This is a genomic window from Streptomyces caeni (genome assembly GCF_042678285.1).
In the GTDB taxonomy this organism is placed as follows: domain Bacteria; phylum Actinomycetota; class Actinomycetes; order Streptomycetales; family Streptomycetaceae; genus Streptomyces; species Streptomyces caeni.
The window spans coordinates 134,037-191,707 of sequence record NZ_JBHUDX010000046.1 but is presented as its reverse complement, the minus strand read 5'-3'; the positions used below and the strand labels follow the sequence as shown (position 1 = coordinate 191,707).

Sequence of the window (57,671 nt, the reverse complement as noted above, 5' to 3'; positions counted from 1 at the left end):
AAGGCGCGCCGCCCGGTCGGCGCGTGCTCCGTGGCCAACAGCACCGCACCGCCCCACTCCCCGCCGAGCCCCAGCCCCTGCAGGAAACGCAGCACGAGAAGGAGAACGGGAGCGGCCGTGCCGATGGTGCCGTACGTCGGCAGGCAGCCGACCGCCACGGTTGCGGCTCCGGTCAGCAGCAGGGAGACGAGGAGGACCGGGCGTCGCCCGCGCCGGTCCCCGATGTGGCCGAACAGCACCGAGCCGAGCGGGCGCGCCACGAAGCCGGCACCGAAGGTCCCGAACGCGGCCAGTGTGCCCGCCAGCGGCGAGAACGTCGGGAAGAACAGCGGGCCGAGGACCAGGGCGGCCGCGGTCCCGTAGACGAAGAAGTCGTAGAACTCGACGGCCGTCCCCGCGAGCGAGGCGGCCGCGAGCCGGAGCATGGCCGAGCCCTTTACTGTGCGTACGTCGTGCATGCCGCGTCAACTACCCACCGTGATCGGTTGTTACGGGGGCGTGCGGTGGCTCGGCTCGCCCACCGTGAGGGCGGGCGTGCGCCCGGTGCGGCGGCCGGGTCAGTGGATCACGGTGATGCGCCGGGCGGGACCGTCCACGCGTACGGCGCCCCCGTAGGGGATGACGACCTGCGGATCCGCGTGCCCGAGGTCCACATCGAGGACGACCATGGTGCCGGGAGCGTGTGCCTTCAGGGCACGCAGGACGGCCTCACGCTGGTGCGCCGCGTAACGCGCGTCGGCCTCGGGGCTGTTGGGGCATGCGAACGACCAGGTCTTGGACGGCCCATGAGCAGCGCGGAGAAACGGCGGCATCCGAAGAACGGCTCGGGGTTCGCGCGTGTCGACTCCCGGTCCAGCAGCGGCAGCACGGCGATCTGGTCGTCGCCGCCGATCGAGGCGATCACGGCCTGGACCTCCGGATCGGGGAACGCGGCATGCAGGTCGTCCGCCCGTGCCCGCGGTATCGCGCCCATCGTCCGGGCCGTCGGACACCCGACCGGTTCGGGACCGAACTCGGTGCGCAGGCGCTCCGGGCCAGCTCGTACGGGCGAGGGAGGAGGGCGGGGAGCCCGGCGACGGCGAGACGACGGCGACCCGGTCGCCGGGCACCGGCTTGGGCGGGTACGTCGGTTGCGTCATGGCCGGAGGGTACGGGGCACCGCCCGCCCGGCACATCGTGATAGACCGGGGGCCGAGCAGCGGTCCTTCCCGGGCCGGCAGACCTGAACGGACCGGAGGAACCGTGCCCCGCACCCTCGCCGACGCCCCGATCATGATCCTGAACGGCCCCAATCTGAACCTCCTCGGGCAGCGGCAGCCGGAGATCTACGGTTCCGACACCCTCGCGGACATCGAGGCCCTGTGCGTGAGGACGGCGGCCGTGTACGGAGGCACGGTGGACTTCCGGCAGTCCAACCACGAGGGCGAACTGGTGGAGTGGATCCAGGAGGCGCGGCTGAACCACGCCGGGATCGTCATCAACCCGGCCGCTTACTCGCACACCTCCGTCGCGATCCTCGACGCGCTCAGCACTTGTGACGGGATGCCGGTGGTGGAGGTCCACATCTCCAACATCCACCAGCGCGAACAGTTCCGGCACCACTCGTACGTCTCCCTGCGTGCCGACGGTGTCATCGCCGGGTGCGGGGTGCAGGGGTACGCGTTCGCGGTGGAGCGGGTCGCGACGCTGGCGGGGGCGAGACGGACGGAGGCGTGACACTCCGTCGCCGGCGTGCGGGGGAGAGGCGAACCGGGGGAGGAAGGTCTGCAGGTGCCGGGTGCCACGATCAACCCGTGAACGTCTTCGGCGGATGGCCCGCGCCGGACGACCGCGGGAGCAGGCCCCGACCGCCGGGTCCGCCGGCCGGGGGCGGGAACCGAGCAACCGGCGGCCCGTCCGCGCGGAAGCCGTCTTCCCGCGCAGGGCTGCCTCCAGTCGACCGCGCATCCGGGCGCGCCGGGAGCGTGCGCGGGGCACCGGCGCGTGCGCACGGTTCACACGGGGCGCGTGTCCCGGGTGTCACGCCGGCGCGTTCGGGCCCCCGAACTCACGCCGGGCAGCCGGGACGTCGCGTCCGTGGTCACCATCCCCGCGCGTGCCACTCCGGCAGGTGCGGGCGTTCGGCGCCCAGCGTGGTGTCGTTGCCGTGCCCGGGGTAGACCCAGGTCTCGTCCGGCAGCACGTCGAAGATCTTGGTCTCGACGTCGTGGATCAGGTCGGCGAAGGCGGCCGGGTCCTTGCGCGTGTTGCCCACGCCGCCGGGGAAGAGGCAGTCCCCGGTGAAGACGTGCGGGTGTCCGTGCGGGTCGTCGTAGACGAGGGCGATCGAGCCCGGTGTGTGGCCCACGAGGTGGCGCGCGGTGAGCTCCACGCGCCCCACGCGGATCGTGTCGCCGTCGTCGACGAGGACATCGGTGGGTACCGGGATGCCTTCGGCGTCGTAGCGCCCGGCGTGGGTGCGCGCGCGGGTGGCCGCCACGACCTCGGCGAGCGCCTGCCAGTGGTCGCCGTGGCGGTGGGTGGTGACGACGGACGCGATGCCGTCGTCACCGATCATGCCGAGCAGGGTGTGCGCGTCGTTGGCCGCGTCGATCAGCAGTTGCTCGTCGGTGGCCCGGCAGCGCAACAGATAGCAGTTGTTGTCCATGGGGCCGACCGCGATCTTCGTGATCATCAGGTCCTGCAGCTCGTGCACGTCGGCGGGGCCGCCGACCTTCACCGCTCCGCTGTACGTCATGGCGGCAGCTTATAGCGGGCCACCGGCCGGGGCCGTCCCCGACCTACAGCGGGGGGAGCGCCGGCAGCCCTCCGCCCCCGACGCTCAACGCGGACCCGTCCCGGCGGCCGGAGAGCCAGCCGAGCAGGTCCGGCGCGGAACCGCGCACGGCGACGGGCCCGCCCTCGGCGCCTCCACCGGTCGTCCAGGCCCGGCCGCCGGCCTCCAGCGTGGTCGAGGGCACGTCCTTGTGTCCGCGGAACCGCTCGGCGAGGAAGTCGATCTCCCGCTCCACGAACTCGGCCGGCAGGTCCTCCAGCTCGTAGCCGACCCCGAGATCGACATGGTGCAGTTCGACCTCGGCCCGCCGCCGGAACGGTACGCGGGCGGCGGAGTCGGTGACGCCGTTGCGCAGTTCGACCGTGCGCGACCAGTCCGCCGGTGCCTCGCCCGCCTTCTGGAAGCGGGCCGCGCTCTCGCGGAGGTCGGCCAGCTGGGCGTCCAGGGCGCGCAGGGCGTCCCGCTCGATGTCGGCGTCCCGGGCGTGCGCCGAGACGTACATGGGACGTCCCTCCAGGACGTTCACGAGCGCGTCGGCGTTGCGGGCGAGGTGGGCGAGGACATGCCCGCGCGACCAGTCGGGCAGTCGTGACGGCTCGGCCACGGCGGCGTCGTCCAGGGCGGAGACCGCGGTGAGCAGTCGGTCGGTCGCGTCGCGTACAGAGGCCAGGTCGTGCGCGTGATCAATCATGGGTCCGACCCTAACCTCGCCACTCCTTCGGGTGAAGGTCATGGTCCCGCCCCGCAAATCGAATGCGCGTGCTATATGGTCAGGTGCGGCGTCGGGCATGCTGGAGAGCCCGGGATTGTTGTGAACCCTGGAATCCGACCGGCGTTGTCAGCGGCTCCCCCTAGTCTGGGAAACACGGGGGCCCCGCCCCTGTCGCTTCTCTCAAGAAAGGTGCGGACCGGCGTGGCCGACCGTCTCATCGTCCGTGGCGCGCGCGAGCACAATCTCAAGAATGTCTCGCTCGACCTGCCGCGCGACTCGCTCATCGTGTTCACGGGCCTGTCGGGGTCGGGCAAGTCCTCGCTGGCCTTCGACACGATCTTCGCCGAGGGCCAGCGGCGCTACGTCGAGTCGCTGTCCTCGTACGCCCGGCAGTTCCTCGGCCAGATGGACAAGCCGGACGTCGACTTCATCGAGGGCCTCTCGCCGGCGGTCTCCATCGACCAGAAGTCGACCTCGCGCAACCCGCGCTCGACGGTCGGCACCATCACCGAGGTCTACGACTACCTGCGCCTGCTCTTCGCGCGTATCGGCAAGCCGCACTGCCCCGAGTGCGGCCGCCCGATCTCGCGCCAGTCGCCGCAGGCCATCGTCGACAAGGTCCTGGAGCTGCCTGAGGGAAGCCGGTTCCAGGTGCTGTCGCCGCTGGTGCGCGAGCGCAAGGGAGAGTTCGTCGATCTCTTCGCCGACCTCCAGACCAAGGGGTACAGCCGGGCGCGTGTGGACGGTGAGACGGTCCAGCTGTCCAGCCCGCCCACGCTGAAGAAGCAGGAGAAGCACACCATCGAGGTGGTCGTCGACCGCCTCACGGTGAAGGACTCCGCCAAGCGCCGGCTCACCGACTCCGTGGAGACCGCGCTCGGCCTGTCCGGCGGCATGGTCGTGCTCGACTTCGTCGACCTCCCCGAGGACGACCCCGAGCGCGAGCGGATGTACTCGGAGCACCTGTACTGCCCGTACGACGACCTGTCCTTCGAGGAGCTGGAGCCCCGCTCCTTCTCCTTCAACTCGCCCTTCGGCGCCTGCCCCGAGTGCACCGGCATCGGCACGCGCATGGAGGTCGACCCCGAGCTCATCGTCCCGGACGAGGAGAAGACCCTCGACGAGGGCGCCATCCACCCCTGGTCGCACGGGCACACCAAGGACTACTTCGGCCGACTCATCGGCGCCCTCGCGGACGCGCTGGGATTCCGGACCGACATCCCCTTCGCGGGCCTGCCGCAGCGTGCCAGGAAGGCCCTCCTCCACGGCCACAAGACGCAGATCGAGGTCCGGTACCGCAACCGGTACGGGCGCGAACGCGTGTACACGACGCCCTTCGAAGGCGCCGTCCCCTTCGTGAAGCGCCGGCACAGCGAGGCCGAGAGCGATGCCAGCCGCGAGCGCTTCGAGGGCTATATGCGCGAGGTGCCCTGCCCCAGCTGTGAGGGCACCCGCCTCAAGCCGGTCGTCCTCGCGGTCACGATCATGGGCAGGTCGATCGCCGAGGTCTCCGCGATGTCGATCAGCGACTGCGCGGACTTCCTGCGCGAGCTGAAGCTCGACGCCCGCGACAAGAAGATCGCCGAGCGGGTCCTGAAGGAGGTCAACGAACGGCTGCGGTTCCTGGTCGACGTCGGCCTGGACTACCTGTCGCTGAACCGCGCGGCCGGCACGCTCTCCGGCGGCGAGGCGCAGCGCATCCGCCTGGCCACCCAGATCGGTTCCGGACTCGTAGGCGTCCTGTACGTACTGGACGAGCCGTCCATCGGCCTGCACCAGCGCGACAACCACCGGCTGATCGAAACCCTGGTCCGGCTGCGCGACATGGGCAACACCCTCATCGTCGTCGAGCACGACGAGGACACCATCAAGGTCGCCGACTGGGTCGTCGACATCGGCCCCGGGGCGGGGGAGCACGGTGGCAAGGTGGTGCACAGCGGCTCCCTGAAGGACCTGCTCGCCAACGAGGAGTCACAGACCGGGCAGTACCTTTCGGGCAAGAAGTCGATCCCGCTGCCCGGCATCAGGCGCCCGCACGACCCGTCCCGTCGGCTCACGGTGCACGGTGCCCGGGAGAACAACCTCCAGGACATCGACGTGTCGTTCCCGCTGGGCGTGTTCACGGCGGTCACCGGAGTGTCCGGCTCCGGAAAGTCGACGCTGGTCAACGACATCCTGTACACGCACCTGGCCCGTGAGCTGAACGGCGCACGGAACGTCCCCGGGCGGCACACACGGGTGGACGGCGACGATCTGGTCGACAAGGTCGTGCACGTCGACCAGTCGCCCATCGGCCGCACCCCGCGCTCGAACCCGGCGACGTACACCGGTGTCTTCGACCACGTCCGCAAGCTGTTCGCCGAGACCACCGAGGCGAAGGTCCGGGGCTACCAGCCCGGCCGCTTCTCCTTCAACGTCAAGGGCGGCCGCTGCGAGAACTGCGCGGGCGACGGCACGATCAAGATCGAGATGAACTTCCTCCCGGACGTGTACGTCCCGTGCGAGGTCTGCCACGGCGCCCGCTACAACCGGGAGACCCTGGAGGTCCACTACAAGGGCAAGTCCATCGCCGACATCCTGAACATGCCGATCGAGGAGGCCCTCCACTTCTTCGAGGCCGTCCCCGCGATCGCCCGCCATCTGAAGACCCTGAACGACGTCGGTCTCGGCTACGTCCGGCTCGGCCAGTCCGCGACCACCCTGTCCGGCGGCGAGGCCCAGCGTGTGAAGCTCGCCAGCGAACTGCAGAAGCGGTCCACCGGGCGCACGGTCTACGTCCTGGACGAGCCGACCACCGGTCTGCACTTCGAGGACATCAGCAAGCTGCTCCAGGTACTCGGCGGACTGGTCGACAAGGGCAACACGGTCATCGTGATCGAGCACAACCTCGACGTCATCAAGACCGCCGACTGGGTCGTCGACATGGGACCCGAGGGCGGAGCGGGCGGCGGCCTCGTGGTCGCCGAGGGCACGCCAGAGGAGGTCGCCGGGGTTCCGGCCAGCCACACCGGCAAGTTCCTGCGCGAGATCCTCGGTGCGGAGCGCGTCAGCGACGCGGCCTGTGTGAAGGTCCCGCGCAAGGCGGCGGCCAGGAAGACGGCTGCGGCCGCGTCGACGGCCAAGAAGACGGCGACGGCCAGGACGGCGAAGACCGCCGACAGCACGGGGGCCAGGAAGGCGGCCGCCGTCACGAAGAAGGCGACACCCGCGAAGAAGACCACGCGGGCCCGCACGGCATGAGCCCCGCGGCCCGGACAGGCCGAAGGATCCGGACGGATGTGGCGCCCCTCGGGAACTCCCCGTGGGGCGCCGCCCATTGCACGGTCGGCCGTCCTGTTCCCGGTCCTGTGGGCCAGTGCCCCAACGGGCGACGTTCGCCCCGTCGCGGCGCCCGGCACGCCCCCCAGGCTCTTCGAGCAGAGGGCACCCCCCACTCGCCGCACCGGCCGAGAGCCCGGGTACGTCCGGTACGGGGACTTCCGGCCGGCACGCCGGGAGCACGCTCCCCCGCTCCCGGCTCCGCTTCCGGCTCCGCTCGCGCGGGCGGTGCCCCCACGACGCCGCTCCCCGACGGGCGAACGTCGCCTGCCGGGGCACTAGCGATCGCTCAGTTCGGACGCATACGGCGGCTCCGCACCGGCCCGGGAGCAGGTGATCGCAGCGGCGCGGGCCGCGAAGTGCAGCAGTTCCCCCCAGCCCTCGGCGCCCAGACCGGCCAGCGCCGCCGGGGAGAGGCTGTCGCGGGAGGCCAGCCCGTGCAGCAGGGCCGCGTTGACCGTGTCGCCGGCGCCGATGGTGTCCACGATGTCGATCCGTACACCCGGCACCGAGTACTCCGCCCCCTCCCGGGTGACGACCGTGAGCCCGTCGCCGCCATGGGTGATCACGACAGCCGCGGGGCCGGAGGCCAGCCACTCGCGCGGCGTGCCGCCCAGCCACTCCGCGTCCTCCGCGGAGAGTTTGAGCAGCGACACCGACGGCAGCCAGCTCTTGAAGCGGGCCCGGTAGGCGTCGGGGTCCGGGATCAGCCCTGGGCGGATGTTCGGGTCGAGCGCCGTGAACACGCCCTGTGCGGCGGCGTCGCGCATCAGCTCCTCATAGGCGCTCGCCCCCGGTTCGAGGACGAGCGAGCAGGTGCCGAACGACACCGCGCGCGTGCCCTGCGGCAGGTGCGCCGGTGCCGTGAACAGGCGGTCGGCGGTGCCCTCGACGTAGAAGGAGTACGCGGCCGAGCCGTTCTCGTCGATCGTCGCCACCGCCAGCGTGGTCGGCTCGATGCCGCGCTGCACGGTCGAGACGTCCACCCCCGCCGTGCGCAGGCCGTCCAGCAGGGCCTCGCCGAAGGCGTCGTAGGAGGTGCGGGAGCAGAACGCCGTGGGGGAGCCGAGACGGCCCAGCGCGACGGCGGTGTTGTAAGGGCCGCCGCCGAGCGCCGGCCGCAACGGTGCGAGGGCACCCCTGCCCTGCGGGACCAGGTCGATCAGGGCCTCACCGGCGACGACGATCACGAGACGGTTCCCTTCTCGGAGGGGGTGTCGGGGCAGCCGCACGAGGTGCGGTGGACGAAGGCGCAGGGGAGCCGCACGGTGCGGGAGGGACGGTCCGGCGTCTCCAGCCGCTCCAGGAGAAGCCGCACGGCCCGGGCACCGATCTCCCTGCTCGGCTGGGAGATCGCCGTCAGCCGGGGCGAGAACAGATCCGCCCACGCGAAGTCGTCGAAGCAGCACAGCGCCAGGTCGTCCGGCACGGACAGGCCGCGGTCACGCAGGGCGCGCAGCGCGCCGATGGTCATCGCGTTGTTGGCGGTGACCAGGGCGGTGGGCGGTGCCGCGAGGTCCAGCAGGGTGGCGGTGGCGCGCTCGGCACCCTGCGCCGCAGAGTCCCCCCGGGACACCAGCCGCCCGTCGTAGGGGAGACCGGAGCTCGCCAGGCCGCGCCGGTAGCCGCTGATCCGCTCGGTCGTGGTGCTGAGCCCGTGCAGGCCCGCGACCAGGCCGATGCGCGTGTGCCCCAGACCGGCGAGATGTGTGACCAGGGCGGCCATCGGTTCGGCGTTCTCGGCGCAGACCTGGTCGAAGAGGAAGGCGGCACCGGAGGGGGCGCCCCGCTCGGACCCGTCCAGCGCCGGCGTCCGCGGCGGGGCAGCGGTGGCCGCCGCGCCGTCCACCAGCCGGTCGAGGAACACGGTCGGCACACCGTGCCGCCCGAGGTGGGTGAGGAGTCCGCGCGGATCCGCGGAGGGAGCGACGATCATGCCGTCGACGCGGCGCTCGTGCAGTAGCCGGACGACCTTGCGCTCGTGCTCCGGGTCGTCGTGCGGATCGGCGATGAGCAGGCCGTAGCCGTGCTCCAGGGCACAGGCCTCGACACCCTGGAGGATCTCCGTGAAGTACGGATTGCTGATCGCCGACACGGCGAGCCCGATGGACCGGGTGCGGGAGGTCACCAGGGAACGGGCGAGTGTGTTCGGTGTGTAGCCCAGCTCGTCGACGGCGTCGAGCACCGCCCTCCGGGTGCGGGGCAGCACCGGACGGGTGTCGTTGAGCACATGCGAGACGGTCGCGACGGACACACCTGCGCTCCGTGCGACATCGGCCATGGTTGCCATCGCGTCTCCCCCCTCGGGTCCCCTGGCCGGGACCGTATCTCATGTCAGGGTAGGGCGTAAACGTTTGCGTAAACGCTTACGTGCCCGTGTGGGCCTCCTGTACTCGACCCCGGCGGAAGGGCGAAGGACCGCTGCCGGTATCGTTCGAGATGCCCGCCGCTGCGGCGAGCACGGCTCTGACCTGTGGAGATCTCATGTCCACCCGCCCCTCAGCGACCCGTCGCACCGTCCTTCGCGGGGCCGCTCTCACCCCGGTCGCCGGGTTGGGCCTCGCGGCCTGTTCGCCGGGGGGCGGCGCGACGCCCACCACGCCCACCGCGCCGGTCACGCTGGGAGCCGAGAGCGAGGTCCCCAAGGGCGGCGCGAAGCTGTACCAGGACCAGAACGTCGTGGTCAGCCGTGCCGAGGACGGTTCCCTGAAGGCGTACAGCTCGCTGTGCACGCACGCCGGGTGCGCCATCAACAAACTCTCGGGCACGACGCTCGTCTGCCCTTGTCACGGCAGCCGGTTCGACGCCAGCACGGGCAAGGTCACACAGTCTCCTGCTGTCGCGCCGCTGCAGGAGCTGTCCGTCGAGGTGAAGGACGGCAGGATCGTGGCGGGTCCCCCCGTGGCCTGACGGTTCACGGGCCACCGCTCACTCCCACTCCCACCCGATCCCCACGATCCCCGACCGCACCCGTGGCTCCACCAGGTGCACCGAGCGGTGGCGTCCGCTCAGCGCGAGCTCCTGCCGGCCGCTGCGCGGGGCGGCAGCGGAGTGCTGGGTGAACCGGTGGCAGCGCACCGGCAGCGCCTCCTCGTCGAAGCGCACCTGGAGCGCGTACTGGCCGCCCGCGAAACCGAACCCGCGCAGGTACTCGCACGACGCGCCCGCGGTGCCGTCCTCGAAGCCGTAGCGGAAGAGGAAGGTGTCGCCGTTGCGCAGCCGCGTGTCGAAGAGGAACTCGGCGACCAGGATGCCGGTGTCGTGATGCCACCGCACGCGCCCCGTGCGGCAGTTCTCCGTCGCGTGCACGGTGATCCGCTCCGGGGCGCAGCCCAGATCGCCGTGGTGGACGGCCATATAGCGGTCCACACCATCCCTGTGGGCGCGCACTATGTGGTGCGATTCGTGGGCCAGCAGTTCGCGGCGCGCCCCGATGCGGACGTGCTCGTGGTGGCCGATCGTGTGCAGGCCGCCGTCGAGACCGGACCCCAGCTCGGCGAGGAGCCGTTCCAGCACCCCCGACGCCTCCACCAGGGAGCGGTACGAGCGGCCTGGAGGACGGTCCGGTCCGGGGTGCTTGTCGGCTGTGGCCAGCAGCCGGATCAGGGACTCGTCCGGAAGCTGGAGGATCTCCTCCAGGGCACGTACGGCACGTAGGGACTCCGGCCGCTGCGGGCGGCGGGCACCTTGCTGCCAGTAGCTCAGGCTCGTCACGCCGACCCTGACCCCGTACCGCGACAGATGGTGCTGCACACGCTGCAGCGGCAGGCCCCGGGCGGCGATGGCGGCGCGCAGCGCGACGTGGAAGGGCCCGCCGCGCAGGGCCTCCTCCAACTCCGCTGGGACGACGTCCGCATGCTGTGTGCCGTGCCGCATACAGGGGCCTTTCTGTGATCTTGACGACGGCTGGTCAGACCGTTGGCATGGAGTGTCACCGGGAGGCCCGAGGGGGGTGCGGGGTCGTTCACAAACGAACCTCGCCGGTCACAGCCCGAAGTTCCACCGCATTGAAGCGTGTTGACCAAGCCCCGACAACACCTGATGCCCAACCTCCTGACTTCACTCCCGGTGATCGCCGTCGCGGGGCAGGGGCCCGGGACCGCGCAGGGCGCGCGCTTCCACGGGGGCGCGGGCGCGCGACGTGCGCCGGGAGGCCGCGTGCTCGGCGCTCGCGGGGCCGGACGGGCTCGGACGGGCTCGGACGGGGGCGGTGCCGGGGCGATGCCGGGGCGGTGCCGGGCCGCGGGCGACCCGGGCCCCGGGACCTCCTGGTGCGGGGCCCCACCCGGCCGCCGCGCCGGAGATCCGGTACCCGGCCGGCCCCGTGCCAGGGCCCCCGTGCCAGGGACTCCGTGCCAGGGACTCCGTGCCACGGTCCCGGGGCCGGCCGGACACGCTGCGGCCTGCCCGCCTGCCCGCCTGCCCGCCTGCCCGCCTGCCCGCCTGCCCGCCTGCCCGCCCGACCCCCGGCGCACGTCGCCTTCGACGTCCCCCGTGGACCCCGCCGGGCCCTGTCCGCACACGCGCCGCGCTGTCGGTTCCCGACAGTAGGGTGTGAGACATGGCCGACCCCTCCAGCTACCGCCCCAGGCCGGGAGAGATCCCGGACTCGCCCGGGGTCTACAGGTTCCGGGACGAGCACCGCCGGGTGATCTACGTCGGAAAGGCGAAGAGCCTGCGCCAGCGCCTGGCGAATTACTTCCAGGACCTGGCGAACCTCCACCCGCGCACCCGCACCATGGTCACCACGGCCGCGTCCGTGGAGTGGACGGTCGTGTCCACCGAGGTCGAGGCCCTGCAGCTGGAGTACACCTGGATCAAGGAGTTCGACCCCCGGTTCAACGTCAAGTACCGCGACGACAAGAGCTACCCGTACCTCGCGGTGACGATGAACGAGGAGTTCCCGCGTGTGCAGGTGATGCGCGGCCAGAAGCGCAAGGGCGTGCGCTACTTCGGGCCGTACGGGCACGCCTGGGCGATCCGCGACACGGTCGACCTGCTGCTGCGCGTCTTCCCGGTGCGCACCTGCTCGGCCGGCGTCTTCAAGAACGCCGCGCGCACCGGCCGCCCCTGCCTGCTCGGCTACATCGGCAAGTGCTCCGCGCCCTGCGTCGGCCGGATCCCGCCCGAGGACCACCGCGAACTGGCCGAGGACTTCTGCGACTTCATGGCGGGCCGCACGGGGACGTATCTCCGTCGTCTGGAGAAGCAGATGATGCAGGCGGCCGGGGAGATGGAGTACGAGCGGGCCGCCCGCCTGCGTGACGACATCGAGGCACTGAAGAAGGCCATGGAGAAGAGCGCGGTCGTGCTCACCGACGCGACCGACGCCGACCTCGTCGCCGTCGCCGAGGACGAGCTGGAGGCGGCCGTGCAGATCTTCCATGTGCGCGGCGGACGCGTGCGCGGCCAGCGCGGCTGGGTCACCGACAAGGTGGAGGACGTCACCGCCGCCGCCCTCGTCGAGCACGCCCTCCAGCAGCTGTACGGAGAGGAGACGGGGGACTCCGTGCCCAAGGAGGTCCTCGTCCCGGCGCTGCCCGACCCCATAGAGCCCGTCCAGGACTGGCTCACCGGCCGCCGCGGGTCGAACGTGTCGCTGCGCATCCCGCAGCGCGGCGACAAGAAGGCCCTGATGGAGACGGTGCAGCGCAACGCCCAGCAGGCGCTCGCGCTCCACAAGACCAAGCGCGCCTCCGACCTGACGACCCGCTCGCGCGCGCTGGAGGAGATCGCCGGGGCCCTCGGCCTGGACAGCGCCCCGCTCAGGATCGAGTGCTACGACATCTCGCACCTCCAGGGTGAGGACGTCGTGGCCTCCATGGTCGTCTTCGAGGACGGGCTGCAGCGCAAGAGCGAGTACCGCCGCTTCCAGATCAAGGGCTTCGAGGGTCAGGACGACGTCCGGTCCATGCACGAGGTGATCACCCGCCGCTTCAGGCGCTACCTCGCCGAGAAGGAGAAGACGGGGGAGTGGGCCGACGGTGAGCCGGCCGTGGAGGACGACGGACGGCCGAAGCGGTTCGCCTACCCGCCGCAGCTCGTCGTCGTCGACGGCGGGCAGCCGCAGGTCGCGGCCGCCCGGAGGGCCCTGGACGAGCTCGGCATCGACGACATCGCCGTGTGCGGCCTCGCCAAGCGGCTGGAGGAGGTCTGGCTGCCCGGCGAGGACGACCCGGTGGTGCTGCCCCGCACCAGCGAGGGCCTCTATCTGCTGCAGCGCGTCCGCGACGAGGCCCACCGCTTCGCGATCACCTATCAGCGCAGCAAGCGGACCAGGCGCCTGAGGTCCAGCCCCCTGGACGAGGTGCCGGGGCTCGGAGACACGCGCAAACGGGCGCTTATCAAGCACTTCGGCTCGGTGAAGAAGCTGCGATCCGCGACAATCGACCAGATTCAGGAGGTTCCCGGCATCGGCCGCAAGACGGCCGAGACGATCGCCGTGGCCCTTGCCCAGGCGGCCCCGGCCGCGCCCGCCGTGAACACGGCGACTGGAGAGATCATGGAAGAGGAGGAACCCGTGACGACGGCGGGTTCCCCCGGGGAGCCCGTGCCCGCGGGGGCCCCGGACGAACGACGGGGGCAGGAGACATGACCGAGCACGACCAGCACGCGGAAGAACGCACAGCGCAGGACCGGTCCACCCGCACGGAGACGGACCAGGACCGGGCGCGGCAGCAGACGGCCCAGGACAACGGAGCACAGGTGGGTACGGGCACCGAAACGGCCGGGGTCCCCGAGGCGGCCATCCCCGAGCTGGTGATCATCTCCGGCATGTCCGGCGCCGGCCGTTCGACGGCCGCCAAGTGCCTGGAGGACCTCGGCTGGTTCGTCGTCGACAACCTGCCGCCCGCGCTGATCCCCACCATGGTGGAGCTGGGCGCGCGCTCCCAGGGGAACGTCGCGCGGATCGCGGTCGTCGTCGATGTCCGCGGCCGGCGCTTCTTCGACAACCTCCGGGAGTCCCTGGCCGACCTGGAGACGAAGAACGTCACCCGGCGGATCGTCTTCCTGGAGTCCTCCGACGAGGCCCTGGTGCGCCGCTTCGAGTCCGTCCGCCGGCCGCACCCGCTCCAGGGCGACGGACGCATCGTCGACGGCATCGCCGCCGAGCGCGAACTGCTGCGCGAGCTGCGCGGCGACGCCGACCTCGTGATCGACACCTCCAGCCTCAACGTGCACGAGCTGCGGGCCAAGATGGACGCCCAGTTCGCCGGCGAGGAGGAGCCGGAGCTGAGGGCCACCGTCATGTCCTTCGGCTTCAAGTACGGCCTTCCCGTCGACGCCGACCTCGTCGTGGACATGCGCTTCCTGCCGAACCCGCACTGGGTGCCGGAGCTGCGCCCCTACACCGGACTCAACGAGGAGGTCGCGGCGTACGTCTTCAACCAGCCGGGCGCCAAGGAGTTCCTCGACCGCTACGCCGAACTGCTGCAGTTGGTCGCAGCCGGCTACCGCCGAGAGGGCAAGCGTTATGTGACCATCGCGGTGGGCTGCACCGGTGGCAAGCACCGCTCCGTCGCCATGTCCGAGAAGCTCGCCGCCCGCCTGGCCGCCGAAGGTGTGGAGACCGTGGTCGTGCACCGGGACATGGGGCGCGAGTGACCGGACGTACTCTGCGGCTGAGCAGGCTGCGCCGGGTGGTGCCCGAGGGCCGCGGCGGCCGGGCGCGCCGCCGCGGCGCCCAGCCGAAGGTGGTCGCCCTCGGCGGCGGCATGGGGCTGTCCGCCTCGCTCGCCGCGCTGCGCCGGATCACCGGTGACCTCACCGCGGTCGTCACCGTCGCCGACGACGGCGGCTCCAGCGGCCGGCTGCGCGACGAACTCGGCGTGCTCCCGCCCGGCGACCTGCGCAAGGCGCTGGCCGCGCTGTGCGGGGACGACGACTGGGGCCAGACCTGGTCCAGGGTCATCCAGCACCGCTTCCAGTCCCAGGGCGACCTGCACGACCACGCCGTCGGCAACCTGCTGATCGTGGCCCTGTGGGAGCAACTCGGAGACCATGTGCAGGCGCTGGACCTGGTCGGCAGGCTCCTGGGCGCACACGGCCGCGTCCTGCCCATGTCCGCCGTCCCCCTGGAGCTCCAGGCGCTCGTCAAGGGCCATGACCCGGAGCACCCGGACGAGATCGGCACCGTACGGGGGCAGGCGACGGTCGCGCTCACCCGCGGCGAGGTGCAGTCGGTCCACCTGGTGCCGAACGACCCGCCCGCCGTGCCCGAGGCCGTCGCCGCGGTCCTGGACGCCGACTGGGTGGTGCTCGGCCCCGGATCCTGGTTCTCCTCGGTCATTCCGCATCTGCTGGTGCCCGAACTGCTGGACGCCCTCACCGAGACGAAGGCACGCCGGGTACTCTCCCTGAACCTCGCCCCGCAGCCCGGAGAGACCGAGGGCTTCTCCCCGCAGCGTCATTTGGAGGTTTTGGGACGACACGCCCCTAAACTCGCCCTGGACGTAGTGCTGGCCGACGAGGCCGCCGTGCCCGATCGCGCCTTGCTCAACGAGGCCGCCCAGCGGTTCGGCGCCGCGGTCGAGCTGGCGCCGGTGGCCCGTACCGACGGAACCCCGCGGCACGACCCGGAGCTGTTGGCCGCCGCGTACGACCGTATTTTTCGGATGCATGGAAGGATCGGCCCATGGCGATGACGGCAGCGGTGAAGGACGAGATCTCCCGGCTACCCGTCACGCGGACCTGCTGCAGAAAGTCGGAGGTCTCGGCGATCCTGCGGTTCGCGGGCGGGCTGCACCTGGTCAGCGGCCGCATCGTGATCGAGGCGGAGCTGGACACGGCGATGGCGGCCAGGCGTCTCAAGCGGGACATCCTGGAGATCTTCGGGCATGGTTCCGAGCTGATCGTGATGGCGCCGGGCGGTCTGCGCCGCGGCTCCCGCTATGTGGTGCGCGTGGTCGCGGGCGGTGACCAGCTGGCCCGTCAGACGGGCCTCGTCGACGGGCGGGGCCGCCCGATCCGCGGCCTGCCCCCGCAGGTGGTCTCGGGGGCCACCTGCGACGCCGAGGCGGCCTGGCGCGGCGCGTTCCTGGCGCACGGCTCGCTGACGGAACCGGGCCGCTCGTCCTCCCTGGAGGTGACCTGCCCGGGCCCGGAGGCCGCACTCGCCCTGGTCGGCGCCGCCCGCCGCCTGTCGATCGCGGCGAAGGCGCGCGAGGTACGGGGCGTGGACCGGGTGGTGGTGCGGGACGGGGACGCGATCGGCGCTCTGCTCACCCGCCTCGGCGCACACGAGTCCGTGCTGGCCTGGGAGGAGCGGCGGATGCGCCGCGAGGTCCGCGCCACGGCCAACCGCCTCGCCAACTTCGACGACGCCAATCTGCGCCGGTCGGCGCGCGCGGCCGTCGCCGCCGGCGCGCGGGTCGCCCGCGCACTGGAGATCCTCGGCGACGAGGTGCCCGAGCACCTCGCGGCCGCGGGGCGCCTGCGGATGGAGCACAAGCAGGCATCCCTGGAGGAACTGGGCGCCCTCGCCGATCCGCCGCTGACCAAGGACGCGGTCGCGGGCCGTATCCGCCGACTGCTGGCGATGGCGGACAAGCGTGCCGCGGACCTCGGTATCCCGGGTACGGAGTCCAACCTCACGGAGGAGATGGCGGACAACCTGGCGGGGTGAGGCAGGAGGTCTCAATACGCCGGTGCGGACGCTCATATGGAGCATCGCACCGGCGTTGCGCCGTCCATGGAGCGACCTTGACCCGATCATGAATCGTCATGAACCTGGCATTTGCTCGCCGTCGTGGCGAATCACCGCTAGGGGGGCCATGAGGCACGGAGCGAGATCGATCCTCGCTGTCGGCGCGCTCCTGCTCGGCGGGGCGGGTTCGCTGCCCGTCGCCCAGGCGCAGACGGGCGGTTCCGCCCGGCCCGCCGCGGACGGGGACACGGAAGTCAGGGTCTTCCGCGCGGAGGTCACCCGGAAGCAGTTACCCCTGCTGTTCGAGGCCGGACAGGACGCAACTGAACTCGGCGCGCAGGTGACCGGCAGCGGCAGGACAGCCGTCGAGGCCTATCTGACCGGCCCGCAGGCCCAGAAGCTCCAGAAGCAGGGTGTCGCCCTCACCGAGCGCACCCTCTCGGCCCGGGCCGAGAGGCGGGTCACGAACGCGGCCCAGGGAGTGTTCCGTCCATACGGCGCAAAGGGCGGCCTGAAGGAGGAGATCGTCCGGACCGGCAGGGCCCACCCCGGCCTCACCGTCGTCTCCATCGGCAGGACCGTCGACGGCCAGGACATCCTCGCAATCAAACTGACCAGGAACGCGCGGACCTCGGGGGACGGTTCCAAGCCCTCCGTGCTGTACGTGTCCAACCAGCACGCCCGTGAGTGGATCACGCCGGAGATGACCCGCCGGCTGATGCACCACTACCTGGACCACTACGCCACCGACCGGCGCATCAAGAAGATCGTCGACTCGACCGAGCTGTGGTTCGTCCTCTCGGCCAACCCGGACGGCTACGACTACACCTTCAAGGGCGCCGGCACCCGTCTGTGGCGCAAGAACCTGCGCGACGTCGACGGCGACGGCGCCATCACCGTCGCCGACGGCGTCGACCTCAACCGCAACTTCGCCTACAAGTGGGGCTACGACGACGAGGGTTCCTCTCCGCTCCCCACCAGCGAGACCTATAGAGGGCCCGGCCCGGAGTCGGAGCCGGAGACCCGGGCGCTCGACAACCTGGAGAAGCGCATCGGGTTCACGTACGGCATCAACTACCACTCCGCCGCCGAACTCCTGCTCTACGGCGTCGGCTGGCAGGTCGCCACGCCGACCCCGGACGACGTGCTCTACGAGGCTCTCGCCGGCACCCCCGACAACCCGGCCGTTCCCGGCTATCACTCCCAGGTCTCCTCGGAGCTGTACACCACCAACGGTGAGGCCGACGGCCACGCGTCGAACGTCAACGGCATGGCGATGTTCACGCCCGAGATGTCGACCTGTCAGACCGCCTCGGACAGCGACCCGAACGACGCCTGGAACGCGGCCGACTGCCAGTCGGTCTTCAACTTCCCCGACGACGAGAAGCTGATCGAGCGGGAGTTCGAGAAGAACATCCCGTTCGCCCTCTCCGTCGCCGAGACGGCGTCCCACCCCGACCGGCCGTCCTCCCCGGTCGGCATCGACGCGCCGGACTTCACCCCGGCCGCGTTCCCGGCGTCGTACGCGCGCGGGGCGGACCAGGAGGTCTCGGTCGTCGCGCGCAAGTCGCTACGCCACAAGGGGCTCCGGTACCGGATCGACGGCGGCCCCGTCCGAGAGCGGACGCTCAGGCCCTGGAAGGGCGGCACGACGTACGGGGGTGGCGACAACCTCTACTTCGACGAGTACCGTGCCGCGGTCGAGGGGGCCGACCCGGGCGACAGGGTGGAGGTCTGGTTCACGGGCCGCACCCGGAGCGGCGGGGCGACCTCCAGTGCTCACTTCACCTACACCGTGGCCGAGCGGCCCGCGGCCGACACCCTGGTGGTCGCCGAGGAGGGTGCCGAGGCCGCGTGGGCGCAGACCTACGTCGACGCCCTGAGGGCGGCCGGCCGCAGAGCCGCCGTCTGGGACGTCGCCACCCAGGGCGCGCCCGACGCGCTCGGGGTGCTCGACCACTTCAGGACCGTCGTCCACTACTCGGGCGTGAACGGTCCCGGCAACCCCACCCAACTCCAGCTGCGCGCCTTCCTCAACGAGGGCGGCCGCCTGATCGAGGCGGGGGAGCAGGCCGGCGGCAGCGTCGACCTCGGCGACGGCACCCCCTCGGACGACTTCGGCCAGTACTACCTGGGCGCCTACTCGCGCACGTCGACCCTGGGGGCCACCGGCTTCACCGGGTCCGGCGGGCTCGACGGCCTCACCGCGGTGCTGGCCGGCGCGCCCGGCAACCCGCTGGACAAGGCGGGCTCCTACGGCGTGACCTCGGACGAGCTGGCCGTCGGCACGTACCCCCAGTTCGCGAGCGCGGGGGCGGGCCGGTTCACCGGGACGGCCAACCCGTACGAGCCCTACGCGGGCTCGTACATGGCCGCGGCCGCGCACACCGACAACGCCTACAAGCGGCTCACCCGCACGATCGACCTCACCCGGGTGAGCGCGGCCGACAAGCCCACGCTGCGCGCCCAGCTGCTGTGGGACACCGAGCCCGGATACGACCACGCCGTGGTGGAGGCCCACACGGCCGGGGCCGACGACTGGACCACGCTGCCGGAGGCCGGCGGCGCCACCCGGGACGCCGTGCCGACGGACTGCGAGGCCCAATTCCTCATCGGCGAACACCCCTGGCTCAAGCACTACCTGACCGTGGCGGCGAGCGGCTGCGCCGCGACCGGCACCACCGGCGCCTGGCACAGCCTCACCGGTGCCTCGGACGGCTGGCAGCAGGTGAACTTCGACCTGAGCGCGTACGCGGGGAAGAAGGCCGAGATCTCGCTGAGCTGCATCACCGACCCGGGCACCGGCGGCCACGGCCTCCTCGTCGACGACGCCTCCCTCGTCGTCGGCGGCACGGCCACGGAGACCGAGGGCTTCGAGGCGTCCCTGGGCGCGTGGAGCGTGGCCGGGCCGCCCGCGGGGAGCCCGGCCGTCCTCAAGGACTTCTCACGCACAAGGGAGTTGTTCACGACCTACGGTGCGGTCACCACGGACCGCACCGTGCTGCTGGGCTTCGGACTGGAGCAGGCCGCCTCGGCGGCCGACCGGTCGGCACTGGTCCGGAAGGCGCTCGCCGCGCTCGGCGGCTGACCCCGGGCGGTCAACGGCGGGTGGCTCCCTGTCGCCGGAAGGAGTGATGGGGTCGTTGGACCCGGGCGGAAGGAGTGATGGGGCCGTTGGGCCCGGGCGGTCCGTACCCCTACCGGTGGGTACGGGCCGCACTGCCGGGTACGGGCCGTATGGATGTCACTTCGGGGGCCTCAGCGGGGTAGGGTCGTAGGCGGTCGGGGACATCACATCCAGCTCGCCGGCGTCGACAGCCGGCGTACCAACGAGGAGATCGGTTCGTGACGATCCGCGTAGGCATCAACGGCTTCGGCCGCATCGGTCGTAACTACTTCCGCGCGCTGCTGGAACAGGGTGCAGACATCGAGATCGTGGCTGTCAACGACCTCGGTGACACCGCGACCACCGCTCACCTGCTGAAGTACGACACGATCCTTGGCCGCCTCAAGCAGGAGGTCTCCCACACCGCCGACACGATCACCGTCGACGGCAAGACCATCAAGGTCCTCTCCGAGCGCAACCCCGCCGACATCCCGTGGGGTGAGCTGGGCGTCGACATCGTCATCGAGTCGACGGGCATCTTCACGAAGAAGGACGACGCCGCCAAGCACCTCGCCGGTGGTGCGAAGAAGGTCATCATCTCGGCTCCGGCCAAGGATGAGGACGTCACCATCGTCATGGGTGTCAACCAGGACCAGTACGACCCGGCGAACCACCACGTCATCTCCAACGCCTCCTGCACCACCAACTGCGTGGCGCCGATGGCGAAGGTGCTCGACGAGAACTTCGGCATCGTCAAGGGCCTGATGACCACGGTGCACGCGTACACGAACGACCAGCGCATCCTGGACTTCCCGCACAAGGACCTGCGCCGGGCGCGTGCCGCGGCCGAGAACATCATTCCGACCACCACCGGTGCCGCGAAGGCCACCGCCCTGGTCCTGCCGCAGCTCAAGGGCAAGCTGGACGGCATCGCCATGCGCGTCCCGGTCCCGACCGGCTCCGTCACCGACCTGGTCGTCGAGCTCAGCCGTGAGGTCACCAAGGAAGAGGTCAACGCCGCCTTCCAGAAGGCCGCCGAGGGTGAGCTCAAGGGCCTCCTCGACTACACCGAGGACCCGATCGTGTCCTCCGACATCGTCAGCGCCCCGGTGTCCTGCACCTTCGACTCCTCCCTGACCATGGTCCAGGAGGGCAAGAACGTGAAGGTCATCGGCTGGTACGACAACGAGTGGGGCTACTCCAACCGCCTCGTCGACCTGACCGTCTTCGTCGGCAGCCAGCTCTGATCGCCGAAACAGGCACGTCGATGTGAGAACAGGGCTCGGGCAGCGCACCGTCGCGCCGCCCGGGCCCTGACTCGCGTACAGCGAGCCCCGGCTCGCGTGCCGACCGATCGGCCCTCGTACGATCAAGAGCCCTTCCCCTGGAGCAACCCTTATGAAGACGATCGACGAACTCCTCTCCGAAGGAGTGGACACCAAGCGGGTCTTCGTCCGCGCCGACCTGAACGTCCCGCTGGCGGACGGCGCCATCACCGACGACGGCCGTATCCGCGCGGTCCTGCCCACCGTGAAGGCCCTCGCCGACGCGGGCGCGAGGGTGATCGTGGCCTCGCACCTGGGCCGCCCCAAGGGCGCCCCGGACCCGGCCTTCTCGCTGCGGCCGGCCGCCGAACGCCTCGGTGAACTGCTGGGCGCGCCCGTGGCGTTCGCCCAGGACACCGTCGGCCCCGCCGCCCACGACGCCGTGGACGGCCTGCGGCCCGGCCAGGTCGCGGTCATCGAGAACCTGCGCTTCAACCCCGGCGAGACCTCCAAGGACGACGCCGAGCGCGGCGAGTTCGCCGGCCGGCTCGCCGCCCTCGCCGACGTGTACGTGGGCGACGGCTTCGGCGCCGTGCACCGCAAGCACGCCTCCGTGTACGATCTGCCGGCCCGTCTGCCGCACTACGTCGGCTCCCTCATCGCCACCGAGGTCGGCGTACTGAAGAAGCTCACCGAGGACGTCCGGCGGCCGTACGTCGTCGCGCTGGGCGGCGCCAAGGTCTCCGACAAGCTGGCCGTCATCGACGAGCTGCTCGGCAAGGCGGACCGGCTGCTCATCGGCGGCGGCATGGCCTACACCTTCCTCAAGGCCAAGGGCTACGAGGTCGGCAGGTCCCTTCTCCAGGAGGACCAGATCCCGGCCGTCACCGAGTACATCGCGCGGGCCGAGAAGACCGGCGTCGAGCTGGTGCTGCCCGTCGACGCGCTGGTCTCGCACGACTTCCCGGACCTGAGGGCCAAGGCCCCGGCGCACCCGACGGTGGTTGCCGCCGACTCCATTCCGGCCGACCAGGAGGGCCTGGACATCGGTCCGGAGACCCGCAAGCTGTACGCCTCGAAGCTCGCCGACGCGGCCACCGTCTTCTGGAACGGTCCCATGGGCGTCTTCGAGCACCCCGACTACGCCGAGGGCACCAGGGCCGTCGCCCAGGCGCTCGTCGACTCCCCGGGCTACACCGTGGTCGGCGGCGGCGACTCCGCCGCGGCCGTCCGCATCCTGGGCTTCGACGAGTCGGCATTCGGCCACATCTCGACCGGCGGTGGCGCCTCCCTCGAATACCTCGAGGGCAAGACGCTCCCCGGCCTCGCCGCACTGGAGGACTGAACCTCGATGAGCACTCGCATGCCGCTGATGGCGGGCAACTGGAAGATGAACCTCAACCACCTCGAGGCCATCGCCCACGTCCAGAAGCTCGCCTTCGCCCTGGCGGACAAGGACTACGAGGCCGTCGAGGTCGCCGTCCTGCCGCCCTTCACCGACCTGCGCTCCGTGCAGACCCTGGTCGACGGCGACAAGCTCAGGATCAAGTACGGCGCCCAGGACCTCTCGGCGCACGACTCCGGCGCCTACACCGGCGAGATCTCCGGCCCGCTGCTGGCCAAGCTGAAGTGCACGTATGTGGTCATCGGGCACTCCGAGCGGCGGCAGTACCACCGGGAGACCGACGAGCTCGTGAACGCCAAGGTCAAGGCCGCCTTCAAACACGGCCTGACCCCGATCATGTGCGTGGGCGAGGAACTGGAGGTCCGCGACGCGGGCAACCACGTCACGCACACGCTCGCCCAGGTCGAGGGCGGTCTGAAGGACCTGCCGGCCGAGCAGGTCGAGTCGATCGTGATCGCGTACGAGCCCGTCTGGGCCATCGGCACCGGCAAGGTCTGCGGTGCCGACGACGCGCAGGAGGTCTGTGCGGCCGTCCGAGGCAAGATCGCCGAGCTGTACACACAGGACGTGGCCGACAAGGTCCGGATCCAGTACGGCGGCTCGGTGAAGGCCGGGAACGTCGCCGAGATCATGGCCAAGCCGGACATCGACGGTGCCCTGGTCGGCGGCGCCTCACTGGATGCCGACGAGTTCGTCAGGATCGTCCGCTTCCGCGATCAGTGAGTGTGACGTAGGCGCGATACGTCGTACTCTTGCGGGGCCGGTACTCAGCCCGTGGAACGTGAAGTTTCAACAAGAGGTCCGGCCCCGTCGTCCATCCGACTCCGAGGAAGTTGGTCCAGCCGTGGTTTTGGGGTTCTCGATCGCCCTGATCGTCTTCAGCCTGCTGCTGATGCTGCTCGTGCTGATGCACAAGGGGAAGGGCGGCGGCCTCTCCGACATGTTCGGTGGCGGCATGCAGTCCTCCGTCGGCGGCTCCTCGGTCGCCGAGCGCAACCTCGACCGGATCACCATCGTGGTCGGTCTGCTCTGGTTTGCGTGCATCGTGGTGCTCGGCATTCTGATGAAGATCAACAAGTAGGGTCTGCCGTATCACGGCAAACCTCACATTGAGTACGTGGCGCCCCATGTTCGGTACGGGTCTTCGGACGCGGCCTATCATGGGGCGTGCGTCTGGGGGCGGGGGTAACTCCCATCACTGGACGCGCGTTGGGCCTTACGTAGACTGATGCGCTCGCAGCGAAACGAAACGCCGACTCGCTTCGCGGCACCATTACGCAGGGAGTTACGACCGTGGCAAGTGGCAACGCGATCCGAGGAAGCCGGGTCGGGGCGGGGCCGATGGGCGAGGCCGAGCGCGGCGAGTCCGCGCCGCGTCTGCGCGTCTCCTTCTGGTGCTCCAACGGGCACGAGACGCAGCCGAGCTTCGCCAGCGACGCGCAGGTTCCCGACACCTGGGACTGCCCGCGCTGCGGCTTTCCGGCCGGACAGGACCGGGACAACCCGCCGGACCCTCCGCGCACCGAGCCCTACAAGACGCACCTCGCCTATGTGCGGGAGCGGCGCAGCGACGCGGACGGCGAGGCGATCCTCGCGGAGGCGCTCGCCAAACTGCGGGGCGAAATCTAGACGTTGCGATCCGGCCGGACACCGAAGGGTGGCTGGCCGCAGCCGCTTTCCGGGCCCGATGACGGCCGCTTCGCGCCGACTGTCAGTGCCGCCCCCTACGGTGTGCATCGACGCATCGTGAGGGGGAGCCGTGGCGACGATCGAGACCGTGGGTGTCCGTGCGCCCGGGTGGCGCGGGGGATTCGGGCGGCTGTGGACCGCCGCCGTGGTCTCCCGGTTCGGGGACGCCTTACGGACCGCCGCGCTGCCCCTGCTCGCCGTACGCCTCACGGACGACCCGCTCGCCGTCGCCTCCGTCACCGCCTGCGGCTACGTCCCCTGGCTGCTCTTCGGTCTGCTCGGCGGGGCCGTGGCGGACCGGGTCGACCAGCGGCGGGCGATGTGGGCCGTGGACACCGTGCGCGGCCTGGTCGTGGCCTGTTTCGCGCTGGCCGTCGCGCTGGGGCACGCGTCGGTCCCGCTGCTGCTCGCCCTGGCCTTCTCGCTCACCAGCCTCCAGACGCTCTTCGACAACGCCTCCACGGCGCTGCTGCCCTCCCTGGTGGACCCTGAGGCCCTGGGCGGCGCCAATGCCCGGCTGATGACCGGGCAGCAGGTCGCGGGCGGCCTGCTCGCGGGCCCTTGTGTGCCGCTGCTGCTGGCGGCCGGGGCGTACATGCCGTTCGCGGCCGACGCCGGTACGTACCTGCTGGCCGCCGCCCTCGTGGCCTCCCTGCGGACACGACCGCCCGAGCGGGAGCCGAGCCCGGCCGGCAGCACCCTCCGGGCCGAGATCGGCGACGGGCTGCGGGCGCTGCGGCGCGACCGGGTGCTGCGGGCGGTGTGCGCCGCCACCCTGCTGTGCAACATCGGGATGGGTGCCCTGATCGGGACGCTGGTGCTGCAGGTGACGGGCTGGCTGCACGCGGGCAGCGCGGGATACGCGGCCGCGATGACGGCGTACGCGGCGGGCAGCCTCGCCGGCGGCTTCCTGGCCCAGCGGATCGCACGCCGTACCGGACGGGCCCGCGCCCTGCTCGTGGCCGGGAGCGTCCAGACGTCGTCCCTGCTGCTCATGGGAACCGTGCGGCACCTCGGCGCGCTGCTGGCGGGCATGCTGCTGCTGGGCGCCATGGGCATGGTGTGGAACGTCAACCAGATCACACTGATGCAGAGCCGCAGCCCCGCCTCCATGGTGGGCCGCATCGCCTCCGCGTTCCGCACCGCCTCGACCTCGGGAGCCCCGCTCGGCGCCCTCCTCGGCGGGGCCGTGGCGCGGATGTACGGGCTCAACGGGCCCGCGCTGCTGACGGCCGTCCTCTTCGCACTCGCCGTCACCTCGTTGATAACCGCGCGCGAGCCGGACGTACCTGTGGGTGCGCCGCGGGCCGGCGCGACGACGGGTCGCCCCACGCCCTGATCAACTAGGTTGGGTCGGCAGCGGGGCGAGGTACGCAGCAGTACAGGCGAGGAAGAAGGCTGAAGTCCGAGATGAACGCAGACAGCCGTACCAGGCTCGACCGGACGCCCGAGTGGACCGCTCTGGCCGAGCACCGCGAGGAACTCGGCGAGGTGCACCTGCGCGACCTGTTCGCGGCTGAGCCCGGGCGTGGCAGCGGGTACGTCCTGCAGGTCGGGGACCTCCACGTCGACTACTCCAAGCACCTGGTCACCGACGAGACGCTGCGGCTGCTGCGCGAGCTGGCGGCCGCGAGGGACGTCGTCGGCCTCCGGGACGCCATGCTGCGCGGTGACAGGATCAACACGACCGAGAACCGCGCGGTCCTGCACACCGCGCTGCGCGCCCCGCGGAACGCGGTGATCGAGGTGGACGGGGAGAACGTCGTGCCCCGGGTGCACGCCGTGCTCGACAAGATGGCCGGCTTCGCCGGCCGGATCCGCTCGGGGGAGTGGACCGGGCACACCGGCAGGCGCATCAAGAACGTGATCAACGTCGGCATCGGCGGCTCCGACCTGGGCCCGGCGATGGCCTACGAGGCGCTGCGCTCCTGCACCGACCGCGATCTGACGGTCCGTTTCGTGTCGAACGTGGACGGCGCCGACCTGTACGAGGCCGTACGGGACCTGGACGCGGCCGAGACGCTGTTCGTCATCGCCTCGAAGACGTTCACGACGATCGAGACGATCACCAACGCGACCTCGGCCCGCGCCTGGCTGCTCGACCAGCTGAAGGCCGGCCAGGAGGCGGTCGCCCGGCACTTCGTCGCCCTGTCGACGAACGCCGGGAAGGTCGCCGAGTTCGGCATCGACCCGGACAACATGTTCGAGTTCTGGGACTGGGTGGGCGGCCGCTACTCGTACGACTCGGCGATCGGCCTGTCTCTGATGATCGCCATCGGCCCCGACCGCTTCCGGGAGATGCTCGACGGCTTCCGCATCGTCGACGAGCACTTCCGCACCGCGCCCGCCGAGTCCAATGTGCCGCTGCTGCTGGGCCTGCTGGGCATCTGGTACGGCAACTTCCACGACGCCCAGTCGCACGCCGTCCTGCCGTACTCGCACTACCTGTCCAGGTTCACCGCCTATCTCCAGCAGCTGGACATGGAGTCCAACGGCAAGTCGGTGGACCGCGACGGGCACCCGGTGGAGTGGCAGACCGGGCCCGTGGTGTGGGGCACCCCGGGCACCAACGGGCAGCACGCCTATTACCAGCTCATCCACCAGGGCACCAAACTGATCCCGGCCGACTTCATCGGCTTCGCCGAACCGGTCGCCGACCTCGCCCCCGGACTGGTCGCCCAGCACGACCTGCTGATGGCCAACTTCTTCGCCCAGACCCAGGCGCTGGCCTTCGGCAAGACCCCGGACGAGGTGCGCGCCGAGGGCGTGCCCGAGGAACTGGTGGCGCACAAGACGTTCAGGGGCAACCACCCGACGACCACGATCCTCGCCAGGGAACTCACCCCGTCGGTGCTCGGCCAGCTCATCGCCCTCTACGAGCACAAGGTGTTCGTTCAGGGCGCGATCTGGCACATCGACTCCTTCGACCAGTGGGGCGTCGAACTCGGCAAGGTCCTCGCCAAGCGGATCGAGCCCGCGCTGACCGATGGCACCGACATCCCGGGCCTCGACGAGTCCACCAAGGCCCTCGTCGCCAAGTACCGCGCGCTGCGCGGCCGTTAGCGGTCACGGCATGGGGGAGGCGGACGGCAGGGGGCTGTCCGCCTCCGTAGACTTCCCCGGCGATCACGACGGCTGACGGGGGAGCGGAAGTGGCCGGTCCGCGCGGGCGATGGCTTGGCGAGAGGCTGACGCCGAGCGCCGGTGCGGTCGCGGCCGTACGGCAATCCGTACGCGCCGGGTCCGGCCCATCCGCACGGCCAGGGCGCCCCCTACGGCCATCCGCAGCCCCCGGCGCCACCGTCCCGTACGATCCGCGGCCGCCGTACCTGCCCCAGAACGGCACGGCCCCGGCCCCCACGCCGGCTGATCCGCGGCGGCCGGCCTCGGGTCCGCCGGATCGCCACACTCAGGCCACCACACTCAGGCCACCGCGCTCAGGGTGTCCGCGAGCCGGCGCCGTGCCGAGCGGGCCGCGGGCAGGGCGGCGAGGGCGGCGGCGCCCAGCACGGCGGCGGCCCCGAACAGCAGCAGCAGGACCGGGGACGGCCCCTGGGCCAGCCCCGCGCCGATACCGCTGGAGCGGCCCTGGGCGTCGATCAGCCAGTGGGCGAGAGGGATCCCGAGCGCCACACCGACGGCGACCGAGGCCAGCGCGGTGCAGGCGGTGGACATGACGGTGATCGCGGTGATCTGCCGCGGGGACAGACCGATCGCCTTGAGGGCGAGCAGATCCCGCTCGCCCTCGCGGACGGTGCCGCCGATCGCGGTCAGCAGCTCGATCAGCCCGATGAGCGCGAGGACGGCGATCAGCCCCGCGACGACTCCGCGCAGCGGCGACAGCCCGTCCGCCGGATTCGTCACGGGATGCACGTCGAGGCGCCCGTGGGCGGCCGCGGCCAGCTCGCCGGCGACCTCGTGCGGATCGGCGCCCGGCCGCAGCCGCAGCTGGTAGAGGGTGGGACGCAGCCGGGGGTCGTTCTCGCGGAGGGTGTCGAGCGAGGTGGAGATGACCCGCCCGGCGTTCTCCGGCTCGATGCTGCGGCCCACGATGTGCAGGATCTGCGGCTGGTCGCCCACCGTCATGCGCACCCAGTCGCCGACGCCCACATGCAGCAGGTCGAGCAGCCCCTGGCCGGCCACCGCCTCGTCGGGACCCAGCGGGGCGCGTCCGTCGGCCAGGGCGTAGGGGTAGGGGTCCTGGCGGGTGCCCAGGCCGCGCAGGGCGATCGTTGCCGTCTGGCCCGGCACGAGGGCCGCCACCTCGACCCCCGGGTAGGCCGCGGCGACCTGCGGACTGCCGGCCAGCAGGGAACGGGTGGCCGTGTCACCGAGACCGCCGTCGGGGCGCACGGTGAGGGCGGCCGGCAGACCGACCTGCTCGGGACTGCGGTGGAAGCGGTCGATGGTGGTCCACGCGCTCATCGCCACCACGATCAGCAGCAGCGGCAGCGCCAGCCGGGCGACCGTGGCCAGCGAACGGGGACGACGCGTGAACGCCTGGTGCCAGCCCAGGACCAGCGCGGGCGGCAGCCGCAGACCGAGGGCCCTGCGCGCCACACCCGACAGACGCCCGCCGACCGGTGCCGTGGGCCGCGGCACCGGCACCGGAGGCACCCGCCCCGCCCGCCAGGCCGCGAGCCCCGTGGTCGCGGCGATGAACAGCACGGCTCCCACCGGCACCGCGAACAGCGCCACCGTGTGGTCCGGCAGCCCCTGCCACACTCCGACCGCGTCGCCGAGCCGCCCCGGGATCCGGCGGCCCAGACCCTGCGTGACGGCAGCGGCGGCCACCGCGCCCAGCAGTGCGTAGGCGACGTGCTGGAGCAGGAAGATCCGCACGACCTGGCCGGGAGTGAAACCGATCGCCTTCAGCACCGAGATGTCCCGCAGATGCCCGCGGATGCGGGTGCCGATGGCCCCGTGCACCGCGAATGCGGCGGCGATCAGTGAGCCCAGGCCGAACAGGCCCAGCACCTGGCCCAGCAGCCGGTTGTCGCCCTGTGCCTCGGACCGGGCCTGCCGCCAGGTGGAGACCTCGTCGACCGCGCCGGCGCCCAGCAGGGTCACGGCCCGCTGGACTGCGTAGTCGGTGTCGCCGGGGTCGGTCAGACGCAGCCCGGTCACCTGGCCGCCGGGGTTGCGCACGGCGGACGGCAGCGCCCAGACGAGCCCCGGCTGTTCCCCGGGGCTGTAGCGGGGCTCGGCGCTGTCGGCGATGCCGAGGACGGTCAGGGTCCGGGCCGTGCCGGGCAGCGTCAGTGTGTCGCCGGGCTCGGCCAGCAGTGCCCGGGCGAGCCGGCTCTCCAAAACCACGCCATTGGGGTGGGCGGGGTCGAGCCAGCGGCCGGAGGTGAGCAGGGGGCGGCCGACGGAGGGCGGACGGGGGGTGCCGCGCAGTTCGACGGAGGCGCGGGTGCCCCGTGAGACGACCGTGGTGGACTCGGTGGGGTAGGGGCCGGCGACGGCCTCGACGCTGTCCAGGACGGTGAGCCGGCGGGTGTCGGCCGAGGGGCCGGTGTGGATCCAGACGTGGGCGCCGTGTGCCTGAGCGAAGACCCGCTGCCAGGGGTTGGTCGCATAGCCGAACAGGGCTGTGGCCAGCAGCAGTGAGGCGACGACGCCGGCGGTGGCGAGCACGATGAACAGCGCCTCGCCACGGTGCGTCCGCAGATCGGAGTGCGCCCAGCGCAGGGTGGCTCGCACCGGCCTCAGCCCCTCGGCCCGCGCGGGGCGCGGCGGGGGCGCGGCGCGAGTTCCGGCCGCCCCGTGCGGCGGTCCGTCGGCAGCTGGTCGTCCACCGCAGTCAGTCCTTCAGCTCCAGCACACCCGAGATCCCCGGACCCCGCGACGGCCTGCCGTCCAGCTCCGCGTCGTCGGCGATCCGGCCGTCGAAGAAGCTGATCACCCGGTCCGCGGCGCTCGCCAGCCGGGCGTCATGGGTGACGAGCAGAATGGTCTGGCCCCGCTGGTGGAAGCGGGAGAGCAGCCGCATCACCTCGCGGGTGCCCTTGCTGTCGAGGCTGCCCGCGGGCTCGTCGGCGAGCAGCAGCGGCGGATGGTTCACCAGAGCCCTGGCCAGCGCGACCCGCTGCTGCTCGCCACCGGACAGCTCGCCCGGCATGCTGCGCTCCTTGCCCTCCAGACCCAGCTCGGCCAGCAGTTCCCGCCGCTCGGACCGCGCCTGCCGGGGCGACCGGCCGGCAAGCAGCGCGGGCAGTTCGACGTTGTCCGAGACCGGGAGGTTGGAAACCAGGTTGAAGAACTGGAAGACGATCCCGATGCGCTTTCTGCGCTCCACGGCCCAGCGCGCCTCGGTGTAGGAGTCGGTGCACTCGCCGTCCAGCCAGATGCTGCCGCGGTCCGGCCGCTGCAGGCCGCCCAGCAAGTGCAGCAGCGTCGACTTCCCTGCGCCGGACGGGCCGGTGACGGCCACGAACTCGCCTCGCGTCACGCGCAGGTCGACGCCGCGCACCGCGTGCGCCGGCGCGCCCTCGCCGTAGTGGGTCTTGACGAGCCCCTCGGCCCGCAGCAGAGGAGCGGGGCTGCGGCTCACTCCGGCTCCTCCAGTTCCTCCTGGCACCGCTCCAGCCAGTCCAGGTCGGCCTGCAGATGCAGCATCGCGCCCTCGATCAGCAGGTGGGCGATCCGGTTGTCGCGGTCTTCGGCGGCGGCCAGTTTCGACAGGTTGCGCATGGTGTTGAGGTACTGGCGCCGCTGCTTGTTGATCAGGGCGATCTGGTCGGCGAGACCGGTCCGCGGGGCGAGGGCGAGCTTCATGAAGAACTCGTCGCGTACCCGGGGCTCGTCCGCCGTCTCCTCGAACCAGGCGCGCAGCGCCTCCCGCCCGGCGTCGGTGAGGTGGTAGATCTTCTTGTTGGGCCGGCTGGACTGCTCGACCTCCTCGCCCTCGATCAGTCCGGACTTCTCGAGGCGGCCGAGGGTGACGTAGATCTGGCCGACGTTGGGCTGAGGGTACGCGGAGCCCAGCAGTTGCTCAAGGTCCTGCTTGAGCTCGTAGCCGTGGGCCGGGCCGCGCGAGAGGAGAGCCAGGAGAGCCAGGCGCACTCGTGCTGTCCTCCTCGCGTCCTCGTCATGTGCTCCAGGCCCTAGTATCGCCCATACCTAACGGGTATACATGGCCCTGACTTCGGGCGAGGGTGCCCGGTGCCGGTGTACGGGGAGGAACCTATGCGGTGGATGCGCGCCGCCGGTAGGGGCCTTCTTGTCCTTGCTGTGGTCATGACCGGTTACATGGCCTCGGGCGCCCGCGCCGACGAGGGGGCCGTGCACGGCCGGGGCCCGCTCACCCTGGCGACCGCGGGCGACCTCACCGGCTACCTCGGCCCGCTGCTGGAGGGCTGGAACCGCACCCATCCCGGCGAGCGGGTCACCCTCGTCGAACTGCCGGACTCCGCCGACGAGACCCATGCGCAGATGACCACCGATCTCCGGGGCGGGGACCGCGGCCGCTTCGACGTCCTCAACATCGATGTCGCCTGGACCTCCGAGTTCGCGGCGGCCGGCTGGATACGGCCGCTGCCGCGCGACCGCTTCCCGCTGAAGAGCTTCCTGCCGCCGGTCGTGGGCACGGCGACCTACGACGGCCGGCTGTACGCGGTGCCGTACGTGACCAACGCCGGTCTGCTGCTCTACCGCAAGGACGTCCTCGCCGAGGAGGGCGTGCGGCCGCCGCGCACCTGGGCCGAACTGGAGCGCGACGCGAAGACGATCGCCCCGAAGTACGGACTCGGCGGCTACGCGGGCCAGTTCCTGCCGTACGAGGGCCTCACCGTCAACGCGGCGGAGGCGGTGTACTCGGCGGGCGGCACCATCCTCGGCGACGAGGGCGAGCGCGTCACGGTGAACTCGGCGGCGGCCCGCGAGGGCATCGGGTTCCTCGCCCGGGGCGTGCGCGAGGGCTGGATACCCAAGGCGGCGCTGACGTACAAGGAGGAGGAGTCCAAGCAGGCGTTCCAGGACGGCCGTCTGCTCTTCCTGCGCAACTGGCCCTACGCGTACGTCGTCGCCTCCGCCAGGGGATCCGCGGTGGCCGGCAAGGTCGGCGCCGTGCCGCTGCCGGGTCCGAGCGGGCCGGGGACCAGCGTCCTGGGCGGCTCCAACCTGGCGGTCAACACCCATGCGCGGCACCCCGATTCGGCCGCACGGCTGATCGCGTACCTCACCAGCGAGCGCGTCCAGCGCCAGGTGCTCACCCGCGGCGCGCTGCCCCCCGTGCGGGCCGCGCTGTACGACGATCCCGAGCTGGTGCGGGAGTTCCCGTACCTGCCGACCCTGCGTGCGAGCGTCCTCGCGGCCGCCCCGCGTCCGAAGAGCCCGCGCTACGACCAGGTCAGCCTGGCGGTACAGGCGGTCGTGCACGACGCGCTCACCGGGCACGAGACGCCCGAGTCGGCGGTACGGCGGCTGGCGCGCGAGCTTGCGTCGATCTCTCACCGCTAGCTTCACCGACCTTTCTCCCCTAGTTACATGTTAGGTAGCGAGGGCATCTCTCTGCGGCGTGAAGTACCCCGATGTGTCCGTATATGGAAGGTTAACTGTCCGGTAGTTTACCGCTTTTCATTGACATCCCGATGACACGCCTACTTAACATGCATGCATAACCGTAAGCACGCACAGACAGGTCGACGGGGTGAGTAAGCGCATCCACACCCACCGCTGGTGGCGCGACGCAGTGATCTACCAGGTGTACGTCCGCAGCTTCCTGGACAGCACCGGCGACGGCATCGGTGATCTGTCCGGCGTCCGGGCCGGACTGCCCTACCTCAAGAAGCTCGGCGTCGACGGGATCTGGCTGAGCCCCTTCTACCCCTCGCCGCAGCACGACCACGGCTACGACGTGGCCGACTACTGCGACGTCGACCCGGTCTTCGGCGACCTCGCCGAGTTCGACCTGCTGATGGCGGCCGCCCGGCGGCTCGGCATCAAGGTGCTGCTCGACATCGTCCCCAACCACTGCTCCCACGAGCACCCGTGGTTCCGTGAAGCCCTCGCCGCCGTTCCCGGCAGCCCCGCCCGGGCCCGGTTCCACTTCGCCGACGGCCGCGGCCGGGACGGCGCCGAGCCGCCCAACAACTGGCACGCCATGTTCGGCGGGCCGGCCTGGACCCGGGTCACAGAGGCGGACGGCCGCCCGGGCCAGTGGTACCTGCACATGTTCACGCCCGAGCAGCCGGACTGGAACTGGCGCACCCCCGAGGTCGCCGCCCACTTCGACCATGTGCTCCGCTTCTGGCTCGACCGCGGCGTCGACGGCTTCCGCATCGATGTCGCCGCCGGCCTCTTCAAGCACCCCGCGCTGCCCGACTCCCCGGACCCCGAGGCCGACGCCCGCACCCGCGACTCGGTCAATCCGCTCGCCTGGAACCAGCCCGAGGTGCACGACGTGTGGCGGCACTGGCGGGCGGTGTGCGAGGAGTACGCGGCGCGCGACGGCCGCGAGCGCCTGCTGGTCGGCGAGGTCTCCGTGCCGACCGCCCGTGAGCACGCGCGGTACGTCCGGCCCGACGAACTCCACCAGGCGTTCTTCTTCGACCTGCTCAGCGCACCCTGGAGCGCCGACGCCTTCCGCAAGGTCATCTCCGAGGCCATGCAGGACATAGCCGGCACGGGCTCGACGGTCACCTGGGTTCTCAACAACCACGACCAGGTCCGCACCGTCACCCGCTACGGCGAGCCCACGACCGGCGGCAGCGGCCTCGGCGCCGTCCGTGCCCGCGCCGCCGCGCTGCTGATGCTGGCGCTGCCCGGGGCCGCGTACATCTACCAGGGCGAGGAACTGGGCCTGCCCGAGGTCGTCGACCTGCCCGACGACGTCCTCACCGACCCGATCTTCCGCCGCACCGGCAGCCGCGCCCGCATCCGCGACGGCTGCCGGGTGCCGCTGCCGTGGTCGGGTACGGCCTCCCCGTTCGGCTTCACCTCCGGTGCCGAGGGCGCCAAGCCATGGCTGCCGCAGCCGGAGTGGTTCGCCGAGCATGCCACCGACCGCGCCCTGGCCGACACCCGCTCCTTCTGGCACCTCTACCGAGACGGCCTCCAACTACGCGCCGCGCTGGAGCAGTTGGGAGAGGGCACGCTGCACTGGCTGGACACCCCGCCAGGTGTCCTCGCCTTCGTCCGCGGCGACGACCTCGTCTGCGCCGTCAACTTCACCACCGCGCCCACGCCCGCGCCGGTCTCCGGCACGCCCCTGCTGTCCAGCGGACCCTGCCTGCCCGGGGTGCTCCCCGGCTCCACGGCCGCCTGGTGGATCAGCGACGGCACCGGCCTCTGACCCCGTCACCTCCCTCCCCGTCACCTCCCCAACCCGAAGGGACATCAACGATGATGAGACGACGTACCACCCTGCTCACCGGCTGCACCGCCCTCGCCCTGGCACTCGGGGCGACCGCCTGCGGCGGAAGCGGCCCGGTCTCCGCCGGCGGCGGGGACAAGGCGCTCAGCGGTCAGACGGTCACCGTGGCCGGTGTCTGGTCCGGCAGCGAGCAGAAGAACTTCCAGAAGGTGCTCGACGCCTTCTCCGAGAAGACCGGCGCCAAGACCCAGTTCGTCTCCACCGGCGACAACGTCTCCACCGTCGTCGGCAGCAAGATCGAGGGCGGCAACGCCCCGGACGTCGTGATGGTCCCGCAGGTCGGCGTGCTCCAGCAGTTCGCGAAGAAGGGCTGGCTCACGCCGCTGTCGCCGGCCACCCGGAAGACCGTGGACGCCGACTACGCGAGTGCGTGGAAGACGTACGGCAGCGTCGACGGCACCCTCTACGGCCTGTACTTCAAGGCTGCCCACAAGTCGACCGTCTGGTACAGCCCCGACGCCTTCACCCAGGCCGGCGTCAAGCCTCCGACGACGTACGACGACATGCTGAAGGCCGGGCACACGATCTCCGACTCGGGCCTCGCCGCCTTCTCGGTCGCCGGACAGGACGGCTGGACGCTCACCGACTGGTTCGAGAACGTCTACCTCTCCCAGGCCGGACCCGCGAAGTACGACGCCCTCGCCGCGCACAAGCTGAAGTGGACCGACGCGAGCGTGATCAAGGCGCTCGGCACGCTCGGCAAGCTCTTCAAGGACAAGCAACTGATCGCGGGCGGCCAGAAGGAGGCCCTCAACACCGACTTCCCCGGCTCCGTCGAGAAGGTCTTCGGGCCCAAGCCCGAGGCAGGCATGGTCTACGAGGGCGACTTCGTCGCCGGGGTCGCCCACGACCAGTTCGGGAAGAGCATCGGGAAGGACGCGGACTTCTTCCCGTTCCCCGCGGTCGACGGCGGCACCGCCCCCGTGGTCAGCGGCGGCGACGCGGCGGTCGTCCTTAAGGACGGCAAGAACGCCAAGGCCGGCATGAAGCTCCTGGAGTACCTGGCGACCCCCGAGGCCGCGGCCGTGTGGGCGAAGGCGGGCGGCTTCCTGTCCCCGAACAAGCACCTCGACCTCTCCTCCTACGGCGACGACGTCACCCGCGCGACCGCCAAGTCCCTCGTCGCGGCGGGCGACTCGGTCCGCTTCGACATGTCCGACCAGGCTCCGGCGGCCTTCGGCGGCACCAAGGGCGCGGGCGAGTGGAAGCTCCTGCAGGACTTCCTGCGCGACCCGTCCGACCCGACGGCGACCGCGGCGAAGCTGGAGGCCGCGGCGGCCAAGGCGTACCAGGGCTGACCTGCCATGACCGCCACCACGCTCGTGGAAGAGGCGAGCGCCCCACTCGTCGCAGGCGCCGCCCGCGCGCGGCGCCTGCGACGGCGCGGGCGGTTGATCGCCCTGCTGTTCGTCTTCCCCGCGCTGCTCCTGCTCGGGGCCCTCGTCGTCTACCCGGTGCTGTTCTCGATCGGCCGCAGTTTCTTCGACGCATCCGGCACCCGCTTCGTGGGCGGCGACAACTACACGGAGATGTTCCGTGACCCGACGACGCTCAAGGCCATCCGCAACACCACCATCTGGGTGGTCGTCGCTCCGGCGCTGCTCACGGGGCTGGGCCTGATCCTGGCCGTCCTGGTGGAGAAGGTCCGCTGGGCCACTGCGTTCAAGCTGCTGCTGTTCATGCCGATGGCGGTGTCCTTCCTCGCCGCCGGCATCATCTTCCGGCTCGCCTACGACGAGGACCCGAACAAGGGCGTGCTCAACGCCGCCGTGGTCTTTGTCCACGACGCCTTCAGCGGCACCTCGTCGTACCCGACCGCGCGGGCCCGCGACGGCCAGGGCCTCGTCAAGGCCGGGGACGGCTCGTACCGGACGAGCGCGACCGTGTCGCCGGGGGACTCGGTGGCCCTCGGGCTCGTCGGCGTCCTGCCCAAGGACCTGCCCGCGGGCGCCGAGCCCGCCTACACGGCGGCCGGACGCAAGGCCGCCGCCGGCGAACTGCGCGGTGTCGTCTACCTTGACTTCGCGCCCGGCGGGGGAGGACGCCAGGGGAAGGTCGACCGGCGGGAGAGCGGACTGCCGGGGATGAAGGTGGAGGCGGTCCGCGACGGGCACACCGTGGCGCGGACGACGACCGCGTCCGACGGCTCCTTCGACTTCGGGGGACTCGGCTCCGGGGCGTACACGGTCACCCTCCCGGCGTCGAACTTCGCGCCGCCGTACCAGGGCGTCTCCTGGCTCGGACCCACGCTGGTCACACCGGCGATCATCGGGGCCTACCTGTGGATCTGGACCGGCTTCGCGATGGTGCTGATCGGCGCCGGGCTGTCCACACTGCCGAGGGACGCCCTGGAGGCGGCGCGGATGGACGGGGCGAACGAGTGGCAGATCTTCCGGCGGATCACCGTGCCGCTGCTGGCGCCCGTGCTGACCGTGGTGTTCGTGACCCTGGTGATCAATGTGATGAAGGTCTTCGACCTCGTCTACATCATCGCGCCCGGCCCCGTGCAGGAGGACGCCACCGTGCTCGCCACGCAGATGTGGCTGGTGTCCTTCGGCGGCGGGAACAACCAAGGGCTCGGCAGCGCCCTCGGCGTGCTGCTCCTGCTGCTGGTGATTCCCGCGATGGCCTTCAACGTCCGCCGTTTCCGAAGGAGTCAGCGATGAACGCGGTCCGGCGTGGTCTGGGCAACGGGCTGGTACAGGCATTCCTCGTGGTGATCGGCCTGGTCTGGCTCACACCGCTGGCGGGGCTGTTCCTGTCGTCGCTGCGGTCCACCCAGGACACCGCCAAGGGCGGCTGGTGGACGGCGCTGGCCAGTCCCGGGCAGTTGTCCTTCGACAACTACTCGGCGGTGCTGAAGAACGCGGGGATCACCCAGGCGTTCTGGAACACCGTGCTGATCTCGGTGCCTGCCACGGTGCTCGTCGTCGTCATCGCGGCGCTCGCCGGATACGCCTTCGCGTGGCTGGACTTCCCGGCGCGCGAGCCGATCTTCCTGCTGGTGGTGGCCCTGCTGGTGGTGCCCGTGCAGATCGGGCTGCTGCCGGTCGCCAAACTCTTCGGGCAGCTCGGGCTGTTCGGCACGATCCCCGGTGTCGTGCTGTTCCACGTGGCGTACGGCCTGCCCTTCGCCGTCTTCCTGCTGCGCAACTACTTCGCCGAGATGCCGAGGGAGATGCTGGAGGCGGCGCGGATGGACGGGGGGAGCGAGTGGCGCATCTTCACCCGGCTCGTGCTGCCCGTGGGACGGCCCGCCATCGCCAGCCTCGCCATCTTCCAGTTCCTGTGGGTCTGGAACGACATGCTGGTGGCGCTGCTGTTCGCCGACGGTTCCTCGCAGCCGCTGACCGTGGAACTGCAGTCCCAGATCAGGCAGTTCGGCAGCAACATCGATGTGCTGGCGCCCGGGGCGTTCCTGTCGCTGATCGTGCCGGTGGTGGTGTTCTTCGCGTTCCAGCGGCACTTCGTGCAGGGGGTCATGGCCGGATCGGTGAAGTAGGGGCGTCCGCCACGGGTGCGCCCCGGCCGCCGGTCGGGCTGAGCACTCAGCCCGACCGGCGCCGGAGGACGAGGCCGTTCAGGCCGATGCCGGTGGGTACAGCGAGCGTGGCAGCCGGGAGGCCGCCGCCGCGTCCAGGAGCCACAGGGTGCGCGAGCGGCCGTACGCTCCCGCCGCCGGGGCCTGGATCCAGCCCGCACCGGACAGCGCGATCGCCGCGGCCTGCGCCTTGTCCTCGCCGGCCGCCAGCAGCCACACCTCCCGGGCGGACCGGATCGCCGGCAGCGTCAGGGTGATCCGGGTCGGCGGCGGCTTCGGCGCGCCGTGCACGCCCACCACCGTCCGCTCGGTCTCCCGTACCGCCGGCAGCTCCGGGAAGAGCGAGGCCACATGTGTATCGGGGCCGACGCCCAGCATCAGGACGTCGAAGGCCGGTACGGAGCCGTGGTTCTCGGGCCCCGCGGCCCGGGCCAGCTCCGCCGCGTACGCCTCGGCCGCCGTCTCCACGTCGGCGCCGTACGGGCCGTCCGACGCGGGCATGGCGTGCACACGCTCCGGGTCCAGCGGCACCGAGTCGAGCAGCGCCTCGCGGGCCTGGGTGACATTGCGTTCCGGGTCGCCCTCCGGCAGGAAGCGTTCGTCGCCCCACCACAGGTCGAGCCGGCCCCAGTCGACGGCGTCCCGGGCGGGCGCGGCGGCGAGCGCGGCGAGCAGCCCGTTGCCGTTGCGGCCGCCGGTGAGCACGACCGAGGCGTAGCCGCGCGACGCCTGCGCGTCCACGACCTTGGTGATCAGGCGTGCCGCCGCGGCCTGGGCCATCAGCTCCTTGTCGCGGTGCACCACCAGCTGGGGCGTACTCACTGCGCGGCCTCCTCCTTCTGGGGCGAGGGCTCCCGTGCCGGTGCCCCGGCCGCGTCCGCGGCGGGTCCTTCGGCCGCGTCCGCGGCGGGCGCCTCGGCCGGCACCGCCTCCCCGGTCGCCGCCGCGGCCGGTTCCGGGCCCGTGCGCAGCCGGTCCACGCCGTACCGCAGCGCCGACGCGTATGTGTCGTCCGGGTCGAGCCGGCGCAGCTCTTCGGCCATCAGCTCGGCCGTGTCGCGTCGCTTGAGCGCCACCGCACGGTCGGGCTGCCCCTGGACGGAGAGCGTGGCGAGCGACCCGTCGGCCCGGTCCAGGACGATCTGGCCGCAGCTGGTGCCCATCCGGACGGCGGTGAGGCCGGGGCCGGCGGAGAGGGCGCGCCTGACGGGGACGTGCAGCCGGTCCGCGAGCCACATGGCCAGCAGCTCACAGCTCGGGTTGAACTCCTCGCCCTCCACCTCGACCTCCTCGACCTTGCAGGTGACCTGGTCGAGCGCCGCGGCCAGCATGGAGCGCCAGGGCGTGATGCGGGTCCACGACAGGTCCGTGTCACCGGGCGTGTAGGTGTCGGCGCGGGCGCCGAGCTCCCGTACCGGAGACTCGGCCGCGTAGGTGTCGGTGACCCGGCGCTGCGCGAGGGCCCCGAGCGGGTCGTTGGCCGGGTCGAGCGGCGCGTTCACCGGCCACCAGGCGACCACCGGGGCGTCCGGCAGCAGCAGCGGCAGCACCACCGACTGGGCGTGGTCCACGACCTCGCCGTACAGCCGCAGCACCACCGTCTCGCCGGTACCCGCGTCGGCACCCACCCGCACCTCGGCGTCCAGCCGCGAGGACGTGCGGTCGCGGGGGGAGCGCGAGACGCGCTTGATGACCACGAGGGTGCGCGAGGGATGCTCGCGCGAGGCGTCGTTGGCGGCCTTCAGGGCGTCGTAGGCGTTCTCCTCGTCGGTGACGATGACGAGGGTGAGCACCATGCCGACGGCGGGCGTGCCGATGGCGCGGCGGCCCTGGACCAGCGCCTTGTTGATCTTGCTGGCCGTGGTGTCCGTGAGGTCGATCTTCATGGCCGGCGCCAGCTCCGTCCGTCTCGCTGAAGCATCTCGTCCGCCTCGACGGGTCCCCACGTTCCGGCCGGGTATTGCGCGGGCCTGCCGTGCGTGTCCCAGTACTCCTCGATCGGGTCGAGGATCTCCCAGGACAGCTCGACCTCCTCGGTGCGCGGGAAGAGGTTCGAGTCCCCCAGCAGCACGTCCAGGATCAGCCGCTCGTACGCCTCCGGGCTGGACTCCGTGAAGGACTCGCCGTAGGCGAAGTCCATGGACACGTCCCGGATCTCCATGGAGGTCCCCGGCACCTTGGAGCCGAAGCGGACGGTGACGCCCTCGTCGGGCTGGACGCGGATGACGACCGCGTTCTGGCCCAGCTCCTCGGTGGCGGTGGTGTCGAAGGGGGAGTGCGGGGCGCGCTGGAAGACGACCGCGATCTCCGTCACCCGCCGCCCGAGCCGCTTGCCGGTGCGCAGGTAGAACGGGACGCCCGCCCAGCGGCGGTTGTCGATCCCGAGCCTGATCGCGGCGTAGGTGTCGGTCTTCGACGCGGGGTCGATGCCCTCCTCCTGGAGGTAGCCGACCGCCTTCTCGCCGCCCTGCCAGCCGGCCGTGTACTGAGCGAACACGGTGTCCCGCCCGAGGTCCTTCGGCAGCCGGACGGCCCCGAGCACCTTGGTCTTCTCGGCGGCCAGGGCGTCCGCGCCGAAGGAGGCGGGCTCCTCCATGGCGGTGAGGGCGAGCAGCTGCAGGAGGTGGTTCTGGATGACGTCACGGGCGGCGCCGATGCCGTCGTAGTAGCCGGCGCGACCGCCGATGCCGATGTCCTCCGCCATGGTGATCTGCACGTGGTCGACGAACGACCGGTTCCAGATCGGCTCGAACATCGTGTTGGCGAAGCGCAGCGCCAGGATGTTCTGGACGGTCTCCTTGCCCAGGTAGTGGTCGATGCGGAAGACCTGGTCCGGGGCGAAGACCTCGTGGACGATCGCGTTGAGCTCTTCGGCCGACTTCAGGTCGTGGCCGAACGGCTTCTCGATGACCGCGCGCCGCCAGGACCCGCCGGTCTGGTCGGCCAGGCCGTGCTTCTTCAGCTGCTGGATGACCACCGGGAAGGACCTGGGCGGCACGGAGAGGTAGAAGGCGAAGTTGCCCCCGGTGCCCTGCGCCTTGTCCAGCTCCTCGATGGTGGCGCGCAGCCGCTCGAACGCGTCGTCGTCGTCGAAGGTGCCCTGGACGAAGCGCATGCCCTGGATGAGCTGCTGCCAGACCTCCTCACGGAAGGGTGTACGAGCGTGCTGTTTGACGGCGTCGTGGACCTCCTGGGCGAAGTCCTCGTCCTGCCACTCGCGGCGGGCGAAGCCGACGAGCGAGAAGCCCGGGGGCAGCAGACCGCGGTTGGCCAGGTCGTACACGGCAGGCATCAGCTTTTTGCGTGACAAATCGCCCGTAACGCCGAAGATGACCAGGCCCGACGGCCCCGCGATACGCGGGAGCCGCCGGTCCGCGGCGTCACGAAGCGGATTCGCTTCGTGTACGGATGTCAAGATGTCAGCCCTCCGAGGGGGCGAGGCGCTCGAGTACCGCCTCGGTCGACTTGAGCAGGTCGTTCCAGGAGGCCTCGAACTTCTCGACGCCCTCGACCTCCAGGAGCCGGACCACGTCGTCGTACGGGATCCCGAGCTTCTCGACGGCGTCCAGATCGGCGCGCGCCTGCTCGTAGGTGCCGGCGATGGTGTCGCCGGTGATCTCGCCGTGGTCCTCGGTGGCCACCAGGGTGGCCTCCGGCATGGTGTTCACCGTGTTCGGCGCCACCAGCTCGTCCACATACAGGGTGTCCTTGTACGCCTTGTCCTTGACGCCGGTGGAGGCCCACAGCGGACGCTGCCTGTTGGCCTGCGCCCTTTCGAGGGCGTGCCAGCGGTCGCTGCCGAACGCCTCCTCGTACGCCTGGTAGGCGAGCCGCGCGTTGGCGACCGCCGCCCTGCCGCGCAGCGCCTTGGCCTCCGGCGTGCCCAGCGCGTCGATCCGCTTGTCGATCTCGGTGTCCACGCGGGACACGAAGAACGACGCCACCGAGTGGATCGCGGACAGATCCAGGCCGCGCTCCTTCGCCCTCTCCAGCCCGGTCATGTACGCGTCCATGACCTCGCGGTAGCGCTCCAGCGAGAAGATCAGGGTGACGTTGACACTGATGCCGCCCGCGATGGTCTCGGTGATCGCCGGCAGGCCCGCCTTGGTGGCCGGGATCTTGATGAGCGTGTTCGGACGGTCGACCAGCCAGGCCAGCTGCCTGGCCTCGGCGACCGTGGCCCGGGTGTTGTGCGCCAGACGCGGATCGACCTCGATCGACACCCGGCCGTCCTGGCCCTGCGTGGCGTCGAACACCGGACGCAGGATGTCGGCGGCGTCCCGGACGTCCGCCGTCGTGATCATGCGGACCGCCTCTTCGACGGTGACCTTGCGGGCGGCGAGGTCGGCGAGCTGCTGCTCGTACCCGTCGCCGGCCGAGATCGCCTTCTGGAAGATCGTCGGGTTGGTGGTGACGCCCACGACGTGCTGCTGGTCGATCAGCTCGGCGAGGTTTCCGGACGTGATCCGCTTGCGCGAAAGGTCGTCGAGCCAGATCGCGACGCCTGCTTCGGAGAGGCGCTTCAGTGCGTCTGTCATGGAAATTGCATCTCCTACGTGTCGTATATCAGCGTCAGCGCTGGGCCGAGGCGATGGATTCCCGGGCGGCGGCCGCGACGTTCTCGGCGGTGAAACCGAACTCGCGGAAAAGGACCTTGCCGTCCGCCGAGGCCCCGAAGTGCTCCAGGGACACGATGCGGCCGGCGTCCCCGACGTACTTGTGCCAGGTGAGACCGATCCCGGCCTCGACCGCCACCCGCGCCTTCACCGACGGCGGCAGGACGCTGTCCCGGTACCCCTGGTCCTGCTCCTCGAACCACTCCACGGACGGCATCGACACGACCCGTGTCGCAACCCCCTCCGCCTGGAGCCGCTCGCGCGCCTCGACGGCGATGTGCACCTCGGAACCGGTGGCGATCAGGATCACCTGCGGCTCGGCGCCCTGTCCGTCGGTCCCCTCGGCCTCGACCATCACATAACCGCCGCGCACCGTGTCCTCATTGGGCTCGTACGTCGGCACGCCCTGACGGGTCAGCGCGAGACCGTGCGGGGCACCCTTGCCCCACTCCTTGGTGTGGCGCTTGAGGATCTCGCGCCAGGCGATGGCGGTCTCGTTGGCGTCGGCGGGGCGGACGATGTTCAGGCCGGGGATGGCGCGCAGCGAGGCGAGGTGCTCGACGGGCTGGTGGGTGGGGCCGTCCTCGCCCAGGCCGATGGAGTCGTGCGTCCACACGTAGGTCACCGGCAGGTGCATCAGCGCGGACAGGCGGGCGGCGTTGCGCATGTAGTCGGAGAACACGAGGAAGGTGCCGCCGTAGATGCGGGTGTTGCCGTGCAGGGCGATGCCGTTCATCTCCGCGGCCATGGCGTGCTCGCGGATGCCGAAGTGGATGGTGCGGCCGTAGGGGTCGGCCTCCGGCAGCGGGTTGCCCCCGGGCAGGAAGGAGCTGGTCTTGTCGATGGTGGTGTTGTTCGAGCCGGCCAGGTCCGCCGAGCCGCCCCACAGCTCGGGGATGACCGCGCCCAGCGACTGCAGCACCTTGCCCGACGCGGCCCGCGTGGCGACGCCCTTGCCCGCCTCGAAGACCGGAAGCTTCTCCTCCCAGCCGGTGGGCAGCTCGCCCTTGCCGATGCGGTCGAACTCGGCGGCGCGCTCCGGATGGCTGCTCCGCCACTCCTGGAACGACTTCTCCCACTCGGCCCTGGCCTGACGGCCGCGCTCCAGCGCCTTGCGGGTGTGGCCGATGACCTCGTCGGAGACCTCGAAGGTCTTGTCCGGGTCGAAGCCGAGGACGCGCTTGGTGGCCGCGACCTCCTCCTCTCCCAGGGCCGAGCCGTGCGCGGCCTCGGTGTTCTGCGCGTTCGGGGCGGGCCAGGCGATGATCGAGCGCATCGCGATGAACGAGGGCCGGTCCGTGACCTCCCTGGCCTGCTGGATCGCGTTGTAGAGGGCGTGCGGGTCCAGGTCGCCGTCGGGCTTCGGCGCCACGCGCTGCACATGCCAGCCGTACGCCTCGTACCGCAGAGCCGTGTCCTCGGAGATCGCGGTCTGCGTGTCGCCCTCGATCGAGATGTGGTTGTCGTCCCACAGCAGGATCAGGTTGCCGAGCTTCTGGTGACCGGCCAGCGAGGACGCCTCGGCGGAGATGCCCTCCTGGAGACAGCCGTCACCGGCGATGCAGTAGACGAAGTGGTCGAAGGGGGACTCGCCCTGCGGGGCCTCCGGGTCGAACAGGCCGCGCTCGTAGCGGGCGGCCATGGCCATGCCCACCGCGTTGGCGACGCCCTGGCCCAGCGGGCCGGTCGTCGTCTCCACGCCCGCCGTGTGACCGTACTCGGGGTGGCCCGGCGTCTTGGAACCCCAGGTCCTGAAAGCCTTCAGATCGTCGAGTTCCAGCCCGAAGCCGGCCAGGTAGAGCTGGGTGTAGAGGGTCAGGGACGAGTGGCCGGCGGACAGCACGAAGCGGTCACGCCCCACCCAGCCGGCGTCGGACGGGTCGTGGCGCATCACCTTCTGGAAGAGGGTGTAGGCGGCCGGAGCCAGGCTCATCGCCGTACCCGGATGGCCGTTGCCGACCCTCTGTACGGCATCGGCGGCCAGGACGCGGGCGGTGTCGACGGCCCGCTGGTCCAATTCGGTCCACTCGAGGTCTGTGGTGGTCGGCTTGGTGCTCACCCTGGGTCAGGGCTCCTCTCCACATGTCGTATGCCGGTGCACTGGGCGCCCACCGGCCGCTGACGAGCCTACCCCCGTAGGTACGTGCGTCTTTTCGAGTCGCGCCAGACTTCCGGGAGTCGCCCCGATCCGATTCCCGACCGCCTGATCACCATTCGGCAACTGAATACGGAGCCGGTCGTCCGAGTGCTCAATCGAGCCGTGCGCGGCTCTGCGTACGCCCCCGCGTGGGCCCGTGCGCCACCGTGTGACGCCGTCCCGGCCGCATGCCGCCCCCGGGGTGCTTGACCGTGCGTCGTACCCTCCGGCCGGCCCTCCGCACTCCGCCCTCCGGCGGACCGCACCCGGTGACCAGGGCCGCCAACACGACCCACCCCCACGAAGGGCGGGCTGTGGGCAACGTCTAGAGTTGCCCGGGTACGCGCGAGCCTTTAACCCAGGTTCACAGACGGGGGCTCGCTGGGATGTCTCTGTCAGGGGTGTACGTGACGGCCGTCGAATCCCGTCCGCCGGGAGTGCTCGCGACGAGCAGCAGCCGGGGCCAGCGGCCGTTTGGGGCCCGTGCCAAGGCGTTCGTTGCGCTGACCAAGCCGCGGATCATCGAACTGCTGCTGATCACCACCGTCCCGGTGATGTTCCTCGCCCAGCAGGGCGTGCCGAGCCTCCGGCTGGTGCTGCTCACCTGTCTCGGCGGCTACCTCTCCGCGGGTGGCGCCAACGCGCTGAACATGTACATCGACCGCGACATCGACGCCGTCATGGAGCGCACCTCGCAGCGTCCGCTGGTCACCGGAATGGTCAGCCCCGGGGAGTGCCTGGTCTTCGGCATCTCGCTGGCGGTCGTCTCGACGCTGCTGTTCGGTCTCACCGTCAACTGGCTGTCCGCGTGGCTGTCGCTCGGAGCGTTCCTCTTCTACGTCGTCGTCTACACGATGATCCTCAAACGGCGTACGGCGCAGAACATCGTGTGGGGCGGCATCGCCGGCTGCATGCCGGTCCTCATCGGCTGGTCCGCCGTGACGAACTCCCTGTCGTGGGCGCCGGTCATCCTCTTCCTCGTCATCTTCTTCTGGACGCCACCGCACTACTGGCCGCTGTCCATGAAGGTCAAGGACGACTACGCGCGCGCGGGCGTGCCGATGCTGCCCGTCATCGCCTCCAACAAGGTGGTGGCCCGCCAGATCGTCGTCTACAGCTGGGTCATGGTCGCGGTCTCGCTGCTGCTCACCCCGCTCGGCTACACGGGCTGGTTCTACACGGCGGTCGCGCTGGCGGTCGGCGGCTGGTGGCTGTGGGAGGCGCACGCGCTGCAGCACCGGGCGAGGGCCGGGGTGACGGGCGCGAAGCTGAAGGAGATGCGGCTGTTCCACTGGAGCATCACCTATGTCTCGCTGCTGTTCGTAGCGGTGGCGGTGGACCCCTTCCTGCGCTGAGCGCCGAGGGGCGGGAGCGTGGTCAAGGCCACGCACCCCGCCCGTCGCCGTGGCCTCTACCCGTCGGTAGCATCCTGACCATGGCAGACACCAAGCAGGTTGACGAGGGCGCGGACGCCCGGCAGGCCGCCGGGGACGAGCGCAGGGCCGCCCGGCTCGCCAAGGAGATCGCCGCCTTCGCCAAGGCGCACGGCGGCGCCGAGGGACAGGTGGCGTACATCGGCCAGCGGGGCGCCCGGATCGTGCTCGTCGGCGAGGACGGCGGCTGGGGCGACCTCGTCGCACCGACGTACGCGATCGCCGAGAAGGCGGTACGGAGGGCGGGCATCACCGTCCACGAGGCGTTCGACGGCGAGTTCGCGGCCAGGGTGAAGACCGGCCCGTACGAGTGGACGCGCATGGCGGGGATCCAGGTCGGCGGCCGCCGGGGCGCCTGAGTCCGCGGCGGTGCGGGGCCGGTCCGGCGCCCCCGCTCACGGGCACCGTGAGCCAGGAGCAACACCTCAGGCCCGGTTCACCCGTTAGGACGTGAAGAGACACGGTCCAGTCGCGGGGAGTCCGGATGATCGAAACGCCGTCCCTGGTGGACCAGTACTGCCACGGTGTGCTGCGCACCGAGTTGGGCCTCGGCACGTTCGAGGCCCACCTCGCCCGTACCGAGGGCCCGCCGGCCGCCGGCACCACCCTCTTCGACACCCAGACGGGTTTCGCCGTGCGCCGCTGGTGTCCGCCCCTGCTCGGCCTGGAGCCGCACTGCCCGCCCGCCCGCTATCTCGCCCGGCGCCGCGAGCTCGGCGTCCTGGAGGCCGGACGCAGACTCCTGCGCGGCAGCGGCATCACCACGTACCTCGTCGACACCGGGCTGCCCGGCGATCTCACCGGCCCAGGCGAGATGGCCTCGGCCGGGGACGCCGAGGCCCATGAGATCGTCCGCCTGGAGCTGCTCGCCGAACAGGTGGCCGACACCTCCGGGACGGTGGAGTCGTTCCTCGCCAATCTCGCCGAGTCGGTCCACGGGGCGGCGGCGCACGCGGTGGCGTTCACCTCGCTGGCGGGTGTACGGCACGGGCTGGCCCTGGCGCCGGAGCCGCCGGGGCCGGGGGAGGTGCGGGGTGCGGCGGGCCGCTGGCTCGCGGACCGCCCGGTGGGCGGCGAGCTGTCGGACCCGGTGCTGCTGCGCCATCTGCTGTGGAGCGCGGTGGCCTCGGGGCGGCCCATCCAGCTCCACGCCGGGCTCGGCGAGCCGGGGCTGCGCATCGACCGCACCGATCCGGTCCTGCTCACCGACTTCGTACGCGCCACGGCGGGGCTCGGCACGGATCTCGTCCTGCTGCACGGTTATCCGTACCACCGGCACGCCGCGCATCTGACCGGGGTCTTCCCGCATGTGTACGCGGACCTCGGCGCGGCGCTCGCCCGCACGGGCGCCCGGGCCGCGGCCGTCGTGGCCGAGATCCTGGAACTGGCGCCCTTCGGCAAGGTCCTCTTCTCCAGCGGCGCCCACGGCCTGCCCGAACTCCATGTGATCGGCGCCCGCCTGTTCCGCGAGGCGCTCTCGCGGGTGCTCGGAACCTGGACCGCCGAGGGCGCCTGGTCCCTGGAGGACGCGCAGCGCGTCGCGGGCATGATCGCCGCGGGGAACGCACGGCGGGTCTACGGACTGGAGTGACCGTGTGGGTGCGCCGCCCCGGCCTGCCGCATCCGCCGGCGACCGCGTCTCCCGCGTACCGCACCCGACCCCCGCGAGCCGTGCCCGTCGGCGGGTCCTGGGGTGTCGCGTGGCGTGCTTGTCGGGGGTGTGGCATGGGGGGCCCGTACCGCCCGTCCGTCGGCGGGGGGCCTGGGTGCCGGGAGCCGTGCCCGTCGGCGGGTCCTGGGGTGTCGCGTGGCGTGCTCGTCGAGGGTGCGGCACGGTGCCGTCTGCCGGCGGTACGGCGCCGCGGGCGGTCTCAGGCCGCGGAGAGCGCCGACTCGGCCGCGGGACCCGGGCTGTCCGGTGCGCCCGGCGCATCCTCGGGGCGCTCGCGCAGCGACAGCAGCACCCGGAGCACCCATATCCACATCAGCCCCGAGCCGAACATGTGGATGCCGACCAGAATCTCCGGCAGGTGCGTGAAGAACTGGACGTAGCCGATGACGCCCTGGCCCAGGAGGATCAGGAACAGCTCACGGGTGCGGTGCAGCGGGCCCACGGGCGCGTCGACCGCCTTGAGCACGAACCACAGTGCGAAGGTCAGCGTCACCACGATCCAGGCGAGCACGGCGTGCAGCTTGGCGACGGTCTCCCAGTCGACCGGCATGCGCTCGACGTCGCTGGAGTCGCCCGCGTGCGGGCCCGCGCCGGTGACCACGGTGCCGACCACGAGCAGCAGCGTGGAGGCGACGACCAGGAACCACACCAGTTGCTGCACGGCCTTGCCGACCAGGGGACGCGGCGGCGCGTCACCCTCCCGCGCGCGCTGCCACATGAGGGTGGCCACCGTGATGAGCGCGGAGGTGAGCAGGAAGTGGGCGGCGACGGTGTACGGGTTGAGGCCGACGAGGACCACGATGCCGCCGAGGACCGCGTTGCCCATGACGATCCAGAACTGCGCCCAGCCGAGCCGGGTGAGACTGCGCCGCCACGGCTTCTGCGCGCGTGCGGCGATGATCGCCCAGCCGACCGCCGCGCACAGCACGTACGTCAGCAGGCGGTTGCCGAACTCGATGACGCCGTGCACGCCCATGGCGCTGGTCGTGGTCAGCGAGTCGGCGGTGCACCGCGGCCAGGTCGGGCAGCCGAGCCCGGAGCCCGTGAGGCGCACGGCACCACCGGTGGCGACGAGGACCACCGACATGACGAGCGCGGACAGTGCCGCCCGCCGGACCGTCCGGGGCTGCGGGGTCCAGCGTGCGGCGATGGAGGTGAGCGGGTTGCGCACGGCGGCCAGGGCGCCGGCGCGGTTCACGTTTGGCACGCCTCTCATGGTAGGGGCCCGCTTGTGCACAGTTTCACGAGGGGGCCGGACCGAGAGCGATGTCTCACTCCCAGCGGAAGAACTTCCCGGCCGCGGCCAGCCCCACCACGGCCCACACCGCGAGGATCCCCAGGTCCCCCCAGGGCGTCCCGGCCCCGTGCTGCAGGACGCCCCGCAGGCCGTCGGAGAGCGCGGAGATCGGCAGCAGACCGAGGACGTGCTGGGCGCCGGAGGGGAACTTGTCCAGCGGGACGACCACCCCGCCGCCCACGAGCAGCAGCAGGAAGACCAGGTTGCCCGCCGCCAGCGTGGCCTCCGCCTTCAGGGTGCCCGCCATCAGCAGTCCGAGCCCGGAGAAGGCCGCGGTGCCGAGGACCAGCAGAAGCAGGACGGAGAGCGGATTGCCGTGCGGCGACCAGCCCAGCGCGAAGGCGATCACGGTCAGCAGGACCACCTGGAAGCCCTCGGTCACGAGGACGGAGGCCGTCTTGGCGGCCATCAGGCCCCAGCGGGGGAGCGGAGAGGCGGCGAGCCGCTTCAGTACCCCGTACCGGCGCTCGAAACCGGTCGCGATGGCCTGGCCGGTGAACGCGGTCGACATCACCGCGAGCGCGAGGACGCCGGGGGTGAGGAAGTCGACGGCCTTGCCGGCCCCGGTGTCGACGATGTCGACGGAACTGAAGAGGACCAGCAGCAGTGTCGGGATGACGACCGTGAGCAGCAACTGCTCACCGTTGCGGAGCAGCATCTTGGTCTCGAGCGCGGCCTGCGCCGCGATCATGCGCGGGAGCGGCGCGGCGCCGGGCTTCGGCGTGTACGTACCGGCGGTGGTCACGAACGCAACTCCTTGCCCGTGAGTTCCAGGAACACATCCTCAAGGGTGTGTCGTTCGACGGAGATCCTGTCCGGCATCACCCCGTGCTGGGCGCACCAGGAGGTGACCGTCGCGAGCAGTTGCGGATCGACCTTGCCGGCGACGCGGTACGCGCCCGGCGTCAGCTCCGCCGCCGTGCAGTCCGCCGGGAGCGCCTTCAGCAGGGACCCCACGTCGAGGCCCGGCCGGCCCGTGAAGCGCAGTGTGTTCTCGGCGCCGCCGCGGCACAGCTCCTCCGGGGAGCCCTGCGCGATGACCCGGCCCGCGTCGATGATCGCCACGTCGTCGGCGAGCTGCTCGGCCTCGTCCATGTAGTGGGTGGTCAGGATCACGGACACGCCGTCGTCGCGCAGATCGCGCACCAGGTCCCAGGTGGCCCGGCGGGCCTGGGGATCGAGACCGGCGGTCGGCTCGTCCAGGAAGACCAGGTCCGGGCGGCCGACGACGGCCATGGCGAGCGCGAGCCGCTGCTGCTGCCCGCCCGACAGCCGCCGGTACGGCGTGCGTCCGCAACCGCCGAGCCCCATCCGTTCGATGAGCGCGTCCACGTCGAGCGGATGCGCGTGCAGCCTGGCGACGTGGCGCAGCATTTCCTCCGCGCGGGCGCCGGAGTAGACGCCGCCGGACTGGAGCATGACGCCGATCCGGGGGCGCAGCGCGGCCGCGTCCCGGAGAGGGTCGAGGCCCAGGACGCGCACCGTGCCGGAGTCGGGCTTCCGGTATCCCTCGCAGGTCTCGACCGTGGTGGTCTTGCCCGCGCCGTTGGGGCCGAGCACGGCGGTGACACCCGCTGCGGCCACCAGGTCGAGGCCGTCCACCGCGGTCTTCGTGCCGTACCGCTTCACCAGGGCCCGCACCTGGACGACCGGCTCACTTCGCATGGGTCCAGAGTCTAGGTACGGCGACCGGGTGCAGGACGCGGGGGTCCGGAAACCACCCGTCGTCCGGCCGGTACGACACCGGCCACCGGTCCGTGCGCCCCCGTCCCCGCCGGCCGTGGGCGGCGGTGCGCCGGAGCACGCCGTGAGGGCGGTCCGCGCGACAAGAGGGCCGGTCGGAGAGGGGCGGGAGCGGCCCGGGGCCCTCCGGACGGGCCGCGCGAAGGTCTCCCCGATGACCGATCAAAGATCGTTTTCGCAGGTCGTCTTAGGTATGCCTAAGTGATGCACCGCACCGCAGGTCCGCCCGGACCGGCGCTTGTCAGGCTCTGAGGAATTACGCAACAATGGCGTTGTGAAAAACGTGGGCGAGGCTCGGGAGGCTCCCGTGGGGGCCCCTGAGGAGGAGCTGGCGACCGGGGAGCGCTCGACGCGCAACCGGGTCGCGCGGTCCATCCTGGACCACGGCCCGTCGACCGTCGCCGAACTCGCCGGGCGACTGGGGCTCACCCAGGCGGCCGTACGGCGGCACCTGGACGGACTGGTCGCGGACGATGTCGTCGAGGCGCGTGAGCAGCGCGTGTACGGGGCGCGTACACGCGGTCGCCCCGCCAAGGTCTTCGTGCTCACCGACTGCGGCCGCGACGCCTTCGACCAGTCGTACGACAAGCTTGCCGCGGACGCCCTGCGCTGGATCGCCGCGCGGGAAGGCGGGGAAGCGGCCGTCGCCGCCTTCGCCCGTGCCCGGGTCGCCGCCCAGGCCGGCGCGTACCGTGAGGCGGTCGAGTCCGCCGACCCCGACCAGCGGACCGAGGCGCTGGCCAAGGCCCTGAGCGCCGACGGGTACGCTGCCACGGCGCGCAGCGCGCCCCTCCCGCACACGGGCGAGCAGCTGTGCCAGCACCACTGCCCGGTCGCGCATGTCGCGGAGCAGTTCCCGCAGCTGTGCGAGGCCGAGACGGAGATCTTCTCCCAGCTGCTCGGCACGCACGTCCAGCGACTGGCGACGATCGCGCACGGCGACGGCGTCTGCACGACGTTCATCCCGAAGGCGGCACACGCCCCGAAGAAGTCCAAGACCACCCACAACGCATCTGCCAGCACGGCCGGGAGGAACCCCGCATGACTCTCCCCACGGAGACCGCCCACCCCGAACTGGAGGGCCTGGGCAAGTACGAGTACGGCTGGGCCGACTCCGACGAGGCCGGTGCCGCGGCGAAGCGCGGTCTGAACGAGGACGTCGTCCGCGACATCTCGGCGAAGAAGTCCGAGCCGGAGTGGATGACGAAGCTGCGCCTCAAGGGCCTGAAGCTCTTCGAGAAGAAGCCCATGCCGAACTGGGGCTCGGACCTGTCGGGCATCGACTTCGACAACATCAAGTACTTCGTGCGCTCCACGGAGAAGCAGGCGCAGTCCTGGGAGGACCTGCCCGAGGACATCAAGAACACGTACGACAGGCTCGGCATCCCGGAGGCGGAGAAGCAGCGCCTGGTGGCCGGTGTCGCGGCCCAGTACGAGTCGGAGGTCGTCTACCACCAGATCCGCGAGGACCTGGAGGAGCAGGGCGTCGTCTTCCTGGACACCGACTCGGCCCTGAAGGAGCACCCGGAGCTCTTCAAGGAGTACTTCGGGACCGTCATCCCGGCCGGTGACAACAAGTTCGCCGCGCTGAACACCGCCGTGTGGTCCGGCGGCTCCTTCATCTACGTGCCGCCGGGCGTGCACGTGGAGATCCCGCTGCAGGCGTACTTCCGCATCAACACCGAGAACATGGGCCAGTTCGAGCGGACCCTGATCATTGTCGACGAGGGTGCCTACGTGCACTACGTCGAGGGGTGCACGGCCCCGATCTACAAGTCCGACTCGCTGCACTCCGCGGTCGTCGAGATCATCGTCAAGAAGAACGCCCGCTGCCGCTACACGACCATCCAGAACTGGTCGAACAACGTCTACAACCTGGTCACCAAGCGTGCCGTGGCCTACGAGGGCGCGACCATGGAGTGGGTCGACGGCAACATCGGCTCCAAGGTGACGATGAAGTACCCGGCCGTCTACCTGATGGGCGAGCACGCCAAGGGCGAGACCCTCTCCATCGCCTTCGCGGGCGAGGGCCAGCACCAGGACGCCGGCGCCAAGATGGTCCACATGGCGCCGAACACGTCGTCGAACATCGTCTCCAAGTCGGTGGCGCGCGGCGGCGGCCGTACCTCCTACCGCGGCCTCATCGAGATCGGTGAGGGCGCCCCGGGCGCCAAGTCGAACGTGCTCTGCGACGCCCTGCTTGTCGACACGATCTCGCGGTCCGACACGTACCCGTACGTCGACGTCCGCGAGGACGACGTGTCCATGGGCCACGAGGCCACCGTCTCCAAGGTCTCCGAGGACCAGCTCTTCTACCTGATGAGCCGCGGTCTGTCCGAGGACGAGGCGATGGCCATGATCGTGCGCGGCTTCGTCGAGCCGATCGCCAAGGAGCTGCCCATGGAGTACGCGCTGGAGCTCAACCGGCTGATCGAGCTGCAGATGGAAGGCGCGGTCGGCTGACCGGCCCCTCCGAGCAGTAGCGGCCCGCCCGTACGGGGCGGGCCGAAGATCACAACCGACGTAGGAAGAGAGCACAACGACAGCCATGGCCGAGGCCCAGAACAACCCGGTGATCCCGGCGGGCTCCACCACCGCCGGCTCGATCGCGGTGGCCGCCGAGTCGACCGTCGCCACGCGCATGAGCGCGCCGCCGTCCTTCGACGTGGCGGACTTCCCGGTCCCGCACGGTCGCGAGGAGGAGTGGCGGTTCACGCCGCTGGAGCGGCTGCGCGGGCTGCACGACGGCACTGCCGCAGCCACCAGCGAGGGCGTGAAGGTCGTCGTCGAGGCCCCCGAGGGCGTCATCGTCGAGACCGTCGGCCGCGACGACGCGCGGCTCGGCCGGGCGGGCACCCCCGTGGACCGTGTCGCCGCGCAGGCGTACTCCGCCTTCGAGAAGGCGTCGGTCGTGACCGTCCCGAAGGAGACCGTCCTCACCGAGCCGGTCCGTATCGCCGTACACGGCCAGGGCGGGGTCGCCTACGGCCACCAGGTGATCGAACTCGGCGCCTTCGCCGAGGCCGTCGTCGTCATCGACCACACCGGTGACGCGGTGCTCGCCGCGGGCGTCGACTACCTCCTGGGCGACGGCGCCAAGCTGACCGTCGTATCCGTCCAGGACTGGGACGACCGGGCCGTGCACGCGGCCCAGCACAACGCGCTGGTCGGCCGCGACGCGTCCTTCAAGTCGATCGTCGTGACCTTCGGCGGCGACGTGGTCCGGCTGCACCCGCGCGTGACGTACGCGGGCCCGGGGGGCGAGGCCGAGCTGTACGGCCTGTACTTCACCGACCGCGGCCAGCACCAGGAGCACCGGCTCTTCGTCGACCACAACACCCCGCACTGCAAGTCGAACGTCGCCTACAAGGGCGCGCTCCAGGGCGACGACGCCCACGCGGTGTGGATCGGCGACGTCCTGATCGAGGCCGCGGCCGAGGGCACGGACACCTACGAGATGAACCGCAACCTGGTCCTGACGGACGGCGCGAGGGTCGACTCGGTCCCGAACCTGGAGATCGAGACCGGCGAGATCACCGGCGCCGGCCACGCGTCCGCCACCGGCCGCTTCGACGACGAGCAGCTCTTCTACCTGATGGCCCGCGGCATCCCGGAGCACGAGGCGCGCCGCCTGGTGGTCCGCGGCTTCTTCGCCGAACTGGTCCAGCAGATCGGCGTCCAGGACATCGAGGAGCGCCTGCTCACCAAGATCGAAGAGGAGCTGGAGGCGTCGGTCGCATGACCACATTCGTACGCGCCTGCGGGCTGAGCGAGCTGGAGCAGAACACCCCGAAGCGGGTGGAGCTCGACGGCACGCCCATCTCGGTCGTGAAGACCGAGGGAGAGGTGTTCGCGATCCACGACATCTGCTCCCACGCGAACGTCTCGCTCTCCGAGGGCGAGGTGGAGGACTGCCAGATCGAGTGCTGGCTGCACGGCTCCAGCTTCGACCTCCGCACCGGCAAGCCGTCCGGCCTTCCCGCGACGCGCCCCGTCCCCGTATACCCCGTAAAGATCGAAGGGGACGACGTGCTCGTCTCCCTCACCCAGGAGTCCTGAGGCACCCATGGCAACGCTTGAAATCCGAGACCTGCATGTCACCGTCGAGGCAGACAACGCCACGAAGGAGATCCTCAAGGGCGTCGACCTCACCGTGAAGCAGGGCGAGACGCACGCCATCATGGGCCCCAACGGCTCCGGCAAGTCGACCCTCGCCTACTCGCTCGCGGGTCACCCCAAGTACACGGTCACCAGCGGCACCGTGCTGCTCGACGGCGAGGACGTCCTGGAGATGTCCGTCGACGAACGCGCCCGCGCGGGCCTGTTCCTGGCGATGCAGTACCCGGTCGAGGTCCCCGGCGTCTCGGTCTCCAACTTCCTGCGCACGTCCGCGACCGCCGTCCGCGGCGAGGCACCGAAGCTGCGCACCTGGGTGAAGGAGGTCAAGGGGGCCATGGAGCGCCTCAGCATGGATCCGTCCTTCGCCGAGCGCAACGTGAACGAGGGCTTCTCCGGCGGTGAGAAGAAGCGCCACGAGATCCTCCAGCTGGAACTGCTCAAGCCGAGGATCGCGATCCTCGACGAGACCGACTCCGGCCTGGACGTCGACGCCCTGCGCATCGTGTCCGAGGGCGTCAACCGCGTCCGTGACACCGGTGAGGTCGGCACCCTGCTGATCACGCACTACACGCGCATCCTGCGCTACATCAAGCCCGACCACGTCCATGTGTTCGCCGGCGGCCGCATCGTCGAGTCCGGCGGCCCCGAGCTTGCGGACAAGCTGGAGGACGAGGGCTACGAGGCATACGTGAAGGGTGGCGCATCCGCGTGACACAGCTGCCGGGCCTCCTCGACACCGAGGCGATCCGCAAGGACTTCCCCGTCCTGGACCGGCTGGTCCACGACGGCAAGAAGCTCGTGTACCTGGACAACGCGGCGACCTCGCAGAAGCCGCGCCAGGTGCTGGACGCCCTGAGCGAGTACTACGAGCGCCACAACGCCAACGTCCACCGCGGGGTGCATGTGCTCGCCGAGGAGGCCACGGCGCTGTACGAGGGCGCACGCGACAAGGTCGCCGCGTTCATCAACGCGCCGAGCCGCGACGAGGTGATCTTCACCAAGAACGCCTCGGAGTCGCTCAATCTGGTGGCGAACATGCTGGGCTGGGCCGACGAGCCCTACCGGGTGGACCACGACACCGAGATCGTCATCACGGAGATGGAGCACCACTCCAACATCGTCCCGTGGCAGCTGCTGGCGCAGCGTACGGGTGCGAAGCTGAAGTGGTTCGGCCTCAAGGAGGACGGTCGGCTGGATCTGTCGGCCGTCGACGAGGTCATCACCGAGAAGACGAAGATCGTTTCCTTCGTGCTGGTGTCCAACATCCTGGGCACGCTCAACCCGGTCGAGGCGATAGTGCGCCGCGCGCAGGAGGTCGGCGCGCTGGTCTGCGTCGACGCCTCGCAGGCCGCGCCGCACATGCCGCTCGACGTGCAGGCACTGCAGGCCGACTTCGTGGCCTTCACCGGCCACAAGATGTGCGGCCCGACGGGCATCGGCGTCCTCTGGGGCCGCCAGGAACTGCTGGAGGACCTGCCCCCGTTCCTGGGCGGCGGCGAGATGATCGAGACGGTCTCGATGCACTCGTCGACCTACGCACCGGCCCCGCACAAGTTCGAGGCGGGCACTCCGCCGATCGCGCAGGCGGTCGGCCTGGGCGCGGCGATCGACTACCTCGGCTCGATCGGCATGGACAGGATCCTCGCCCATGAGCACGCGATCACCGAGTACGCGGTGCAGCGGCTGACCGAGGTCCCCGATCTGAAGATCATCGGACCGGCCACGGCCGAGGACCGGGGCGCGGCGATCTCCTTCACTCTGGGAGACATCCATCCGCACGACGTGGGTCAGGTCCTCGACGAACAGGGCATCGCCGTCCGGGTCGGCCACCACTGCGCCCGTCCGGTCTGCCTCCGTTACGGAATTCCGGCGACCACACGAGCGTCGTTCTATCTGTACTCCACGCCGGCCGAGATCGACGCACTGGTCGAGGGGCTGGAGCACGTACGGAACTTCTTCGGCTGACAGGGACGCGAGGGCAGGCGTTGTGAAGCTTGATTCGATGTACCAGGAAGTCATCCTGGACCACTACAAGAACCCGCACGGTCGTGGTCTCAGGGATGGCGACGCCGAGGTGCACCACGTCAATCCCACCTGCGGTGACGAGATCACGCTGCGTGTGAAGTACGACGGCACGACGATCAAGGACGTGTCGTACGAGGGTCAGGGCTGCTCCATCAGCCAGGCATCGGCCTCCGTACTGAACGAACTGCTCGTCGGCAAGGAGCTGGCCGAGGCGCAGAAGATCCAGGAGACCTTTCTGGAGCTGATGCAGTCCAGGGGCCGGATCGAGCCCGACGACGCGATGGAGGAAGTCCTGGAGGACGCGGTCGCGTTCGCGGGCGTCTCCAAGTACCCGGCGAGGGTGAAGTGCGCCCTCCTGGGCTGGATGGCGTGGAAGGACGCGACGGCCCAGGCGCTGGGCGGAGCCGACGCCGAAAGGAAGACGGCATGAGTGACACCGTGGAGACGAAGCCGGTCTCGGAGGAGGAACTCCGCGAGGCCCTGATGGACGTGGTCGATCCCGAGCTGGGGATCGACGTCGTCAACCTCGGCCTCATCTACGGCATCCACATCGACGAGGCGGCGAACGTCGCCACCGTCGACATGACCCTGACGTCCGCGGCCTGTCCGCTGACGGACGTCATCGAGGACCAGGCCATGTCCGCCACGGAGGGCCTCGTCGACGAGCTGCGCATCAACTGGGTCTGGATGCCGCCGTGGGGCCCCGACAAGATCACGGACGAGGGCCGCGAGCAGTTGCGGGCACTCGGGTTCAACGTCTGAGGTCCCTGGCGCCCACCGGTGCCGGGAGGAC

Annotated in this window: 48 protein-coding genes and 1 pseudogene (1 of these 49 only partly in view); 31 read left to right on the top strand and 18 right to left on the bottom strand. The window is 71.0% G+C overall.

The genetic code is table 11. From position 1 onward, the window contains the following. Both ACFSL4_RS17065 and ACFSL4_RS17060 read right to left on the bottom strand, forming a co-directional pair. Window positions 1-425 carry the 5' portion of an MFS transporter gene (locus ACFSL4_RS17065; protein WP_381083384.1) on the bottom strand. The gene continues 847 nt to the left of window position 1, outside the view, so 425 of the gene's 1,272 nt are visible here — the first part of the coding sequence; its start codon is at window positions 423-425; the stop codon falls past the left edge of the window. A 132-nt stretch (window positions 426-557) separates the two neighbouring features. After that, window positions 558-1,139, bottom strand: a pseudogene (locus ACFSL4_RS17060) (LD-carboxypeptidase). 103 nt (window positions 1,140-1,242) lie between these two features. Here ACFSL4_RS17060 and aroQ point away from each other — a divergent pair. Further along, window positions 1,243-1,716, top strand: coding sequence for a type II 3-dehydroquinate dehydratase (gene aroQ, locus ACFSL4_RS17055; RefSeq protein WP_381083382.1), 474 nt, complete (start codon window positions 1,243-1,245; stop codon window positions 1,714-1,716). 364 nt (window positions 1,717-2,080) lie between these two features. On the opposite strand, the gene ACFSL4_RS17050 is transcribed toward aroQ, so the two are convergent. Next, window positions 2,081-2,737 carry an MBL fold metallo-hydrolase gene (locus ACFSL4_RS17050; protein WP_381083380.1) on the bottom strand — a complete coding sequence of 219 codons (657 nt, stop codon included), beginning with the start codon at window positions 2,735-2,737 and terminating at the stop codon, window positions 2,081-2,083. Window positions 2,738-2,780: 43 nt separating this feature from the next. Further along, window positions 2,781-3,467 carry a maleylpyruvate isomerase family mycothiol-dependent enzyme gene (locus ACFSL4_RS17045; RefSeq protein WP_381083378.1) on the bottom strand — a complete coding sequence of 229 codons (687 nt, stop codon included), beginning with the start codon at window positions 3,465-3,467 and terminating at the stop codon, window positions 2,781-2,783. Between the two features lie 222 nt (window positions 3,468-3,689). Between ACFSL4_RS17045 and uvrA the strand changes: the two genes are divergently transcribed. Beyond that, the gene (gene uvrA, locus ACFSL4_RS17040; protein WP_381083376.1) at window positions 3,690-6,728 is read left to right on the top strand and encodes an excinuclease ABC subunit UvrA; all 3,039 of its coding nucleotides are present in this window, start codon (window positions 3,690-3,692) and stop codon (window positions 6,726-6,728) included. Between the two features lie 356 nt (window positions 6,729-7,084). Here the strand turns inward: uvrA and ACFSL4_RS17035 are convergent, their stop codons facing one another. Both ACFSL4_RS17035 and ACFSL4_RS17030 read right to left on the bottom strand, forming a co-directional pair. Further along, the gene (locus ACFSL4_RS17035; protein ID WP_381083374.1) at window positions 7,085-7,996 is read right to left on the bottom strand and encodes a carbohydrate kinase family protein; all 912 of its coding nucleotides are present in this window, start codon (window positions 7,994-7,996) and stop codon (window positions 7,085-7,087) included. Then, complete coding sequence (locus ACFSL4_RS17030) at window positions 7,993-9,096, bottom strand: LacI family DNA-binding transcriptional regulator (protein ID WP_381083372.1); 1,104 nt, start codon at window positions 9,094-9,096, stop codon at window positions 7,993-7,995. Before ACFSL4_RS17030 ends, ACFSL4_RS17035 begins: the two co-directional genes overlap by 4 nt. 194 nt (window positions 9,097-9,290) lie before the next feature. Here ACFSL4_RS17030 and ACFSL4_RS17025 point away from each other — a divergent pair, with 194 nt between their 5' ends. Then, window positions 9,291-9,716 carry a Rieske (2Fe-2S) protein gene (locus ACFSL4_RS17025; protein ID WP_381083370.1) on the top strand — a complete coding sequence of 142 codons (426 nt, stop codon included), beginning with the start codon at window positions 9,291-9,293 and terminating at the stop codon, window positions 9,714-9,716. A gap of 18 nt (window positions 9,717-9,734) precedes the next feature. Here the strand turns inward: ACFSL4_RS17025 and ACFSL4_RS17020 are convergent, their stop codons facing one another. Further along, window positions 9,735-10,682: a hypothetical protein gene (locus tag ACFSL4_RS17020; protein ID WP_381083368.1), complete on the bottom strand. Its 948-nt coding sequence runs from the start codon at window positions 10,680-10,682 to the stop codon at window positions 9,735-9,737. 685 nt (window positions 10,683-11,367) lie between these two features. On the opposite strand from ACFSL4_RS17020, the gene uvrC reads away from it, so the two are divergent. From uvrC to pgi, 12 genes are all read left to right on the top strand, one after another. Further along, window positions 11,368-13,401 carry an excinuclease ABC subunit UvrC gene (gene uvrC, locus ACFSL4_RS17015; RefSeq protein ID WP_381083366.1) on the top strand — a complete coding sequence of 678 codons (2,034 nt, stop codon included), beginning with the start codon at window positions 11,368-11,370 and terminating at the stop codon, window positions 13,399-13,401. Continuing rightward, complete coding sequence (gene rapZ / locus ACFSL4_RS17010) at window positions 13,398-14,411, top strand: RNase adapter RapZ (RefSeq protein WP_381083364.1); 1,014 nt, start codon at window positions 13,398-13,400, stop codon at window positions 14,409-14,411. The genes uvrC and rapZ overlap by 4 nt, the downstream gene beginning before the upstream one ends. Further along, complete coding sequence (locus ACFSL4_RS17005; RefSeq protein WP_381083362.1) at window positions 14,408-15,451, top strand: gluconeogenesis factor YvcK family protein; 1,044 nt, start codon at window positions 14,408-14,410, stop codon at window positions 15,449-15,451. The genes rapZ and ACFSL4_RS17005 overlap by 4 nt, the downstream gene beginning before the upstream one ends. Beyond that, complete coding sequence (gene whiA / locus ACFSL4_RS17000; protein WP_381083360.1) at window positions 15,442-16,431, top strand: DNA-binding protein WhiA; 990 nt, start codon at window positions 15,442-15,444, stop codon at window positions 16,429-16,431. Before ACFSL4_RS17005 ends, whiA begins: the two co-directional genes overlap by 10 nt. A gap of 148 nt (window positions 16,432-16,579) precedes the next feature. Beyond that, window positions 16,580-19,540 (top strand): M14 family metallopeptidase, encoded by a 2,961-nt coding sequence (locus ACFSL4_RS16995; protein ID WP_381083358.1) that lies wholly within the window; start codon window positions 16,580-16,582, stop codon window positions 19,538-19,540. Window positions 19,541-19,797: 257 nt separating this feature from the next. After that, window positions 19,798-20,805, top strand: coding sequence for a type I glyceraldehyde-3-phosphate dehydrogenase (gap, locus tag ACFSL4_RS16990; RefSeq protein ID WP_381083356.1), 1,008 nt, complete (start codon window positions 19,798-19,800; stop codon window positions 20,803-20,805). A 151-nt stretch (window positions 20,806-20,956) separates the two neighbouring features. Next, on the top strand, window positions 20,957-22,168 hold the full coding sequence (locus tag ACFSL4_RS16985) for a phosphoglycerate kinase (RefSeq protein WP_381083354.1): 1,212 nt from the start codon (window positions 20,957-20,959) through the stop codon (window positions 22,166-22,168). 6 nt (window positions 22,169-22,174) lie between these two features. Then, window positions 22,175-22,951: a triose-phosphate isomerase gene (tpiA, locus tag ACFSL4_RS16980; RefSeq protein WP_381083352.1), complete on the top strand. Its 777-nt coding sequence runs from the start codon at window positions 22,175-22,177 to the stop codon at window positions 22,949-22,951. A 121-nt stretch (window positions 22,952-23,072) separates the two neighbouring features. After that, window positions 23,073-23,309 carry a preprotein translocase subunit SecG gene (secG, locus tag ACFSL4_RS16975; protein WP_381083350.1) on the top strand — a complete coding sequence of 79 codons (237 nt, stop codon included), beginning with the start codon at window positions 23,073-23,075 and terminating at the stop codon, window positions 23,307-23,309. A gap of 212 nt (window positions 23,310-23,521) precedes the next feature. Then, on the top strand, window positions 23,522-23,857 hold the full coding sequence (locus ACFSL4_RS16970; RefSeq protein ID WP_078066843.1) for an RNA polymerase-binding protein RbpA: 336 nt from the start codon (window positions 23,522-23,524) through the stop codon (window positions 23,855-23,857). A gap of 130 nt (window positions 23,858-23,987) precedes the next feature. Next, window positions 23,988-25,256: an MFS transporter gene (locus tag ACFSL4_RS16965; RefSeq protein WP_381083347.1), complete on the top strand. Its 1,269-nt coding sequence runs from the start codon at window positions 23,988-23,990 to the stop codon at window positions 25,254-25,256. 71 nt (window positions 25,257-25,327) lie between these two features. Then, on the top strand, window positions 25,328-26,980 hold the full coding sequence (gene pgi, locus ACFSL4_RS16960) for a glucose-6-phosphate isomerase (protein ID WP_381083345.1): 1,653 nt from the start codon (window positions 25,328-25,330) through the stop codon (window positions 26,978-26,980). Window positions 26,981-27,340: 360 nt separating this feature from the next. Here pgi and ACFSL4_RS16955 read toward each other — a convergent pair whose 3' ends face one another. The 3 genes from ACFSL4_RS16955 to ACFSL4_RS16945 all read right to left on the bottom strand — a co-directional run bounded on the left by ACFSL4_RS16955 (window position 27,341) and on the right by ACFSL4_RS16945 (window position 30,985). Continuing rightward, on the bottom strand, window positions 27,341-29,623 hold the full coding sequence (locus ACFSL4_RS16955) for an ABC transporter permease (RefSeq protein ID WP_381083343.1): 2,283 nt from the start codon (window positions 29,621-29,623) through the stop codon (window positions 27,341-27,343). A gap of 100 nt (window positions 29,624-29,723) precedes the next feature. Further along, complete coding sequence (locus ACFSL4_RS16950) at window positions 29,724-30,473, bottom strand: ABC transporter ATP-binding protein (RefSeq protein ID WP_381083341.1); 750 nt, start codon at window positions 30,471-30,473, stop codon at window positions 29,724-29,726. Then, the gene (locus ACFSL4_RS16945) at window positions 30,470-30,985 is read right to left on the bottom strand and encodes a PadR family transcriptional regulator (RefSeq protein ID WP_381083339.1); all 516 of its coding nucleotides are present in this window, start codon (window positions 30,983-30,985) and stop codon (window positions 30,470-30,472) included. Before ACFSL4_RS16945 ends, ACFSL4_RS16950 begins: the two co-directional genes overlap by 4 nt. Window positions 30,986-31,108: 123 nt before the next feature. On the opposite strand from ACFSL4_RS16945, the gene ACFSL4_RS16940 reads away from it, so the two are divergent. The 5 genes from ACFSL4_RS16940 (at window position 31,109) to ACFSL4_RS16920 (ending at window position 37,797) form a co-directional block, all read left to right on the top strand. After that, window positions 31,109-32,380: an ABC transporter substrate-binding protein gene (locus ACFSL4_RS16940; protein WP_381083337.1), complete on the top strand. Its 1,272-nt coding sequence runs from the start codon at window positions 31,109-31,111 to the stop codon at window positions 32,378-32,380. Window positions 32,381-32,582: 202 nt separating this feature from the next. Further along, complete coding sequence (locus ACFSL4_RS16935) at window positions 32,583-34,214, top strand: glycoside hydrolase family 13 protein (RefSeq protein WP_381083429.1); 1,632 nt, start codon at window positions 32,583-32,585, stop codon at window positions 34,212-34,214. A gap of 50 nt (window positions 34,215-34,264) precedes the next feature. Then, entirely contained in the window at window positions 34,265-35,593 is a 1,329-nt protein-coding gene (locus tag ACFSL4_RS16930; RefSeq protein WP_381083335.1) for an ABC transporter substrate-binding protein, read from the top strand. A gap of 6 nt (window positions 35,594-35,599) precedes the next feature. After that, entirely contained in the window at window positions 35,600-36,961 is a 1,362-nt protein-coding gene (locus tag ACFSL4_RS16925) for an ABC transporter permease (protein WP_381083333.1), read from the top strand. Further along, window positions 36,958-37,797, top strand: a complete 840-nt coding sequence (locus tag ACFSL4_RS16920; protein WP_381083331.1) for a carbohydrate ABC transporter permease — start codon at window positions 36,958-36,960, stop codon at window positions 37,795-37,797. Before ACFSL4_RS16925 ends, ACFSL4_RS16920 begins: the two co-directional genes overlap by 4 nt. 78 nt (window positions 37,798-37,875) lie before the next feature. Here the strand turns inward: ACFSL4_RS16920 and pgl are convergent, their stop codons facing one another. Genes pgl through tkt form a run of 5 tightly spaced genes read right to left on the bottom strand, consistent with a single transcriptional unit; the run spans window position 37,876 to window position 44,511 of the window. After that, window positions 37,876-38,658 carry a 6-phosphogluconolactonase gene (gene pgl / locus ACFSL4_RS16915; protein WP_381083329.1) on the bottom strand — a complete coding sequence of 261 codons (783 nt, stop codon included), beginning with the start codon at window positions 38,656-38,658 and terminating at the stop codon, window positions 37,876-37,878. After that, a complete protein-coding gene (gene opcA, locus ACFSL4_RS16910; protein ID WP_381083327.1) occupies window positions 38,655-39,722 on the bottom strand; it encodes a glucose-6-phosphate dehydrogenase assembly protein OpcA in 1,068 nt (355 codons plus the stop codon). Before opcA ends, pgl begins: the two co-directional genes overlap by 4 nt. Continuing rightward, window positions 39,719-41,251 (bottom strand): glucose-6-phosphate dehydrogenase, encoded by a 1,533-nt coding sequence (gene zwf, locus ACFSL4_RS16905; protein ID WP_381083325.1) that lies wholly within the window; start codon window positions 41,249-41,251, stop codon window positions 39,719-39,721. The genes opcA and zwf overlap by 4 nt, the downstream gene beginning before the upstream one ends. A 4-nt stretch (window positions 41,252-41,255) precedes the next feature. Continuing rightward, window positions 41,256-42,374, bottom strand: coding sequence for a transaldolase (gene tal, locus ACFSL4_RS16900; protein WP_381083323.1), 1,119 nt, complete (start codon window positions 42,372-42,374; stop codon window positions 41,256-41,258). Window positions 42,375-42,408: 34 nt separating this feature from the next. Continuing rightward, a complete protein-coding gene (gene tkt / locus ACFSL4_RS16895) occupies window positions 42,409-44,511 on the bottom strand; it encodes a transketolase (RefSeq protein ID WP_381083321.1) in 2,103 nt (700 codons plus the stop codon). 479 nt (window positions 44,512-44,990) lie between these two features. Here tkt and ACFSL4_RS16890 point away from each other — a divergent pair, with 479 nt between their 5' ends. The 3 genes from ACFSL4_RS16890 to ACFSL4_RS16880 all read left to right on the top strand — a co-directional run bounded on the left by ACFSL4_RS16890 (window position 44,991) and on the right by ACFSL4_RS16880 (window position 47,613). Then, complete coding sequence (locus ACFSL4_RS16890; protein ID WP_381083427.1) at window positions 44,991-45,944, top strand: heme o synthase; 954 nt, start codon at window positions 44,991-44,993, stop codon at window positions 45,942-45,944. Between the two features lie 80 nt (window positions 45,945-46,024). Further along, complete coding sequence (locus tag ACFSL4_RS16885) at window positions 46,025-46,381, top strand: hypothetical protein (RefSeq protein ID WP_381083319.1); 357 nt, start codon at window positions 46,025-46,027, stop codon at window positions 46,379-46,381. Window positions 46,382-46,506: 125 nt separating this feature from the next. Next, entirely contained in the window at window positions 46,507-47,613 is a 1,107-nt protein-coding gene (locus ACFSL4_RS16880) for an amidohydrolase family protein (protein ID WP_381083317.1), read from the top strand. A gap of 280 nt (window positions 47,614-47,893) precedes the next feature. On the opposite strand, the gene ACFSL4_RS16875 is transcribed toward ACFSL4_RS16880, so the two are convergent. From ACFSL4_RS16875 to ACFSL4_RS16865, 3 genes are read right to left on the bottom strand one after another with little or no spacing between them, the layout of a single operon-like run. Next, complete coding sequence (locus ACFSL4_RS16875) at window positions 47,894-48,910, bottom strand: COX15/CtaA family protein (protein ID WP_381083315.1); 1,017 nt, start codon at window positions 48,908-48,910, stop codon at window positions 47,894-47,896. Window positions 48,911-48,965: 55 nt separating this feature from the next. After that, window positions 48,966-49,682: an ABC transporter permease gene (locus ACFSL4_RS16870; protein WP_381083425.1), complete on the bottom strand. Its 717-nt coding sequence runs from the start codon at window positions 49,680-49,682 to the stop codon at window positions 48,966-48,968. Window positions 49,683-49,732: 50 nt separating this feature from the next. Further along, on the bottom strand, window positions 49,733-50,656 hold the full coding sequence (locus ACFSL4_RS16865; protein ID WP_381083313.1) for an ABC transporter ATP-binding protein: 924 nt from the start codon (window positions 50,654-50,656) through the stop codon (window positions 49,733-49,735). A gap of 352 nt (window positions 50,657-51,008) precedes the next feature. Between ACFSL4_RS16865 and ACFSL4_RS16860 the strand changes: the two genes are divergently transcribed. The 8 genes from ACFSL4_RS16860 to ACFSL4_RS16825 all read left to right on the top strand — a co-directional run bounded on the left by ACFSL4_RS16860 (window position 51,009) and on the right by ACFSL4_RS16825 (window position 57,640). Next, the gene (locus ACFSL4_RS16860) at window positions 51,009-51,779 is read left to right on the top strand and encodes a helix-turn-helix transcriptional regulator (protein WP_381083311.1); all 771 of its coding nucleotides are present in this window, start codon (window positions 51,009-51,011) and stop codon (window positions 51,777-51,779) included. After that, window positions 51,776-53,197 (top strand): Fe-S cluster assembly protein SufB, encoded by a 1,422-nt coding sequence (sufB, locus tag ACFSL4_RS16855; protein ID WP_381083309.1) that lies wholly within the window; start codon window positions 51,776-51,778, stop codon window positions 53,195-53,197. Before ACFSL4_RS16860 ends, sufB begins: the two co-directional genes overlap by 4 nt. 85 nt (window positions 53,198-53,282) lie before the next feature. Beyond that, window positions 53,283-54,476, top strand: coding sequence for a Fe-S cluster assembly protein SufD (gene sufD / locus ACFSL4_RS16850; protein ID WP_381083307.1), 1,194 nt, complete (start codon window positions 53,283-53,285; stop codon window positions 54,474-54,476). Further along, window positions 54,473-54,793: a non-heme iron oxygenase ferredoxin subunit gene (locus ACFSL4_RS16845; RefSeq protein WP_381083305.1), complete on the top strand. Its 321-nt coding sequence runs from the start codon at window positions 54,473-54,475 to the stop codon at window positions 54,791-54,793. Before sufD ends, ACFSL4_RS16845 begins: the two co-directional genes overlap by 4 nt. Window positions 54,794-54,800: 7 nt before the next feature. Then, window positions 54,801-55,565, top strand: a complete 765-nt coding sequence (gene sufC, locus ACFSL4_RS16840; RefSeq protein ID WP_381083303.1) for a Fe-S cluster assembly ATPase SufC — start codon at window positions 54,801-54,803, stop codon at window positions 55,563-55,565. Beyond that, window positions 55,562-56,818, top strand: a complete 1,257-nt coding sequence (locus ACFSL4_RS16835; RefSeq protein ID WP_381083301.1) for a cysteine desulfurase — start codon at window positions 55,562-55,564, stop codon at window positions 56,816-56,818. Before sufC ends, ACFSL4_RS16835 begins: the two co-directional genes overlap by 4 nt. Window positions 56,819-56,840: 22 nt before the next feature. Then, window positions 56,841-57,308, top strand: a complete 468-nt coding sequence (gene sufU, locus ACFSL4_RS16830; RefSeq protein ID WP_381083299.1) for a Fe-S cluster assembly sulfur transfer protein SufU — start codon at window positions 56,841-56,843, stop codon at window positions 57,306-57,308. Further along, a complete protein-coding gene (locus tag ACFSL4_RS16825) occupies window positions 57,305-57,640 on the top strand; it encodes a metal-sulfur cluster assembly factor (RefSeq protein WP_381083297.1) in 336 nt (111 codons plus the stop codon). Before sufU ends, ACFSL4_RS16825 begins: the two co-directional genes overlap by 4 nt. The last annotated feature ends 31 nt before the right edge of the window (window positions 57,641-57,671 follow it).

What these genes read in the sequence shown, in the direction of transcription:
- ACFSL4_RS17050 (WP_381083380.1), bottom strand. Translation starts at nt 2,737, where the DNA reads ATGACGTACAGCGGAGCGGTGAAGGTCGGCGGCCCCGCCGACGTGCAC.
- ACFSL4_RS17045 (WP_381083378.1), bottom strand. Translation starts at nt 3,467, where the DNA reads ATGATTGATCACGCGCACGACCTGGCCTCTGTACGCGACGCGACCGAC.
- ACFSL4_RS17030 (WP_381083372.1), bottom strand. Translation starts at nt 9,096, where the DNA reads ATGGCAACCATGGCCGATGTCGCACGGAGCGCAGGTGTGTCCGTCGCG.
- ACFSL4_RS17025 (WP_381083370.1), top strand. Translation starts at nt 9,291, where the DNA reads ATGTCCACCCGCCCCTCAGCGACCCGTCGCACCGTCCTTCGCGGGGCC.
- ACFSL4_RS17020 (WP_381083368.1), bottom strand. Translation starts at nt 10,682, where the DNA reads ATGCGGCACGGCACACAGCATGCGGACGTCGTCCCAGCGGAGTTGGAG.
- uvrC (WP_381083366.1), top strand. Translation starts at nt 11,368, where the DNA reads ATGGCCGACCCCTCCAGCTACCGCCCCAGGCCGGGAGAGATCCCGGAC.
- rapZ (WP_381083364.1), top strand. Translation starts at nt 13,398, where the DNA reads ATGACCGAGCACGACCAGCACGCGGAAGAACGCACAGCGCAGGACCGG.
- whiA (WP_381083360.1), top strand. Translation starts at nt 15,442, where the DNA reads ATGGCGATGACGGCAGCGGTGAAGGACGAGATCTCCCGGCTACCCGTC.
- ACFSL4_RS16995 (WP_381083358.1), top strand. Translation starts at nt 16,580, where the DNA reads ATGAGGCACGGAGCGAGATCGATCCTCGCTGTCGGCGCGCTCCTGCTC.
- ACFSL4_RS16985 (WP_381083354.1), top strand. Translation starts at nt 20,957, where the DNA reads ATGAAGACGATCGACGAACTCCTCTCCGAAGGAGTGGACACCAAGCGG.
- tpiA (WP_381083352.1), top strand. Translation starts at nt 22,175, where the DNA reads ATGAGCACTCGCATGCCGCTGATGGCGGGCAACTGGAAGATGAACCTC.
- pgi (WP_381083345.1), top strand. Translation starts at nt 25,328, where the DNA reads ATGAACGCAGACAGCCGTACCAGGCTCGACCGGACGCCCGAGTGGACC.
- ACFSL4_RS16940 (WP_381083337.1), top strand. Translation starts at nt 31,109, where the DNA reads ATGCGGTGGATGCGCGCCGCCGGTAGGGGCCTTCTTGTCCTTGCTGTG.
- ACFSL4_RS16930 (WP_381083335.1), top strand. Translation starts at nt 34,265, where the DNA reads ATGATGAGACGACGTACCACCCTGCTCACCGGCTGCACCGCCCTCGCC.
- ACFSL4_RS16925 (WP_381083333.1), top strand. Translation starts at nt 35,600, where the DNA reads ATGACCGCCACCACGCTCGTGGAAGAGGCGAGCGCCCCACTCGTCGCA.
- ACFSL4_RS16920 (WP_381083331.1), top strand. Translation starts at nt 36,958, where the DNA reads ATGAACGCGGTCCGGCGTGGTCTGGGCAACGGGCTGGTACAGGCATTC.
- opcA (WP_381083327.1), bottom strand. Translation starts at nt 39,722, where the DNA reads ATGAAGATCGACCTCACGGACACCACGGCCAGCAAGATCAACAAGGCG.
- tal (WP_381083323.1), bottom strand. Translation starts at nt 42,374, where the DNA reads ATGACAGACGCACTGAAGCGCCTCTCCGAAGCAGGCGTCGCGATCTGG.
- ACFSL4_RS16885 (WP_381083319.1), top strand. Translation starts at nt 46,025, where the DNA reads ATGGCAGACACCAAGCAGGTTGACGAGGGCGCGGACGCCCGGCAGGCC.
- ACFSL4_RS16880 (WP_381083317.1), top strand. Translation starts at nt 46,507, where the DNA reads ATGATCGAAACGCCGTCCCTGGTGGACCAGTACTGCCACGGTGTGCTG.
- ACFSL4_RS16875 (WP_381083315.1), bottom strand. Translation starts at nt 48,910, where the DNA reads ATGAGAGGCGTGCCAAACGTGAACCGCGCCGGCGCCCTGGCCGCCGTG.
- ACFSL4_RS16870 (WP_381083425.1), bottom strand. Translation starts at nt 49,682, where the DNA reads ATGATCGCGGCGCAGGCCGCGCTCGAGACCAAGATGCTGCTCCGCAAC.
- ACFSL4_RS16865 (WP_381083313.1), bottom strand. Translation starts at nt 50,656, where the DNA reads ATGCGAAGTGAGCCGGTCGTCCAGGTGCGGGCCCTGGTGAAGCGGTAC.
- sufB (WP_381083309.1), top strand. Translation starts at nt 51,776, where the DNA reads ATGACTCTCCCCACGGAGACCGCCCACCCCGAACTGGAGGGCCTGGGC.
- sufD (WP_381083307.1), top strand. Translation starts at nt 53,283, where the DNA reads ATGGCCGAGGCCCAGAACAACCCGGTGATCCCGGCGGGCTCCACCACC.
- ACFSL4_RS16845 (WP_381083305.1), top strand. Translation starts at nt 54,473, where the DNA reads ATGACCACATTCGTACGCGCCTGCGGGCTGAGCGAGCTGGAGCAGAAC.
- sufC (WP_381083303.1), top strand. Translation starts at nt 54,801, where the DNA reads ATGGCAACGCTTGAAATCCGAGACCTGCATGTCACCGTCGAGGCAGAC.
- ACFSL4_RS16825 (WP_381083297.1), top strand. Translation starts at nt 57,305, where the DNA reads ATGAGTGACACCGTGGAGACGAAGCCGGTCTCGGAGGAGGAACTCCGC.